Genomic DNA, 57,671 nt, shown 5'->3' with positions numbered 1-57,671 from the left:
TAGAAGAAGTGTATCGCCGTCGCTCAATCAGTGTAAGCCTTATGAAGACCTATCTGTTGACGGTCATCGCGCTGATGGTAACCACCACTCTGTCACAGCACTTTTCACCTTTTGGTTTACTGCCAACTTTAATGTTGAATGGATTAATGCTGGCTGTTTCTGCCTGGATTTTTGCTAATACAGGCCCTAAACGTGTTGCAGAACGTTTACGTAAAACCACACAGATCATCCGTACCATTGCAGAAGGTGAGGGTAATCTGAAACAGCGGCTGAATACTGAAAACATGGCGCAGGATGAAAGTGGCAGCATGGGACGCTGGATTAACAGTTTTATGGACAGTCTGGACGGCATTATGGGCCAAGTAATTCATACCACAGGCGCAGTACAAAACAATAACGAGACGATGCTGACCCGTACCCAGGAGGCCAGTCAAACCAGCCGGGAAGTAAATGAGGTTGTCGGCAAAATGCTGACCCTGGTTGAAGATCAGTTGGGTGAGATCAATCAAGCCTCAGAAACCGCACAAACCATGAAAAACGCAATGGATGAGGTGGTCGAAAGTGCCCGCGAACAGTTTGAGGCTGCACGTACAGGCACGTTAAGCATTCGTAAGGTGGTTGATACCACTGGGGCGCGGGTACAGAAGCTTGATAGCCGGATGAAAGAGATCGGTGATATTGTCTCTATGATTACTGATATCACCAGCCAGACGAACCTGCTGGCGCTAAATGCGGCCATTGAAGCCGCTCGTGCGGGAGAAGCTGGCCGCGGATTTGCCGTGGTTGCGGATGAAGTTCGTTCACTGGCCAGCCGCACTGCTGAAGCCGCATCGGAAATTCAGGCTACTGTATCCAGCCTACAGGATGAAACACGTGCCGCTGTAAACTTTATGGAAGAAGGTGTAAAAGAAGTGGATCAGCGTCTTAAAGATGCTGAATCTGCCAGCACTGAAAACACAGAGCTTCACCAGGCCGTTAGCCAAATGTTTGGCATCATTACGCAGCTGCATGAACGTAGTCATTTTTACGGCTCATCCATCAGACAGGTTGAAGTCGCATCCAGCGAAATGAGCCAGGTTATGGATGAATTACAAGACAGCGCCCATCATGTGAAACACTCCACCCAGACCCTGCAGCAACTGGTTGGACGCTTCACCGTTAGTGCAGATAGGTAAACCGTACAGATCAGGCTACTGGTTTTAGTGGGTTAAAATATGGGTGTCCCGTATTTCTTTCCGAGTAGAATGAAACAACGGTCAGCACTGCTGACCGTGTGTTTGAGTAGAACGAGAAGCTCTCGTTTAGCCGCCCAGCCGCATCCTGCACACCGCCTTACTATAAGGTCAAAGTTTGGAGCAATACTAACTGAAAGCCCCCAATGCAGGTATCTACATCGGGGGCTTTTTAGACTAAAACACTAGGCGTCAAACTGATCAGCCACCCAGATAAGCCTTACGTACGTCTTCGTTCACCAGCAGGTTATCACCGGTATCTTCCAGTACGATCTTGCCATGCTCAATCACGTAACCCCGGTCGGCCAGCTTCAGCGCCTGGTTTGCGTTCTGCTCCACCAGGAAGATGGTGGTGCCTTCGCTGCGCAGCTGATCGATGATATCGAAGATCTGGTTAATGATGATTGGTGCCAGACCCAGTGAGGGTTCATCCAGAATCAGCAACTCAGGATTACTCATCATGGCACGGCCAATAGCCAACATCTGCTGCTCACCACCGGACATGGTGCCGGCACGCTGGCTGTAACGCTCTTTCAAACGCGGGAACAGTTCCAGTACGTGAGCCAGGCGTTCCTCGTAATTGGTATAGTTAAAGAAACCACCCATGGCGAGGTTTTCTTCAACGGTCATACCGGAGAAAACACGACGGCCTTCAGGCACGACAGCAAGACCGGTACGCATAATCTCAGAAGTTGCCTTCTGGGTGATATCTTCGCCTTTCCAGGTCACCGTGCCGGATGATGCACGAGGATCACCACAGGCAGTCATTAGCAAGGTGGTTTTACCTGCACCATTAGCACCGATCAGGGTGACAATCTCACCCTTCTCAACATTCAGGGATACGCCTTGCAGAGCCTCAATGGGGCCGTAGTGCGTATGAACATTATCAAGTCTCAGCATTACTCTTCTCCCAGATAAGCTTTGATTACCTCAGGGTTACCCTGAATTTCAGCAGGTGTACCCGCTGCCAGTGGTTCACCCTGATTCACCACGTAGATCTGGTCAGAGATACCCATGACCAGTCCCATATCGTGCTCAATCAGAAGAATAGAGATACCCTGCTCATCCCGCAGCTGGACAATCAGCTCATCCAGTGCTTTGGTTTCGTTCGGGTTCAAACCTGCTGCGGGTTCATCCAGCATCAGTAATTTTGGCTCGGTTACCATGCAACGGGCGATTTCCAAACGACGCTGCTGACCATAGGCCAGGTTTCCGGCTTCACGATTAGCGAAATCCAGAAGGCCGACACGCTCCAGCCAGTGGGCGGCACGATCCATCAGCTCCTGTTCGCTCTTTTTAAAGCCTGGCGTCATAAAGAAACCTTTCAGAAGGCTATGCTCGGCATGCATATGCTGAGCAACCAAAAGGTTCTCGATCACGGTCATCTCTTTAAACAGACGTACGTTCTGGAAAGTACGTACCATTCCCTCCCGGGCGATCAGGTGGCCAGGCTTGCCCCGCAGCTCTTTGCCCTGAAAGATAACAGAGCCTGCGGTTGGAATATAAAAGCCACTCACACAGTTGAAAACTGTGGTTTTACCGGCACCATTCGGACCGATAACAGAGACAATTTGCTTTTCTTTTACTTCAAGATCGACGCCGTTTACTGCCAGCAGGCCACCAAAGCGCATCGTCAAATCTTTTACTGTTAACAGATTATTAGTCACGTTTCAGCTCCAAATGCGGACGTTTCATCGGCAGCAGACCCTGTGGTCGCCAGATCATCATAAGTACCATCATCAGACCAAACAGCAGCATACGGTATTCATCAAACTCGCGGGCCAGCTCAGGCAGAACGGTCATAGCAATAGCCGCCAAAATCACACCCAGCTGCGAGCCCATACCACCGAGCACAACGATAGCAAGAATGATGGCTGACTCGATAAAGGTGAAGGATTCCGGACTGATAAAGCCCTGTCGTGCCGCAAAGAAAGAACCGGCAAAACCCGCAAAAGATGCACCAATGGTAAACGCGCCCAACTTAATTGACGTTGGGTTCAACCCCAAAGAACGGCAGGCGATATCATCTTCACGCAGGGCCTCCCAGGCGCGGCCAATCGGCATACGAATCAGGCGACGAATCACATAAACGGTGATCAGAACCAGAACCAGTGCCATCAGGTACAGGAACATCACTTTGTATTCACTGCTGTAGCCGATACCAAAGAACTCATGGAAGGTGGTTGCACCTTCTTCTGACGGACGACGACTGAACTCCAGACCAAACAACGTCGGTTTAGGAATACGCGCGATACCGTTCGGGCCGCCCGTAAGCTCTGTCCAGTTATTCAGCAAAATACGGATGATCTCACCAAAACCCAACGTCACAATCGCCAGATAGTCTCCGCGCAAACGCAGCACAGGGAAGCCCAGCAGAAAGCCGAACAGAGCAGCCAGACCACCGGCAATTGGCAGTGCAACCCAGAAAGAAACACCGAAGTACATGTTCAGCAATGCGTAGGTGTATGCACCCACAGCGTAAAAGCCAACATAACCCAGATCCAGCAGACCTGCCAGACCGACCACCACGTTTAACCCCAGACCCAGCATCACATAGATCAGAGTCAGAGTAGCGATATCCACCGCTCCACGGGAACTCAGGAAAGGAAAGATCAGCAGGCCGATGATCACAAACATCGTCCAGACACGTTGCTGCTGAGGCGTACGTAAAAAGCCAGGAAGCTCCATACGCTCATCACTGCGCATTTTGGTAGTAAAACGACCAACCTGCTCCCGAAAAAGCTGCAGCAGAAAGACCAGTACAACACCCACAAACAGGAATGTAATTTTGCCGGTTGAAGACGCTTCAACAACCAGATTGATACCTTCTGAGGTCAGAGACATCCCCAGCAGGAAGCCACCCAGCACCAGAGTAATCAGGGCGGCTACAAATGCAGAAGTCACGCGAGACATTAGATTTTCTCCACCTCAGGTTTACCCAGAATACCCTGCGGCATAAACAGCAGAATCAGAACCAACAGAGAGAAAGCAACAACATCTTTGTATTCTGCGGTCAGATAACCAGCTGTCAGACTCTCGGAAATACCCAGAATCAGGCCGCCCAGCATCGCGCCCGGAATACTACCGATACCGCCTAATACAGCTGCCGTAAAGGCTTTAAGTCCGGCGATAAAGCCGATATAGGGGTTCACAACACCGTAGTAAAGTCCCAGTAACATACCCGCAACCGCCGCAAGTGCTGCACCGATAACAAAGGTTACTGCGATAACATTATTCGAATTAATACCCAGCAGGTTGGTCATGCCGATATCCTGCGCGCAAGCGCGACAGGCACGCCCCATACGGGAGCGGGTAATAAATAGAGTCAGACCAATCATACACAGAACAGTCGTCACCATAATGATCACCTGCATGTAGGAGATCATAATATGGCTGCCAGAGGGGTCGCCAAACAGGAAGCCACCCTGAATCATACTTGGCATCGCAATATCACGGGAGCCCTGAGCCAGACGAATATAGTTCTGAAGAAAAATAGACATACCGATAGCAGAAATCAGTGCGATCAGACGTTTACTACCACGCAACGGTCTGTATGCAACCCGTTCAATGGAAAAGCCGTAAGCACTGGCTACCAGAATACTCACCGCCAGCGCCATGGCGATAAGCAGGAAAGGATTATCAATACCCAGCATACTTAAACCCGCCAGGGCGATAAACGCGACATACGTACCGATCATATAGACTTCGCCATGCGCGAAGTTGATCATGCCGATGATGCCATAAACCATCGTGTAGCCGATGGCGATCAGCGCATAGGTACTACCTATGGTCAGACCATTAGCAATCTGCTGAAGAAAATAAAAAATAGACTCGGACATTGGTTGACACCTTGAGAGCAACGCTAAACCCGAAGCCTGCTTTTGGCGGGCTCCGGGGGAACGTTCACAGTGTACTTTGTAAGTGAACTGTTCGTTTCAATATTATTATGAAGACTTATTTGGCAGGGGATTTAGTGCCATCAGCGTGCCAGTTATAAACAACGAAGTTGAATGAGGTCAGATCACCCTTCTCATCAAACTTAACATCACCGATCGGCGTGGAAAATGAAGCTTTATGCATGTGCTCTGCAACTTCGTAAGGATCGCTGCTGCCGGTTGCATTCATACTGTCAGCCATAACCTGAACCGCTGCGTAAGCAGGCATTACGAATGGGCCGGAAGGATCCTGTCCTTTCTTTTCAAACGCACTGACCAGACCTTGGTTCTTAGGATCCAGTTCAAAGCTTGGTGGCAGGGTAACCAGCAGACCTTCAGAAGCTTCGCCAGCGATAGCAGAGATGTCTTTGTTACCGACACCTTCAGGGCCCATAAATTTCACATCAAGACCCAGCTCAGCAGACTGACGCAAAATCAGACCCAGCTCAGGGTGGTAACCACCGTAGTAGACAAAGTCAACATTGTTGCGTTTCAGCTTAGCAACCAGTGCAGAGAAGTCTTTATCACCAGCGGTGATACCTTCAAACATCACAACATCAACACCCGCTTCTTCAACGGTGTTCTTAACAGCTGTTGCAATACCTTCACCGTACTGCTGTTTATCATGAATAACAGCCATACGCTTAGGTTTTACACTTTCTGCAACAAAGCGGCCAGCAACAGGACCCTGCAGGCTGTCCAGCCCGATGGTGCGGAAGATCAGCTCATAACCCTGCAGTGTAATATCCGGGTTGGTAGAAGCCGCCGTCACCATTACGATACCTTCATCTTCATAGATATCAGACGCAGGCTGCGTTGAGCTTGAACAAAGGTGACCAACAACATAGCTGATGCCGTCATTTACGATTTTGTTAGCTACCGCTACCGCTTGTTTAGGGTCACAAGCATCATCGTATTTAACACCAACCAGTTTCTCACCGTTTACGCCACCGTTTTTGTTGATCTGCTCGATCGCCATTTCAGCGCCGATAAACTGCATATCACCATACTGCGCAACAGGACCGGAAACAGGGCCTGCAAGGGCAATCTTGATCTCAGCCTGAGCTAGAGAAGCGCCCATCAATGCGGCGGAGACACCCATTCCAATAAGAGTTTTTTTCACCATGCTCTTCATTATTATTTCCCATTTTATTATTGATAATTCGATTTCAGCTGAATTAACAGGGATCTCGTCTCAGCTGATTATTCTGATATCTGAGAAAAAATGACTCACATTCCACCATTGATTCAACAGAACACCAGACCTTCGACTAAGGATTATTCACTCAAATTCTGACTTTTGTCTAGTTTGTATCGGTACAAATTTCATTTACAAGCCATTTCCGACAAAAAATAAAACTGGCTAAAAACAAAATACCAAGAAGATAAATCGTGATTTACATGTAAAAATGGCTAAATCAACTAGATGAAGAATAAAACCAGGTATTTAGCTCCGTTTGTAACACTTTATTTACAAAACTTTTTTGTAGTGCATTTTTTTTAAATTCAGGTACTTAACAGTAAAAAATCTGGTCATTTTTTACGCACAAAGCCGAGTTGTGAACTAAGTTTTAACCAGACACTCAAGATCAGAGGTGAGCTATGGTTACTCAATTACCGGTCACTCAATTACCGTCATTTGATGTGCTAATGGATCTGGCCCAAAACAACCCTGAGCAACTGGAAACAATGCGTAACACCCTAAGCGAGGAGATTATTCAGAACGCATCACCAAGAGCCCGTAATAAGCTTAAGGGCATTGTATTTAGAGTAAATATGGAGCGCCGACGTAGCAAAACCCCTCTGCAAAGCTGCATTCGTATTGCGGCTCTTATGCAAGCGTCCTGTGGTCAGATGCGAGAAAAGCTGGGCCTGCTGAAGTCGCAACCCCTGTACCTGGTAAACCGCACAGAAAGACCTAAACCTGAACAAGCGGATAACGTTTTGCCTTTCAGACCAGCAAATAAGTAACTGACAAGCACTCTAAGTAACTGAGCCGATACCCAACCTTTCCGGGTGATAACCGCGAGTTCAATCCAGTCTCATGAATAATCACTACATCCAGTTAATATCACTAAAAAAACCACTAATACAAAGAATAAACAACCATCAGCGAGAACAGGTATTCCCGCATTCTATTAAAAGCGACTTCCATCCTATTTACTGGCATATATCCTGCTTTTAAGGCTATAAGCGCCTTGAGTTAGTGCATATACGCACCGCTACGATGCAATAAAAAAGTGATAAAAATCATTAAGTTATAACATCGGGCACCAAAAGATTATTTTATTTGCGATATCACTCCACTTATTGGCGCACCACCCGTGCGCAAAGCTTGTGCGGCACAGACTCAAAAACGCCCTAATACAGGGCATATAAAAAATACAAGGGGAAGCCTGTGGAGACCATTTCTGTGGACACAATAAACAGTGCAGTTGAAACACTGATGCAGGGAGCCAATACGCTCTTTATTCTTATAGGAGCCATTCTGGTTCTCGCAATGCATGCCGGTTTTGCCTTTCTTGAAGTGGGTACTGTGCGCAAAAAGAACCAGGTGAATGCATTAGTTAAAATTATGACTGACTTTGGTTTTTCAACGTTAGCTTACTTCTTTATTGGCTATTGGATCGCCTATGACATCACCTTCTTCAGCAGCGCTGAAGTTCTAGCGGAGGCCAATGGTTATGCTCTGGTGAAATTCTTCTTCCTGCTGACCTTTGCCGCAGCAATTCCCGCAATTATCTCAGGGGGTGTTGCTGAACGGGCACGTTTCTACCCTATGCTAATGGCTTCGGCTCTGATTGTCGGACTCGTTTACCCTATGTTCGAAGGTATCATCTGGAACGGAAACTACGGTTTTCAGGATTGGCTGACAAACCAATTTGGTGCGCCTTTCCATGATTTCGCCGGTTCTGTAGTCGTTCATGGGGTCGGTGGCTGGATCGCGCTGGCAGCTATTTTGGTTCTGGGTGCCCGTGCCGGCCGCTACCGTAATGGTAAAGTGGTTGCTTTCGCACCGTCGAATATCCCTTTTCTTGCCTTAGGTTCCTGGATTCTGACTGTTGGCTGGTTTGGGTTTAATGTTATGTCGGCACAAACTCTTGACGGTATCAGCGGCCTGGTTGCCGTTAACTCCCTGATGGCGATGGTCGGCGGCATTATAGCCTCAATGTTTCTGGGTAAAAATGACCCAGGCTTCATCCATAACGGGCCTTTGGCAGGACTGGTAGCCGTTTGTGCTGGCTCCGATATTATGCACCCTATGGGGGCATTGATTACCGGAAGTATTGCCGGTGCTCTTTTCGTTGTAATGTTCACCTTGGCGCAAAACAAATGGCCACGCCTGGATGATGTATTAGGTGTCTGGCCTTTACACGGGCTTTGCGGAGTCTGGGGCGGTATCGCCGCTGGAATATTTGGTCTGGAAGCACTGGGGGGACTCGGTGGCGTGACCCTGGCCTCACAACTAATCGGCACACTAGCAGGCGTCGTTATCGCCGTTCTTGGCGGCTTGATCGTTTATGGGCTGGTACACAAAATAGCTAATATCCGCCTGGATGAAGAAGAAGAGTTTAACGGTGCTGATCTCAGTATTCACAAAATTGGTGCAACCAGTGATGACTGAGCCCTGCTAAGCCCACCATTCTGTTACCACTCTCTGAGCACCCGGCTTCCATTGCCGGGTGTTTTATTTAAGCTAGCCCGTTTTGCCATGATTATGCAGGACAACACGCTAACGATTCATTAAAATCCTCTGCCTGCCTCTTATTGATACCTCAGAGATACTCATGCCTTCAGAATCTAACGCATCTGACTCGACTCAGATCCCCCTCGCCCAAACAAGTTTAAAAGCTGAAGGAGCCATCATTATTGGTGCTGGCCCGGCGGGATTGATGGCGGCTCAGGTTCTGCTGGAACAGGGTATTCCGGTTGACCTCTTTGAAGCGATGCCTACTGTTGCCCGCAAGTTTCTTTATGCCGGTAAAAGCGGTATGAACATCAGCCATGCGGAAGCAACAGAACAGTTTCTGACCCGCTACAGCACAGCTTCAGCACAGCCAGCCCACACTCACCTGCTTGAGTCGGTCAGACACTTTGATAACCGCCAGGTAAAACACTGGGTTGAGTCGATGGGAGTCGAAACCTTTATCGGCTCATCCGGCCGGATTTTTCCAACGGGAATGAAAGCTGCACCTCTGCTTCGCAGCTGGCTGCAGAAACTAAAAAACCTCGGGTTAAAACTCCATACCCGCTTCTACTGGCAAGGCTGGCAGGAAGAGCAACTCATATTCACTACTCCCGCAGGTAAAGTTCAGGTCACGGGCAAAGCCTGCTTACTCTCTCTCGGGGGTGGCAGCTGGAAAAAACTTGGCAGCGACGGTCTCTGGCAGGAGCAGCTCTCTGATCAAGGGCTTGAGTTAGCCGAACTTCGCCCCAGTAACTGTGGTTTTCAGGTGCGCTGGCCAGCAAGCTTTGCAGACGAATTTGCCGGAACGCCTCTGAAGGGCGTTACTCTCTCTGCGGTCAACTCTAATGACGACACTATCATAAAAAGTGGTGACCTTATGGTCAGCAGAAAGGGTATTGAAGGCGGATTAGTCTATGGCGTCAGTGCCTGCCTGAGGGATCAGATCATTCAGAACGGTCAGGCAACACTGTTTATCGACCTGCTCCCTGCACGCTCCCGGGATGAGATCGAAAAAGCGCTGCACAACCGGGGAAAGCGCTCCATCAGCCACTGCCTGAAACAGCTGAAACTGAGTCCCGCTAAACAGGCGCTACTCAGGCAGTTAACCGATAAACAAACCTTTCAGGATATCCCTCAATTGGCAGCAGCCATCAAGAACCTGCTGCTGCCACTAACAGAAACTCAGCCGATAGACAGGGCGATCAGTACTGCAGGCGGTGTCAGATTCTCTCAGCTGAACCATCAGCTGATGGCAACAGAAATACCGGGGTTATTTTTTGCAGGAGAGATGCTGGACTGGGATGCCCCAACCGGTGGTTACCTGCTGACAGCATGCCTTGCCACAGGCCACCAGGCAGGTCAGGGAATGGTTGAGTTTATTCGGAGTAGCGTTTAGTTCAGAACACTCCGGCTTCCCTTAATGCCAAAAGCACTATTGTTCCAGAAACAGCGCCGGATCCACACGCGCCCCATTGAGTGTTACAGTCCAGTGCAGGTGCGGGCCGGTTACACGACCTGTTGCGCCCACCTCACCCAGCTTATCACCCGCCGAAACGGTATCACCGACTTTCAATGCCTCTGTCTCAGACAGGTGGCAGTAAAGTGTTGTCAAGCCTTGCCCATGGTCAACAATCACCGTCTTACCATTAAAATAATAATCACCGATCGCCGCCACCTTACCATTAAGCGCTGATAGAACTGGCGTTCCCGTGGACGCAGCGATATCCATGCCACTGTGGGGCTTGCGGGGCTTACCATTAAAGACCCGTCGCAGACCAAAGGAGCTGCTTATCCTCCCTTCTGTTGGCTGCACCAGGACATCAGGCAAAGGGTGAATGACAGGTTTAAAGGTATCCATCGCCCCCCGAATCTCCGGTGTTTCACGCCAAACACGTTGCAGCTGCTCAGTGCTCAGATTGACATGCTTATTTTTCACCGTCAGGCGCTGTTCCTGATATTTTTTATCCGTTACTTTAAAGTCCAACGGTTTGTCGCCATCCTTTGTTCGCCAAAATGCCTGATACTGACCTGCTTTCAGGGAAAGCGGCAGGCCAACCCAGGCATACCAGGTATCATCTTTTTTTGCGGTAAAGACCCTTTTTTTCTGGAAAAAAACATGGGGCGGTGCATCACCTTTCTGAGGCAACTTAATAACCGCAACCCCTCCCGGAACCCGGGAGTCCTCCGGAATAAATCCGGCGTGTGCGCCACTGGAAAAAAGCAGGCTAAACACAATGATCACAGCCGGAATTAGCAACCGATAACGAGAAGCGAAAAGATAAAACCCTGAAGATGATAAAGACACAGAAAAACTCCCTGAAAGCGAAATATAAACCTAGGCAAAGCATGGGCCGGGATAAAGACCGTAGCCACAATAGTTTGCCCTAGACAGAAAAGGTGTCAAGACAACCGATGCCGGTGCTATGCAGGGGCGTCGGCATCAGAAGCCTCCCGACACAACTGCAGCCAACGGCTGACGCCGGCACTTCGGTATTTCTGTTTATGCAGAATAAAGTAGAACAGACGCCGAGTATCCCTGTGTGGTATCGCCAAAGGAACCAGGGCTCCCCGGTTGAAAGCATCTTGAAGTGTAACCCTGGACAAACAACCCAATCCCATACCCGCTTCAACGGCCCGTTTAATGGCTTCGGTATGCTGAAGCTCCAGCAACACATTAAGTTCCGGCAAAATACCACTCATAATCCGGTCAAAGGTCTGCCGTGTACCTGAGCCGGTCTCACGCAGAATCCAGTTAGCCGATTTCAAAGCCTGATCATCAAGCACCTTGCCGGCTGCTGCGAGGGGATGGTTACAGGATGCAAAAACCACCAGCTCATCTTCCCGCCAGGGAATCACCTCCAGCTCAGGGTGTTGAATCTCGCCCTCCACTAATCCTACATCCAGCTCAAAATTGACAACCTTACGTGCGATTGCAGCGGTATTCTCGACATCAAGGGTCACCTTAGCATCCGGCTGAGATGCCATGTACTGCGCCATCAGATTAACTGCTAGATAGTTACCGATACTCAGGGTTGCTCCCACCTTAAGGTTCCCTGGCTGCTGATGCTGCTGCAGAGCAACTTCTAACTCCTGAGCCTGCGCCAGCAGAGATGCAGCCCGAGGCCGCAACAAACGCCCCAGTTCATTCAGCTGCAAACGCTTACCAACCCGGTCAAATAATTGAATATCAAACTGCTGCTCAAGCTCTTTCAGAGCACTACTGGCCGCAGACTGTGACATTGAAAGATTCTGGGCAGCTTTGGTTATATTTTCAAAATGTGCTGCCGCCAGAAAGACCTCCAGCTGCCGTAGGCTATACCGCACCCTGTTCTCCTTTTTTGGAATATTAAATCAATAAACCCCTAAGCCGCGTCCATTATTAATAAAATTGATTACCAAAATCAATATTAACTGTTTATCCGATAGATCAGGCAAGAAGTAAACTCTGTATAAATTACCTGATGCTATCGAAAGCGATTGCCGGAGAATCAAATGTCTGCATTTATTAAAGAGGAAGTCCTCAGTGTTCATCACTGGGATAATAACCTATTCAGCTTTAAGACCAGCCGAGCCTCAAGCCTGCGCTTTAAAAATGGCCACTTTATCATGATAGGCCTTGAGGTTGAGGGTCGTCCTCTGATGCGGGCCTATAGTATCGCCAGTGCAAACTATGAGGATCATCTGGAATTTTTCAGCATCAAGGTGCCGGATGGGCCTTTAACATCGCGCCTGCAAAGCATTCAGCCCGGCGATCAGCTGGTTGTTAGTAGCAAGCCCACAGGCACTCTTATCAACGACCATCTGTTACCTGGTAAGAACCTCTACCTGATCAGCACCGGCACCGGACTGGCACCCTTTTTGAGTATCATCCGGGATCCTGAGATCTACGAACAGTATGATAAAATTATTCTGACTCACGGTGTTCGCTACACCTCTGAACTGGCTTATCAGGATCTGATTACAAAAGAACTGCCGGAGCATGAATATTTTGGAGATCTGATACGGGAAAAGCTGGTTTACTATCCGACGGTGACACGCGAAGCTTATAAAAATGAAGGACGGCTCACTGACCTGATGCGCAGTGGAAAACTGTTCACCGACCTGAATCTACCAGCTTTTGATCTGGATAAGGATCGCTTTATGATCTGCGGTGGGCCATCAATGCTTAAAGAGACGGTTGAGATCCTTCAGGAACAGGGCTTTACCGAAGCCAAAAACAGCTCAGCAGGCCATTATGTTATCGAGCGGGCTTTTGTTGAGAGCTAAAATAACACTCCAATCGGTATAAGCCATCGTATTTAAAAAAACAGCACCGTGAACTTTTTACTTCACGGTGCTGTTTTGCTTTATAGCGCCTTTAAAGCTAATACCCCTGCTCCCAGTCTACTCCGCCAGGGTAACATTAAGGATCTGCTGTTCAAAAACGATACGATCACCGGCAACAATTTTACGCCTTTTACGAGTATCTGTTTCACCATTTACCTGAACACGTCCCTGCTCAATAGCCTGTTTGGCTTCACCACCGCTGCTTACCAGGTTTTCAAATTTTAAGATCTTGTACAGTTCAACCGGTTCCCGGTTGATAATGACATCTATCATCACTACCTCAACTAGAGCGCAAAAGCGCACAATATTTTGCTGATGGCCCCAATCAACGCCATCAGACCTTGGCTATCTCATAAACCAGACCAGCAGCAAGGCGAGCTGTTCGGCCATCCGGGTCTTCCAGAGGATTGCACTCCGCTATATCAACCAGAAGCAAAGGAACTTCTGCCCGTTGAGCCTCATGTAATATCAGCCTTAACAACCCCATACCAACCCGAGCATCGAGACCAAAGACAGAAGGAGCACTCACACCCGGGGCGGCGGCAATGGAAAAAAGATCAAGGCTCACCGACAGATAAAGATAATCCAGACTGGCAAGAAAGCACCGGATTTCCTGTTCAATTTCCGGAAAGAATGCTTCACCACACTTCTGCTGCAAACGCCAGTGCACGCCATAGGCTTCCGCACGGTCAAACTCTTCGGCGGAGGTTACCTGTTCATCCAATCCTAAACAATAGCAGGGAAAATCAAGATTACGTTCTTTGCAGTACTGTGCGATCTGCAAAAAAACAGACTGCGCATTCGGCTGAGGGTCAGCCTCGGACATAGCCAGCCGTGCACCTAGGCTGACAATACCAATGGCAACATCCGACGGACCAGCAAAGGCGTGGCGTGACGCCCCCTGATAACTGCCCCAACTAACCTCAAGCCCACCCCCGAGAATGATCGGTGTTAATCCTATATCAAGCAAACGGGCCACATGACCTGCCAGCTGGCTCTGAGCGATAATCAGTTGCTCCTCTTCACACCATATATCTCCGGCATCATAGATATCACGCTGCTGATGCCAGGCAAGGTTTGCCAGTGCCCGACGAATCACCAGAGGGCCATGAGCCGCCCCTGACCGACCGGCACTGCGCTTTACCCCTTCATCGGTGGCAAAACCGATCAATGCCATCGGTGCAAGTTCTCCGTTTTTCCGGAAACACTCTGACGAGTAATCCTCCAGTGCTTTTATACGACCACTCCAGAACGGATCAATATCAAAGGAAGCCTGATCTTTAAGGCGCTTTCTCTTCCAAAGAGTCATATCCGTTTTTTTATATGTCATCCCAACCTCCCTAAGATACACATTGCTGATCAGGCCTTAGTTCAACAGATATGACACCTTAGCCTGTTAACACTTTAGTCCATGATATAAAGAATAACGGATAAAGAATGACCCACGTCATACAAGAGTTTGCCAACAACATCCGAATCATTTTTCTTGATCCTGATCGATTTATTGCTTTGCCATAAAGCTATAATGGTCCGAAATGGAGCATCATGAGACATTGCACGATGACAGAACAAGACTTTTGGGACATTATCAATAACTCCCTGCGGCACAACGCTCCGGGGTCTGAAGGCCAGTACCTGAGTATTTCTCAATCACTGGCAACATTACTTCCTGAACAACTGATTGAGTTTGAAAACCATCTTGCACACCAGAAAAGCCGCGCATTCTGTTTTCCGGTACTGATGGCCAACTTTGTTCTTCAGAGTTACATCAATGACGATATCTTTGAAGATTTTCGCCTTTGGCTGATCTCGTTTGGACAGGACAAGTTTGAAGCCGTTCTGGATCATGCCGATCACTTGGCGGAGTTCAGTAATGTTGAGGATCCGATTGAAGATATTACCGGGGAAGGACTGGTTTTTGCTGCCCAAGAGGCATATGAAGCAGTAACAGGTCAGGACGACTTTCTGAAACGAGTCAGGCCACTGCCCGACCCTGAGATTAACTACCCCTGGCCAGATAATCTGGGACAGCTGGAAGCGATGCTGCCAAACTTATTTAATAAGTACTGGGATAAAAGCCGCACTTACGAACTGGGCTCGGAATAACCCTCTGCACAATATATGTCCAGGGAAGGAAGTTAACCCGCAGAGTATCTGAGTGAGAGTCTATGTCGGATCAAGGCTCTCAGCCTTATCAGCACTCTCTGCAACAGTTTTCATATCACCCTGTGGTTCGGATCGAAGAGACTCGGCCATTGCAGACATAGAAACCACCTGCAAGATATCGTTAATGGAGTTCCAGTCTTCCTCGGAAATCATCACCGCTCGACCGGACTCACCCTCAATAACAATCGTGGCTTGCTCTTGTACTGTCTGATCGACCCACTGTTCAGGTTGTCGGGCAAATTCTTTACTGGTTAATTTCATCATTCATCAGCTCCGCTCTTCCGCACCAGGCCGAACCGTCACAGGTACAGTACTCATCACAGGTTAACAGGCACAATCACTAGCACTTAGCATAAGCACTAGGGTAAACCCTAACATTGAGTTTAGGTAAAAGATCTTATTTTTTCATTCTTAATTCACAAGATTATGACGCTGATCACAACTATACAAGCTATAGAGGTATTTTATAAGACCCTTAAATTTTATGCCCTGATAACCTCATCTTGCAGACCAGAGATCCTCACGGCAAACGCCCTGGTAAATGCTATACAGGTCTTGATGCATATCACGCCAGAACAGATAACCTACTGCAGCATGGTTTTTTTCTACAAAAGCTCTCGTTTTTATCCATGATTAAAGCCTATAATCTTTTTGCTCCTAATCCGTCTTACGGAAAAGAAACTATAAAACATCAGTAAAAGATGCAGGATCAGTCTATGAGTCGACAATATATGACACTGGGGTTCTACCATGGCTTTAATAAGATGTTTCGCCCTACTTACGACATTTTCGACTGCGAAGGAAACCCTGTGTATGCCGATACCAAAGCGATTAAAAAACTTATTGAAGATAAAGTTATTTCAGACTCTACAGACCGGGACGGTCTGGAAAGACATCTGATTCATGAAGGCGTTCTGCACGTAAATGGACATCTGCTGGATGGCATTGCCTTGGATCGGGCAAAACAGGAGCCTATTTCCGTCGATATCCCACCCATGGAAGATGAGAAGCGCTTTGTACTTGCCTGGAATACGTTAAATAAAATCCCGGTCCGGCGTGGAAAGTCTACCCGAGGGGTTAAACTCCCCATAGGACAGTTTCCTGAAGGCACACCTATAATAGATATCCGTCGTCAATTGATACCTGTCTTTCCGGAATTTGATATAGAGTTTGCCATTGAAGAAGGCGTTAACCTGATGCTGATCAAACGTCGTGAAGCGATGCTTCAGAATCCGGCTGCCTAGCTTTTTTAGGTAAAAATATGAATAGCCTGATACCTGTCAGGCGATACTCCGTAGCAACTCCTGCCCCTTTTGATAACATGACGGGCTATCAGCAGCCACCTTACGATCAGACTGTACACGCCTCAGATCTGCCAGAAGAGATCGACAGGACGATTTCAGTGTTTCAGCACGCTCAAGGCGGGCACAAGTGATAAAGTGCTCCAGTGTATTGATAAAAAATATTTCCGGATGACTTAACTCACTCTGTACGACCAGAGCGTTAAGTGTACCCTGCAAACGTTTCGCTTCATGCAACAGATGCGCACGCAGCGATAGTGTCATTGCTTGTGCATCGGATGCCACCAGTTCGCTGGAAAAACGATCAAACACCTGATTAATGTAGCTCTGAGTCATGGGATCACCTTTATTGCACACAGGTTTCGGCCTGCCATTAAGCACAGGCTGCCTTTTCAGCACGTTAGGCAAGACTAGAATGCACAGGTGACATTTACATGACAATCAGCAACTGAGTGAAAAAAGCGAGCCAAAGCAGGCCTGACTCGCTTCGTTTGACACCGTCTTTTCAGAAAAGCCGGAGCGATTGATTCCAAAACACTTTAATCTTCATAAGCGCGAACGCCAGCATTAAGCAGATCTAACACCTTCCCCATTCCCTGATGCAATGCCGCCTCTATCTCAGGCATAGTGATAATCTCATCGGTCAGGCCTGCGGCCATATTCACCACTAGGGCGATACAGGCATACGGTAACCCAGCTTCTCTCGCTAAAGCGGCTTCAGGCATACCCGTCATGCCGACAATATCGCAACCGTCACGCAACATCCTCTGAATCTCTCCAGCACTCTCCAGACGCGGCCCTTGTGTTGCTCCGTAAACCCCCTGAGGCATCACCTTCAGCTGCAGTTTTTCAGCCTGGGCCAACAATAACTGTCTCAGAGACTCATCATAGGGCCAGCTAAAGTCGATATGTACAACCTCGTCCAGGTCATCCGCAAAGAAGGTATGCTCACGACCCCAGGTATAATCTACTACCTGATCAGGAACCATAAGGCCTGCAGATTGACACTCTGGATGAATACCGCCAACCGCATTAACAGCAACAACAGCACTGGCTCCGGCATCTTTCAGAGCCTGAATATTCGCACGATAATTCACTTTATGGGGAGGGATACGATGCGGGTCACCATGACGCGCCAAAAAAAGCACCTGCTTGCCGCCAACGGAGCCAGTCAGAATCTCAGCCGAAGGCTCACCCCATTGCGTCGACACTGTCTTGCGGGAAACCACATCCAAGCCTTCCATTTGAGTCAGGCCGGTACCACCTATAATTGCCAACATCTGTCTACCCTTGCTTGTCAGGTGTTAATTCTGAAAACCAAATTTTGACTTAAACAATCAGGTTCTCGGTTTGGACAGGCGCTGATATCAAAAAAGCCGCTGAGAACAGCGGCTTTTCTGAACAACGCACACTACCGGAGTGTAAATTGAAAAGATCACATACCTTTCGGTGCGTAGATACCCGGTGCATTACGCAGAAAGCCCTGAAAGTCCATGCCGTAACCAAACAGGTAGCGATCTTCAACCTCAAGACCTGTGAAACTTGCGGTCATCTCAGGGCGGGCCTTGCGGTCATGAATCTTATCAACCAAAACGGCACTGTAAACAGCTTTTGCGCCTTGCTCCTGACAGTAATCCAGAATGGCAGCCAACGTATGCCCCTCGTCCAGAATATCGTCTACAATCAGAACCGTTCTGCCTTCCATATTCACTTCAGGTGGAACGCGCCAGTATAGTTCACCACCGGTTGTTTCACCGCGATAACGCGTTGCATGGATATAATCCACTTCCAAAGGAAACTCAAGCCGGGTTAGCAGATGCCCTGTTGTGATAAGGCCGCCATTCATAACACAGTAAACCACTGGCAGCTTATCACCCAGTTGTTCCGTGATATCCTCAGCCATCTTATCAAGCGCATGATCAACCTGTTCTTTTGTACATAGGCAATCCGCTTCGGTAAAGACTTTTTTAATACGTTCCAGGTTATTTTCTACTGGCATTGTTTAGTTCCAATGGTCTGTTTTGTGTCGTTAAATCATTAAATCCCGACGTTCTACCCTTTTTATAGGATACAGCGCCGGGATAAATTCAGTTTAATTACAGAATCGCTTAAACAAGCGCTTCCAACTGATCCGCTACCCGGTTGTATCGGGGATCAGCATCCAACGCGTCCAGTGTCGGCCGGGAGAGTACACTCAGTGCAGACAACCGCTGCACTGAGCGTGGGGAAAACTCATAATCTGCCAGGGCATCCATAACCTGAAGTGCACCCTCACGGTCATTACAGACCAAAATCATATCGCAGCCAGCACCTAAAGCCGCATAAGCACGGGCAGAGTAGTCACCTGTAGCAGCAGCACCCGCCATACCAAGGTCATCACTAAAGATAACACCTTTAAAACCCAACTGGCGGCGCAGAATATCTTTTAGCCAATAAGGAGAAAAACCAGCGGGCTCAGGCGCTACTTTTTCATAGATCACATGGGCCGGCATGACGCCATCCAGTAGCGGGCATAATGCGGTAAAGGGTTTCAGGCAGTGCTCATCAATCTCTGAAAAAGGACGAACATCAACGGGCAGGTCAATGTGGGAGTCAGCGGCCACATAACCATGGCCGGGGAAATGCTTACCTATCGCTGGCATTCCCGCTTCATGCAGGCCTTCAATCAATGCATCTGCTAGGCGGGTAACAACCTCAGGACGACCAGAAAATGCCCGGTCACCAATCACTTCGCTATTGCCGTAATCCAGATCAAGCACCGGTGCAAAGGTAAAATCCAGCCCATAGGCCAGAAGCTCGGAAGCCATCAGCCACCCAGTGTCCCAGGCAAGTTCCAGAGCAGCCTCAGGGTCGTTCATAAATAACGTACCCAAGCATGCCATTGGCGGAATACGGGTAAACCCGTCACGGAACCTCTGAACACGCCCCCCCTCATGATCCACTGCAATCAGGATTTCAGGACGTAACTCCCGAATACTCCGGATCAGATACTCAAGTTGAGAAGGATCCCGGTAGTTTCGTGTAAACAGGATGATACCACCCACCAATGGATGCACGATGAGTTCACGCTCGTCATTGGTCAGCTCGAAGCCTTCCAAGTCAAGCATAATAGGCCCATGGGTCATAGCGATTATCCTGCGGCAGAGAAATGAATAAACCGCGAAATTTAACAGAGAACCGGAAAGAAAAAAACCTCAGACTCCCCTCAGGGAGCCATATCGGCAGAAAATAAAGTATAAAGCACCGTACTTAGCCAATATAAACGGGGGTATAGACAGCAGTATCTTCAAAAAGCAGCGCAATATCCTTCATACGCATCCGAATACAGCCGTGCGATAGAGGCTCCCCCATAGGCTCGGTGTCCGCCGTGCCATGAAAATAAATATAACGCCGCATTGTGTCCCGGTCCCCGCCCCGGTTAACGCCCGGCTCCAGACCGCTTAGCCAAAGAATACGCCCCAAAATCCAGTCCCTGCCAGGGTTTTGAGCCGCCAACTCCGATGTGTAGCACTCTTTTGTCCAGCGACGCCCACGGTAAACCGCATTGACAGGATGGCCGGAGCCAATCTTTGCCCGAATACAGTGCCACCCCCGGGGAGTCTGCCCGCTACCCTCCTGCTCACCGGCTCCGTTCAAAGCAGTAGAAACAGGAAAGCAGAGTACAAACTCTGCCTTTTGGACCACAAAAACCTGCTGACGGGCGACGTCCACCTGCAACCAGCTTCCGTCAGGTGCAAACTCCTGCCAGCGGGGAGCTAGCTTCGGTTCCGATAACCGAGGGACAGATGAATCAGGCATCGTCCTGGTGCTCTGACGGTATCAGCTCTGGAATCGGAGCAGACATACCGGCAGAAACAAATGGAATCAAACGCTGAACCACATCACGGACTCGGGTCTGCTCATTAAAATCCTGTTCTGCAATGTCTTTCAATGCATCAAGACTGGACATGGTAAATACCGCAGAGCCCAGCATAAAGTGTAGTCGCCAAAAGCGCTCCACATCAGGAAGATCACTGGACGCATTACGTACCATTGACGTAAAACGGTAGAAAATGCTGCCATACTGCTCCTGCAGATAACGGCGCATATGCCCTTGAGCCTGGGTATATGCCAGTCCCAGTAAGCGCATAAAAACAGACAAACCGTTTCTTGTCGGACTCGGCATAGTAATGACGGTTGTCGTCAATGTTTCCAGCACCGTATTCAGAGGAATAGACTTCCCCTCATGACGGCTTTCAAGAAGATCCATCTCCTCATTAAAGCGCTTGGAAAACGGATCCAGGTAACGGGCAAAAACAGCCTGAATCAGCGCCTTCTTAGAGCCAAAATGGTAATTCACCGCGGCAAGATTTACTTTTGCTTTACTGGTAATCGTCCTTAGGGACGTCTCAGCGAACCCTTTTTCCGCGAACAGCATCTCCGCGGTATCCAGTATACGGCTGACGGTATCTAATTGAGCCATGCTCACCTCTGTCGATCACTTTGTATGCGGCATGACTAACTTCTGACCGGTATTCAATGCCATCACAAAACAGCATGACCAGCCTCAGCTAACCAAGGAGCGTTTATCAAACGAATGTTTGAAACATAAATAGAATTGTCAACAAAGTCAAGATACTAGGCAGGCTAAGACTCACAAGGGAAACATAAAATTGAAACACTGTTTTAAAACACATTAAACGTGCCAGACAAACAATCTGGCCAGAGTATAAAACATCTGCCATATCCGGTTCACATCTGATTGAAGAATCGAACCAAACATTCTCTATTTAAAGCCCTTCAAGGGCAGACAAAAGCATATTTTTGTGTAAACTGTATACAAGTACACACTGTATAAAATGACAGATGAGACATCATGATTAAACTGACCAAGCGCCAGCAGGAAGTACTCGACTTCATTACGTCACACATGGAGTCTACCGGGTACCCACCGACCCGGGCAGAAATTGCACGGGCATTAGGTTTCCGCTCGCCCAATGCTGCAGAAGAACACCTGCGGGCTCTGGCCCGTAAAGGTGCAATTGAAATGATTCCCGGCACCTCTCGGGGAATCAAGCTCCCTTCGCACGCCAGTCAGGGCCTACCGGTCATTGGCCAGGTTGCGGCTGGCAGCCCGATTCTGGCTCAGGAACATATCGATAGCTACTCCGGCGTCAGCGCCGACTTTTTCCGCCCCAAAGCTCATTACATGCTTCGCGTTAAAGGCCTGAGTATGAAGGATATCGGCATCATGGATGGTGACCTCCTTGCGGTTCACCAGACCAGCGACATCCGAAACGGCCAGATTGTTATCGCCCGTATCGGTGATGAGGTTACGGTGAAGCGTTTCAAACAGGAAGGCAGCCTGGTGTACCTGATAGCTGAAAATGAAGAATTCGACCCTATTGTGGTCGACCTGGAAACCGAATCTCTGGCCATAGAAGGTATTGGTGTTGGCATCATTCGCGGCGGGTACGGGCAGGGACTTCAATAACCAATATAATTTCTCTGTTCACCGCACATAAAACCTATCCGTTATAAATAAAAAAAAGCAGCCAGGCGGCTGCTTTTTAAATGTAACGCGCAGATGCCACAAGGTCAGTGAATAACGGCATTCTCCCCTGGCCCTTCTTCATCCTCTTCTCCCCATAAGCGATTATCCTGAATCGCCTTGTCGATCATCTCACGGGCAATATCAAAGCTTGCCCCCCTCAGATGCTCAACAATCTCTGGTGCAAAACGGATACGCACCAAGGGCTCGCCCTGGTTATCATCTGCAGACTGCAAAATGACATCTCCATCGGCAAGCTCAACAATTTCAAGATACGGACTATCAGACAAGGTGATTACCTCTTAAAAAATTCGATGACACAAAGCATCCTGCTTGGATCAAAATTCCTGCATGGTCTGGCGCAGATCATTAATAAACGACTGCATATTTTCCAGCCACGAAATAAGTTGCTGCTGCTCCGAAAAAGAATCGCGGGCCAGTGGAATCAAGGGTGCTGCGAGTGACGGATCAACAACATCCACTTGCTTCAGCTCCGGCAACCAGCAATCTCTATAACGCCGGTTTAACTGACTCAACCAACTGAAGCTATCTTTCTCCAGCGCCAGGATCCGGTTCAGATGAGGGATAACACATCCCTTCACATCTGCGGCCTGCCGGAGGTCGGCAGCGGTTTTCCATTCACCCTGAGGCAGCTGTGCTGTTTCAGCAATTTCATAAAGCAGCGCCTGCATCGCGCCCTGAAGATGAAAAACAACGGCGTCGGCATGAGCAGAAATATAGGCCGGGCGTATCAGTTCATCCTGGTGATCGACCTGATCAAAGTGCTGTAACAATAACCGTGCAGAATAGAGTTTCTGCATCGTTCGTGACGCCATTGATACCATAGAAAACGAGCCCAGATGAGAGTAACGGACAGATATAAAAACGCTAAAAGGCCGGTCTGAACCGGCCTTTTAGTCGCTGCTTTCGCGCACAGTTTAGCTGAAAATCACAGGATGTGAACTAGCTTTTAGCAGTTTTTCGGGTTGCTTTTTTCTTCTCACGGCTAACCCATTGACCACCTTCATAAAAAGCCTGCCAACCTGTCGCCTTACCTTCCACTTCTGTCATCAGGTATTGCTCTTTATTTTTCCGACTGTAGCGGATCACCGTAGGGTTTCCATCAGGATCATGGGTTGGCCCCTCCATCAGGAAATTATATTTCGGATCAATTTCAGCTTTATGCGGCAAAATTTCAACCAACTGTGGCGGACGGGTCTCTCGGTTTTTCGGGAACTGACTGGCCGCAAGGAAAAGCCCTGAGGCACCATCACGCAAAATATAATGGTCTTCAACTTTCTGGCAAGCCAACTCAGGCATAGGCACCGGATCCATTTTAGGAGGTGCTGCCTCACCACTTTTCAGTAGTTTCCGGGTATTTTTACAGGTCTCACTGGTACATCCGAAGTACTTACCAAAGCGACCGGTCTTAAGCTGCATCTCAGAACCGCATTTATCACACTCAAGCACCGGGCCATCATAACCCTTAATCTTGAATTCACCGTTCTCGACTTCGTAGCCATCACAATCAGGATTGTTACCACAAACATGCAACTTACGCTGTTCGTCGATCAGGTAGCTTTCCATTGCCGTACCGCATTTTGGACAGCGGCGCTTGGCGCGCAACGCCTGAGTTTCTGCCTCTTCACCCGCATCTGCGCTGATCGCTTCTTCGCCCGGTGTCAGATTGATCGTGGTTTTACAACGTTCCTTTGGAGGCAGCGAATAACCCGAACAACCCAAAAACACACCAGTACTGGCCGTACGAATCTGCATTGGACGACCACAGCTCGGACATTTAATGGAGGTCTCAACGGCCAGATTTGGACGCATACCGCCCTCTTCCGATTCAGCCTGTGCCAGCTGACTACTGAAATCCTTGTAAAAACGGTTCAGCAGATTCTTCCAATCGTTCTTACCTTCTGCCACATCATCCAAGGATTCTTCCATACGGGCAGTAAAACTGAAGTCCATCAGATCACTAAAGCTTTCACTCAGACGATCCGTGACAATATCACCCATTTTCTCAGCGTAAAAACGACGATTCTCAAGGCGCACATAGCCACGATCCTGAATGGTCGAAATAATCGATGCATAGGTTGACGGGCGACCAATACCTCGTTTCTCAAGCTCTTTTACCAAACTGGCCTCAGTAAAGCGAGCCACAGGCTTAGTGAAGTGCTGCTTAGGCAACAATTGCTCAAGCGTCAGCAAATCGCCAACCTGAAGATCAGGCAGCGACTGGTCTTCATCCTTTTTACTGTTGGATGGCATAACACGGGTAAAACCATCAAACTGCATAACACGACCCCGGGCACGCAGCTCAAATGGCCCAGCTTCCACCACAAGAGAGGTGCTCATAAACTCTGCAGGCACCATCTGGCAGGCAACAAACTGGCGCCAGATCAGTTCATACAGACGTTCAGCGTCGCGCTCCATACTTTTTAGGTCAGTAGCCGAACGGGACACATCAGACGGACGAATCGCCTCATGCGCTTCCTGGGCACCCTCTTTACTGGAATAACTGTTCGGCACTTCCGGCAGATACTTTTTACCAAAGTTATCCGCAACATAATCCCGACAGCTCTCCACCGCTTCCTTACTCAGATTGGTGGAGTCCGTACGCATATAAGTGATATAACCCGCTTCATACAGACGCTGCGCCAACATCATGGTCTTTTTCACGCTGTAGCCAAGGCGTGTACTTGCCGCCTGCTGCAACGTGGATGTGATATAGGGTGCCGTTGGCTTGGTTTTAGTCGGCTTATCTTCCCGTTTAGCAACTTTAAACGGGGAAGCGTTCAGCACATCTAGTGCTTTATCTGTCTGTTCTTTACTGGTCGGGCGGAAACCTTTGCCATTCTCTTTCGTTACTTCACACTGAAACGCCATTTTACCATCGCGATTCAGGTCGGCATGTACATCCCAATACTCTTCAGGAACAAAGGCCCTAATCTCACGCTCACGTTCAACGATAAGACGCACAGCGACCGACTGCACCCGACCGGCGGACAAGCCACGGGCAACCTTCGCCCATAGCAAAGGGGATACCATATAGCCCACGACACGATCCAGAAAACGGCGAGCCTGCTGAGCGTTAACACGACTCATATCCAGACGACCGGGTTCCTTAAAAGCATCCTGAATCGCGTTTTTGGTGATTTCATTAAAAACCACACGATGATAACGCTCGTCATCACCACCTATGGTTTCCCGCAAGTGCCAGGCGATAGCCTCTCCTTCGCGGTCCAAATCCGTCGCCAGATAAATCTGATCAGCATCAGCCGCCAATTTTTGCAGCTCAGAAACGACCTTTTCTTTACCGGGCAGGATCTTATAATGCGCCTCCCAGTCGTGCTCAGGGTCAATACCCATACGGGCGATCAGCTGCTCGCGGGCTTTGCGCTTCTTGTGCACCGCTTTTTCTTCCGGGCTCATTTTGCGGGTAATTGCCGCCGCCTTGGCCCGTGCTTTGGCATCCACAGGCTGTTTAGCGCCACCACTGGTCGGCAGATCACGGATATGACCCACACTCGACTTCACTACAAAGTCTTTGCCCAGGTACTTGTTGATCGTTTTAGCCTTTGCAGGAGACTCGACGATAACTAGTGCTTTTCCCATTGAGAGCGTCTCTTTATCTAGGGCTGTTCAGAAACAGTTTGACCAAGGAAATTCGTACTACCGGCTAAATTCAGCAGCCTGAGCTGCGCTTCACACATCAATGACCGGATAAAAGTACAAAAGTTAAAAATACAACAATTGAATGATCGTAACCTAACTAACACGGCCTTTGCCCTTGTTTAAAGGAAGGCGGAACTCAGACAATAAAGCCCACTTATCGTGCGTATTACAACTTTATATAGAGCACCTTTGTCAAGTGCTGCCTGAAAAGGGCGTATAAACTACCCCAGCAGAATACAGAGTTCCAGCCCCTGACTAAAAAAAGACTTTTTCTCATACCAAAGCACTCACCTCAGAATAGGAAAGTCAGTCAATTCTGACCGTAACACATCCCTAATGTATTACAGCAAACCGGATTCAGCCAGTCGCCTGAGAAAAAGCATTGCAATTCTTGCAGTTACGGCCCAATCTTAAAGTGACGGTAAGGGGGGAAGTCAACATAATGTTCACCTGCTTCCTCTCTGTCCTGCCGGAAATATATCGCTCTGCCCCTAAATAAACTGACTCAGAGCCAGCAGATGCTGTTCCGGTCAGATTTGTCGAACAAGGAGTGACAGCATGAAGGTAACTCGTGTTGCTATTAATGGCTTTGGCCGTATCGGCCGCAATATTCTTCGCGCCTATTTCGAAGGACATCATTCGGATAACCTAGAGATCGTTGCCATCAACGATCTGGGTGATGCCGCAATCAATGCCCATCTGCTCCAATATGACTCTGTCCACGGACGCTTCGGCTTCGAAGTTGAGCATGACGATAACACTCTCACTGTTAACAACCATACCATCAAAGTAATTGCTGAACGGAACCCTGCAAAACTGCCCTGGGGCGAACTCAAGATTGATGTCGTGCTCGAATGCACCGGCCTGTTTACCCAACGGAATAAAGCTGCAGCCCACCTTGTAGCTGGTGCGAAAAAAGTTTTAATCTCCGCGCCATCACCAGATGCTGATGCCACGGTTGTCTTTGGCGTTAACGATCATGTTCTTCACCCCGAACACCAGGTCGTATCGAATGCATCCTGTACCACCAACTGTCTGGCCCCTGTTGTCCAGGTACTGCATGAGCTCATGACGATTGAAAGCGGTATAATGACCACGATTCATGCCTATACCAACGATCAGCACCTTACAGACGTATATCACACTGATCCGTATCGTGCGCGCTCAGCCACGGCCTCCATGATTCCCACAAAAACCGGAGCTGCTGCAGCCATTGGCCTTGTTATACCGGAAATGGCCGGGAAATTTGATGGACTGGCAGTTCGGGTACCCACAAACAATGTATCCCTGGTAGACCTGAGCATTCAGGTCAAACACCCCCTTACCGCTGAAACCATAAACAAAGCCATGGAGAAAGCCGCCCACCAATCGAAAATCTTAGGCTACAATGGGCTGCCACTGGTATCGATCGACTTTAATCACTGTCCGCATTCATCTGTATTCGATGGCAGCCATACCCGTGTTCAGGGTAATCTGATTAAGGTGATGGCCTGGTACGACAATGAGTGGGGGTTCTCCAATCGAATGCTGAATACCACTCAAGCCTTAATGGCCGCAAAATCGTCATAAAAATAAGCTATACAAGTTACAAGCGACAAGACCGGCGAAATGGGTCTTTTCAATAAAAAGATAAAGACCTACTCCGCCGTATCAAACAGATCAGGTTCACCTCAAAAGACATGATCATATCTGAATACAAGCACGCAATAGCCTGAACAAAATTGCACCCGGTTTCACCTGAAGGCTAAGCCTTTACCCTGTAAGATTAAGGAATCACATAGAATGCGTAGAACTAAAATCGTTGCCACTCTGGGCCCTGCCACCGATGAAGCAGGTAAGCTGGCCCAGGTATTAGAATATGTCGATGTGGTACGCGTAAACTTTTCCCACGGCGATCCTGAAGAGCATCAGGCCCGTGTGGAAGCCGTTCGCAAAACGGCAAAAGAGATCGGCCGCTTTGTGGCCGTACTGGGCGACCTGCAAGGACCGAAAATCCGTGTCGCACGCTTTAAAGATGGCCCTATAAAATTGGCCGTGGGTGATAAGTTCACTCTGAATATGAATCTTGAAAGAGATGCCGGTGATCAGAACCAGGTTGGTGTCGATTACCCTCAATTGGCCGATGACGTAACAGCCGGTGATACTTTGCTGCTGGATGATGGCCGGATTCAACTCAAAGTTGATGATGTCGTAAAGCCTGAAGTGATCTGCACAGTGACCGTTGGAGGAAAGCTATCCAACAACAAAGGCATCAACAAACAGGGCGGCGGCCTTTCAGCAGCGGCACTGACCGAAAAAGATAAAAAGGATATTAAAACCGCCATCGCTCTGGATATGGATTACCTGGCAGTCTCCTTCCCCCGTACCGGTGATGATATGCGTGAGGCCCGCGCACTTTTGGGTGAGGCCGGACAGGATATCAACCTGATTGCCAAAGTAGAGCGTGCGGAGTCTGTCGCTGACGAGGTGGTTATGGATGATCTGATTCAGTCCTGCGAGGGCGTCATGGTTGCCCGTGGTGATCTCGGCGTTGAAATCGGTGACGCCCAGCTAATCGGCGTACAAAAAAAGCTGATTCAGCGAGCCCGTAGCCTGAATAAAGTCGTCATCACGGCAACTCAAATGATGGAATCGATGATTACCAGCCCCTTACCAACCCGTGCTGAAGTCTTTGATGTTGCCAACGCCGTTTTAGACGGTACCGATGCGGTAATGCTGTCGGCAGAAACCGCTGTTGGTGAATACCCTCTGGAAACGGTTCAGGCCATGGATCGTCTCTGTCGCGGTGCTGAACTGGAACGCATAACACAGCAATCCAACCACCGTATGCATGAAGATTTCAGTCACATCAACGAAGCGGTTGCGCTCTCTGCCATGTACGCCGCCAACCACCTGCAGGGCGTTAAAGCAATCGTCTGTATGACGCGATCCGGCCTCACCCCCTTGCTGATGTCCCGTATCCGCTCAGGCTTACCGATTTTTGCCTTTACAGCCCAGGAAAAGACTCAGAACCGCGTCGCTCTCTATCGGGGTGTTACAACCGTTCCATTTAACCACGCAAGCGCTGAGCCAGAGTCGATTGGCAAAGCAATTGAAGAGCTAAAACAACGTAATGTTGTCACTCAGGGCGACAATGTCATCTTCACTCGTGGTGATCATAACGGCACCCACACCCTGACCATCGTCCAGATTGAAGATTAATTTCCGGTAGATCAGACAAAAAAAACAGACCAAATCCCTCCTCCTGCAAAACATAGAGCGCTGAGAAAAATCAGCGCTTTTTTTATGCCTTAAAAACGGGCGCAGCCTGCTTCAGCTATGGGTTTTCTGCCTTTTTCATGTGCACGTCATAAAAATGATATAGAGCACTAAACAAACCATCACAAAACATTTGTATTCTAACAACAGATACAAAAAGCCATATCTTCGGCAAAAATTAACCCTTGAAAGAAAAAATCGGGCACGTTATTGTATAAATATACTTTGAACCCTAAACAAATATTATGAATAGTGACATTAGCGACTCGATTAGATTTACCCAACCCGAATTAAAGGACGGTCTTGCCGTTACAGACCTTATCCAAAACTCACCTCCTCTCGATCTCAACTCAAGTTACTGCTACATGTTGTGCTGCTCTCTCTGGGCAGAAACATCTGTATGTGCTTGGGATGGCGATAAATTGATTGGCTTTGTTTCAGCCTTCATCCGCCCGGATCAACCTGAGGCTCTTTTCATCTGGCAGGTTGCTGTGCACGAGAATGCACGTGGCAAACAGCTGGCAAAGCGTATGATCCTTGAGATCCTGAAGCGCCCGTCCAGTCAGCCTGCAACAGTTCTGCACACCACAATATCACCGGATAACACTGCATCCTGGCGAATGTTCGCCGGCCTGACCCGCACTCTGGAATGCGAATCCCGTACTTTCGATTTCCTGGATAAAGAGCTGCACTTCCACGGCTTGCATGAATCCGAAGAGCTGCTAGAGATCGGACCTTTCCGGCACCCGTAAGCCCGGAAGAGCTATGGGCATAGCGCCCGTCCTTTTGAAGCCTGACCATCCCCGGTCAGGCGCGCAGCTAACACCCGATATCAAAAAATTTAAAATTGGAGTACACGATGATTTTTAAAGAGTATGAGTCCGAAGTTCAGAGTTATTCACGTTCTTTCCCGGTTGTTTTCACCCAGGCGAAAGGCAGCAAACTGTTCGATGAGAATGGTAACGAGTACCTTGATTTTCTGGCAGGTGCCGGCTCACTGAACTATGGCCACAACAATCCAATCCTGAAAGAAAGCCTGATTGAGTATATCCAGAACGACGGCGTTGCCCACGGTCTGGATATGCACACAGAGGCTAAGGCAGGCTTCCTGGAGGCCTTCCGTGACATTATTCTGAAGCCGCGTGACCTAGATCATAAAGTAATGTTTACCGGCCCAACCGGTGCAAACTGTGTTGAAGCAGCCCTGAAGCTAGCCCGCAAAGTAACCGGCCGCCACAACATTGTTTCTTTCACTAACGGCTTCCACGGTTGCACACTGGGCGCACTGGCAGCAACAGGCAATAGTCATCATCGCGGTGGTGCAGGACAGCCCCTTAGCGGCGTTACTCGCCTGCCGTATGATGGCTATCTGGGTGACAACTTTAATACCCTTGAGCTGTTCAAAAAGATGCTGACCGACAATTCAAGCGGCCTGGATATGCCTGCTGCCGTCATTCTTGAAATTGTACAAGGTGAAGGCGGCCTTAATACGGCATCCGGTAAGTGGCTGAAAGAGCTGTCTACGATCTGCAAAGAGCATGGCATTCTGTTTATTGCCGATGACATTCAGGCAGGCTGTGGCCGCACAGGCACCTTCTTCAGCTTTGATCAGTTTGATATCAAACCGGACATTATTACGCTGTCCAAATCCCTGAGCGCCTTTGGTCTGCCATTTGCTGTTACTCTGTTTGACCGTAAGCTTGATATCTGGAAGCCAGGCGAGCACAACGGTACTTTCCGGGGCAATAACCATGCCTTTGTCACGGCGAAAAAAGCTCTGGAAACGTATTGGGCTGATGACAAGTTCGCAAACCATATTCATGCCCGCAGTGAACAGCTAAAGCTGGCTCTGAATAAAATTTGCGACAGCTATCCTGAACTGTATCGCAAAGGTCGCGGCCTGATGCAGGGCATCTGCTGTCCATCAGGCGATATCGCGGACGATATCACCTCACTGTGCTTTAAAGAAAATCTGATCATTGAAACCAGTGGACCTGAGGGCGAAGTTGTTAAGTGCTTCCCGCCACTGACTGTTTCAGAGGAAGAGATGGCTCACGGCCTGAATATTCTTGAACAAGCTTTCGATCAGTACTTCAGCACCCACATGGAGCTGAAAAAAGCCAGCTAAGGCTAATTTCAGCAACTGAAAAAAGAAGCCGCCTAAGGCGGCTCTTTTTGTTAAAGGCCGCCGAAATACCCGTCAGCCTACTTTAAGCTAACGCTTTAGAGCTTGTGGCAAAGTAACGTTTAATAAATGATTGTTCGTTTTCTGTTTATTTCATTTTGAGGTATTAACATGATTGTTCGTCAACTGCAGGAAGTAGAAAAAACCGATCGCTGCGTAACATCCGATAACTGGAAAAGCGTTCGTATGTCCCTGAAAAATGATGGCATGGGCTTCTCTTTCCATATCACGACTATTTTTGCAGGTACTGAAACACCGATTCACTATCAGAATCACCTGGAAACCGTTTACTGTATCAGCGGCTACGGAGAAGTAGAAACCGTTGCCGATGGCAAGATCTACCCGATCAGCCCCGGCACCATCTATATTCTGGACAAGCACGACAAGCACCTGCTACGCGCCCACGAAGGCGAGGATATTGTATTCGCCTGTGCATTCAACCCGCCACTGAATGGCAAAGAAGTTCATGACGAGAATGGCGTGTACCCTCTGGAAGCAGAAGAGGTTGCAGAATAACCTCCGGTCATTCTGTATATCTGTAAAAAAGCCGCTTCAACTCAGGTTAGCGGCTTTTTAGTAACCCTTTGCTTCAGCGTTATAACAATCAGACCTGACCAGAGACAGGATCACGTCTTGAAAGCCACACCTTCTGCGCCCCCTCAATCACCAGCAGCCCTACAGCCGCCCAGATAGCGATATAGGTCAGCCATTCATGCTCTGCAATACTTTCTCCCAGCAGCAACGAGACAAACACCAATAACACTGGCTCAAGATAGCTCAATAGACCAAACAGGCTAAAGGTCAGCAACTTAGCCGATAACAGATAGAAGATCAGCGCCAGCGCACTGATAAGTCCAAGACCAATAACCAGCCACCAGAGTGATTCATTGTCAGAAAAGGCGACGGCATCACCTTCAATCAACGCAAACCAAACCGCCACAGGCAAAAGCAGAAACATATCGCACCAGATGCCCCCAAGATGATCATTCCCCTGCCAGCGGCGCAGCAGAAAGTAAAGAGGATAACCCAGCGCCACTACAAAGGTTTCCCAGGAAACACCTCCTGTTTGCCAGACCTGATTCGCAACCCCTACCAATGCTGCCGCTACCGCTAAAACCTGCAGGAAGGACAACTGCTCCTTATAAACAAACCGCCCCAGAACAACCATCACCAGCGGCATCATAAAGTACCCCAACGAAACAGGCAGCCCACGCCCATTAACCGGCGCCCACATAAAAATCCATAACTGAACCCCCACCAGAAAAGCAGATAAGGGCAGGCCAACCCATAGCAAAGGTCGCCGCTTTACCTCGTTGAGCAGAGATGCCACCAGACGCCACTCACCACTTAACCATAGATAAAGGCTAACAACAGGCAATGTGAGCAACATCCGCCAGCCGAAAATCTGCTCAGCATCCAGAGGGCTTAACCAAGCCGGGTAATAGTAAAGCAGGGCAAACATAAACGCAGAGGACAGTATTAACGTCACACCATTTACCACAATCAACCTCCTGAATCTTTTCCGCAAAATATCAAAGAAAAGAATTTAGTTCCCTGACAAGTAAAAGTGGCGATATTAACAGCTTTCTGGCAAAGAGGCATGAAACCTATAAATACCGTTTATTTTTCAACAAGTTAATTATATTCTCCGCGAGAAATAGCCTAGAGCACGAAGAAAAAATCGCGCCCCGGAAAAACACCAGTCAGCAACCGCCAGTCCATGGGCTTTATTTGACATTTATTTCAGGTAATCTAAGCAGTTTGGGCTAGCTAATGTGCCCAAACTCGTTATCATTGCGTGCTAGGGCATAAATTCTTGCAAAGCATCTATTTATAGACTCACAAACAGGTAATTTAAGAAGACTCATGCAATCGTACGAAGAAGTTCTTGTGGCTATCCGCCAAATTATTCGCGGTATCGATCTACATTCCAGAAAGCTTAATAAAAGCACTGGCCTGACCGGTCCGCAGCTGGTTATTCTGCAGGAACTTGAGAAAGGTGGAGAACACTACACTATCCGTCAGCTGTCTCAAATGGTGAACCTGAGCCAAGCCACGGTAACCACCATTCTGGATCGCCTTGAGGCTAAGGGACTGGTGGTTCGCCAGCGCAGCACTATCGATAAGCGCAAAGTTCACGTATTACTGACCGATAAAGGTAACGAGCTGTTGAGTGATTCTCCAACAGCCCTGCAGGAAGAGTTTATTACCAAGTTTCAGAGCCTTGAAAGCTGGGAGCAAAACTTACTGCTGTCCTCTGTACAGCGCATTGCCCAGATGATGAATGCTGAAAAACTGGACGCGGCCCCGTATCTGGAAGTCAGCAGCTTCACTCAGGAAAAGAAATAACAGAACAAACACCTCAGATAACCGCTCCGATAAAGACGACGCCAACTACAACACTGACCTTCAGTGCTATCCCGCCTGTAGATTAGCAGTGCATCTGTGGCACGCGTCGTTTTTTGTTGCCTCTCTTTAGATCGATAATACAGGTTGCCGCTATGGAACATCTTAATGCACCTCAGGGCCAGTTCAATCTCAAGCGCTTTCCTGTGAAGCCTAAAGACACCTTGCGCGCCTGGGATGCAGCCGATGAGTATATTCTGAAGCATCTGAATGATGAACAGGTCGCCACCGACGGCAACATCCTGATCATGAATGACAGCTTTGGTGCACTCAGCACAGCCCTAGCCCACGCAAAGCCGACCATGTTGAGTGACTCCTACCTGGCGGAGCAAGGTTTAAAGCAGAACCTAGAGCAAAACAACATCACCCTAGGTCAGGTCTGTTTTATCAATAGCCTGCAAACACCGGAAAAACCACTGGATCTGGTACTAATAAAAATTCCGAAAAGCCATGCAATGCTGGAAGAACAGCTGCACCGTATCCGCCCTTTTGTCAGCTCCGGCACCGTTATCATCGCCGGCGCAATGAGCAAGATGATTCATACCAACACGCTAAGACTGTTTGAGCGCATCATAGGCCCGACCAAAACATCTCTGGCGGTCAAAAAGGCCCGCCTGATCTTTTCCAATGTAGCCGAGCTGACTCTGCCGGAGAACCCTTACCCGCTGACACTGGATCTGAAAAATGAGCAATTTACCCGTAGCCACTACACCCTGAGCAACCACGCCAATGTTTTCTCACGCGAGAGCATGGATATCGGCTCCCGCTTCTTTCTGCAGACCCTACAGCAGGAAAATATCGCATCTGATGAAGCCTTATCCATTGTCGATCTGGGTTGCGGCAACGGCGTTGTCGGTCTTATCGCTGCAGAGCATTTCCCTAACGCACACCTGCATTTTGTTGATGAGTCCTATATGGCAGTGGATTCTGCTCGCATCAACTTTCAGCGCGCCTTCCCTGAGCGGGAAGCCCGTTTTACCGCTACCGATTGCCTGGCCGGACTTGAAGCCAATAGCGCAGATCTAATTCTGAACAACCCACCTTTTCACCAGCAAAATGTAGTGGGTGATTTTATTGCGCAACAGATGTTCAGAGAGTCCAAAAAAGTACTAAAGAAAGGCGGTGCCCTTTGGGTCGTTGGCAACCGGCATCTTGGCTATCACACAGCACTCAAGCGCCTGATGGGCAACTGCACTATGGTCGCCGGAAATAAAAAGTTTGTGGTACTGAAAGCGGTGAAGCGCTAATAAAAAGCATGCAAGGGAAAGTACCCTCATACGAGGGCATGACATTATCTGCTGCTCTGATCCTGCTGCTTTCGATTACTCACACGGCAGCAATTTCACACTTCGAGATGAGAAACTCAGTCCTTTTGTGCCACGATAACCCGCCATAACGGCTTCAATCAGCGGCTCCTGGGCACTTTCATCGGTAGCCCAGTGCACAATAAAGTTAGCACCCGCTCCGCCGGAAAGATCTTGCTGATCAATAACAAAAGACGCCGTTGCCATCGGAGCCAAAGCAAACCAACCACTGATCAGGCTCTCCAGTTTTTCACCTCGGGTATCAAAGTAATCAACACTTTTTATAATCAATCGCTTATCTGAATTCATATTACGCACGCTCAAAGTAACGGCCAGCGGCACCTGAGAGCTCTCCGCCAGGTAGATATGCGAATAAGCCGGTACATATACAGAGCAGTCACGAGTAGCTTTTACTTCCTGCGGCTGCACGCTGTAAAAATGACTTCCTTTACCAGGGCTCTTACGCACCTGTTCGCTATAAGCTGGCTGCGCTAATGCCAGAAGCAACCCTACCACGGCAACACTTCTGCCAAATAATCCAGACCTGAGCATAAAACCTGCCATCACGTTATCCTCTTTCCTTGTATATCGTTAGCGGATTATACCCGCTCGCAGGACACAACATCCATCAGACAGAGCAATCAGCCTTTTCTGCAGACATAAAAAAACCGGCCCCGAGGTAGGGGCCGGTACTTCTAAGTAAAATGTTGCGCTCATTGGCTCAGTCTTGGACGCAACGCAGAAGTTCAAAATGTGCAGGTGCCACTAGCTTTTAACTAAAATATTAGCAAAAATTGCTATATAGGCAGGCGTACAGGCTCAGTTGTACGCCGGGCAATTCGAGCGACTGGATCACAGTCTCTCGAATACGGTTGCCACGCCCTGACCCATGCCGATACACATGGTTGCCAGGCCGAGGGTTCCACCTTTCTGTTCCATAACATTCAACAGAGTGGTGGAGATACGGGTACCGGAGCAACCCAGAGGGTGACCCAATGCGATTGCACCGCCGTTCAGATTCACTTTCTCGTCAACCTTATCCAGCAATTGCAGATCTTTCAGTACAGGAATCGCCTGTGCTGCGAAGGCTTCATTCAGCTCAACGTAATCGATATCATCGATCGTCAGGCCCGCTGCTTTCAGTGCTTTCTGAGATGCAGGCACAGGGCCATAACCCATGATGGATGGATCACAACCTGCCACACCCATAGAGCGGATTTTGGCGATTGGCGTCATACCCAGCTCTTGTGCACGCTGAGCAGACATTACCAGCATGCCGGAAGCACCCACAGACAGCGCAGAGGACTGACCTGCTGTAACGGTACCGTTGCGCGGATCAAACACCGGACGCAGCGCACCCAAGCTTTCCATAGAGGTTTCAGGGCGGATCACTTCATCATAAGTAATCAGTTTACGGAAACCATCCGCATCGTGACCTTCAACACCGATGATCTCTTTGTCGAAACGACCCGCCTGAGCGGCTTCGTACGCAAGGCGATGGGAGCGGACACCCAACGCATCCTGATCTTCACGGCTGACACCGTGCATTTTGCCCAGCATTTCAGCGGTCAAGCCCATCATCATGGCGGCTTTAGCGGCATGTTTGGACGCTGACGGATTCACATCAACACCGTGCATCATGTCGACGTGGCCCATATGCTCAACGCCACCGACCATGTACACATCACCCAGGCCAGCCTGAATGTTAGCCACTGCAATATGCAGAGCTGACATGGAAGAACCACACAGACGGTTAACCGTTTGTGCCGGTACAGTTTTAGGAATACGGGTCAGGATGGAAGCGTTACGGGCTACGTCATAACCTTGCTCCAGCGTCTGGTTAACACAACCCCAGACGATATCATCGATCTCAACCGGGTCCAGTGCGGTGTTACGGTCCAGCAGACCGGTCATCAGAGCAGCGGATAATTCTTCAGCTCGAACATTGCGGAAAGCACCATTTTTCGCTTTCGCCATGGCACTACGGGCGCCATCTACAATTACTGCATCACGAGGATTCAGGCTCATGATCTTCTCCTAATTTTTTGTTCTGGTTCCGGCTGAAGCAGGTGTAATCGTCTGCATACCAGCCGGACATCGCGGTTCAGTTACACTGATCAGATAAAGCTTAAAAGTAAGTCTTACCTTCAGCCGCCATCGCACGCATCTTTTCAGTCGGCTGGTACAGAGGACCCAGCTCTTCAGCGTACTTGTCAGCCATCGCACAGAAGGCTTCAAGACCGATGCTGTCGATATAGCGCAGCGCACCACCACGGAATGGAGGGAAACCAATACCGAAGATTAAGCCCATATCTGCTTCAGACGCTGTTTCTACGATGCCATCTTCCAGACAACGAACTGTCTCAATGCACAGAGGAATCATCATGCGCTCAATGATAGCTTCATCAGTCAGTTCACGGTTGTCCTGAACCAGAGGTTTCAGCAGTTCGTAAGCGGTCTCATCCACCACTTTCTTCGCACGACCTTTACGATCTTCTTCGTAAGCGTAGAAACCCAGCTTATTCTTCTGACCCAGACGCTCAGCACTGTACATCACGTTCAGAGCGGTTGTTCCTTCACGGGCCATACGATCCGGGAAACCAGCTGCCATTACATTATTAGCATGTTCAGCAGTATCCATACCCACAACATCCAGCAGGTATGCAGGTCCCATCGGCCAGCCAAACGTCTCCATCACCTTATCAACGCGTTGGAAGTCAGCACCGTGTTCGATCAGGCTCATAAAGCCACCGAAATAAGGGAACAAAATACGGTTCACCAGGAAGCCCGGGCAGTCATTAACCACAACAGGGGTTTTACCCATTTTCTTAGCGTAAGCAACGGTCGCAGCGATCGCTTTCTCACTGGTTTTCTCACCGCGAATCACCTCAACCAACGGCATCTTATGTACCGGGTTAAAGAAGTGCATACCGCAGAAATTTTCCGGACGCTTCAGATTCTCTGCCAGAGAGGTAATCGAGATCGTAGAAGTGTTAGAAGTCAGGATGGTATCTTCAGACACTTGGCCTTCCAACTCAGCCAGAACTGCACCTTTAACTTTAGGATTCTCAACAACAGCTTCTACCACCAGATCTACGTCACCGAAGTCACCATAGCTCAGCGTTGGACGAATCGCATTCAGGGCATCCGCCATCTGCGCTGGCGTCATACGCTTACGCTCAACACGCTTAGCTAACAGCTTTTTAGCTTCATCAAGACCCAACTGCAGCGCTGGCTCGTTGATATCCTTCATCATAATCGGCGTACCCTTGTACGCAGACTGATAAGCGATACCACCGCCCATAATACCGGCACCCAATACCGCAGCCTTATCGACAGGTTGCGCGTCTTTTTCGTAAGCCGCTGATTTCTTCTTCAGCAGCTGGTCATTCAGGAACAGCCCCACCAGGCTATTAGCTACTGGCGTGCGCGCCATGCGGGCAAAACTTTTCGCTTCTGCTTTTTGTGCTTTCTCACGACCTTCAGAAGCACCTTTCTGCATGCTCTTGATCGCTTCGATCGGTGCAGGGTAGTGAGGCCCAGCCTGACCGGCAACAAAGCCTTTCGCGGTTTCGAAAGACATCATGGATTCGATCATATTCAGCTTCAGCGGCTCCAGCTTCTCCTGACGCTTAGCCTGCCAGTTCAGTTTCCCGGCATTCGCTTCTTTGATCAGGTCAATCGCCGCCGCATCCAGCTTATCAGGTGCAACAACCGCATCCAGTGCGCCTTCTTTCAGGGCTGCTTCCGCTTTCTTCTCTTTAGTCGCACAAATCCACTCGATGGCGTTATCGTTACCGATAATACGCGGCAGACGAACCGTGCCACCCCAACCCGGGATGATACCCAGTTTAACTTCCGGCAGACCTACGCGAGCAGCAGTAGAGCCGACACGGTAATCCGTGGTCAGACAGATCTCAAAACCACCACCCAGCGCAATGCCGTTGATTGCAGTAACGCTTGGGTACGGCAGATCTTCAACGCGGTTAAAGATCTGATGTACCGCCATGTTCATCTCAACCAGCTCTTCTTCAGACTGACCGAAAGCATCGTGGAATTCAGTGATATCAGCACCCACGATAAAGACGTCTTTAGCACTGCGAATCACCAGACCTTTAATACCCTCAGCCTTAACCAGAGCCTGAGTCGCATCATCCAGTTCCTGAATCGTCACCTTGTTGAATTTGTTGACGGACTCACCCTGCAGATCAAAGGTCAGCTCAGCAATACCGCCTTCAATCTCTTTTACCGTGATGGCTTTACCTGCGTAAATCATCCACTGCTCTCCCCATTGGGTCTTGGTTCTTTTCCTCAGCTGACGACTTAATCCTTATTGTTGTGATTGCGCGTCAGCTGAAGCCAGTTGTTCTGCTGTATGAGGTTCGGATTACTGAAACAGAGTTTTTTTTCAAATCATGTTTCATACAAATATTTCATACAACCGTTTGAATATAGAATTACAATGCGTCAAAAATGGAAAACTGTCAAACCCTTTATAGGCTAAAAAAACACTTTTAGCGCGACCTTGGAGTCATCAATGCAGGACACGGAGCACAAAATTATCCCCGTTTGCGTTTAAAACCAATAAAAAGGCGTGAGACATGACTAACAAAAAGTGGAAAGAAGAGGGAGGAACGGGAAACAGAAACGACAAGCATAAAAAAACCCGCTTTCCGTAGAAAGCGGGTTTTTCAAATTTGGCTCCCCGAGCAGGACTCGAACCTGCGACCAATAGATTAACAGTCTACTGCTCTACCAACTGAGCTATCAGGGATCTCTCTGTTCAAGAGATGGGAGGAATTATATCCCTATCCTCATGAATTACAAGCATTTATTTAAATTAAATTTCAATTTTCTTTTAGCATCACTGTCATTCGGAGATTTCTGGTCATCTTTTACATATTGCTGTACATACAAACAATACTGTATATTTAGACAATACAAAGCGTTTTCCTATCACCATCATCAAAACCGAGGTCGACTATGTCTCTGCATTCGATTCAACCAGTGGGCATTGCAGACTCAAGCCGCCAGATCCCTCTGGCCAACAGTTACGTGTCTGCAGGCTTTCCGTCACCTGCCGATGATTACGTTGAACGCCATCTCGATCTGAATGACAAACTGATCCGCCACCCTTCAGCCACTTTTCTGATGAAAGTTGAGGGGGATTCCATGATCAATGCCGGAATGCAGGATGGCGATCTACTGATTGTTGATCGCGCCATTCAACCCGCACCAGGAAAAATAGTGATTGCGGCCGTCAATGGGGAGCTAACGGTAAAACGCCTGACACTGCATCAAAGTTGCTACTGGCTGCAGCCGGAAAACCCAAAATACCGCCCGATCCCACTAGATGAATCTAACGACTGCTTTATATGGGGCGTGGTTTGCCACATCATTCACAACTGCATCTGACGACTTCATTATGGCAATTGAAAAAACAGAGCAAACAGCCAGTACAACAAAACCTCTGATCGCACTAGTGGATTGTAATAATTTTTACGCAAGCTGCGAACGGGTTTTCGAGCCCGCACTTTATGGCAAACCAATTGGAGTTCTGTCGAATAATGATGGCTGTATTATCGCCCGCTCCAATGAGCTGAAAGCTCTGAATATCGAAATGGGTGCACCCGCCTTTCAGGTTTACCCCCACGTTAAACGTCTGGGCATCACCCTTCGCTCATCAAACTATGCGCTATACGGGGATATGTCAGCCCGTGTGATGCAGGTACTGACTGAGCTAAGCCCCAGCGTTGAGCGCTACTCCATCGACGAGGCTTTTGTTGACCTCACCGGTATGAATGAGCAGAGCACCGCTTTTTGTCGGCAACTGGCCACAACCGTTCCCCGCTATACCGGCATTCCGGTTTCCGTAGGTGCAGCCCCCAGTAAAACATTGGCGAAGATTGCTAACCATCTGGCCAAAAAGCAGCCCGGTAGAAATAGCGTTTGTATATTTCAGGAGGCTGATGATGTCGAGCTGCTTCAATGGCTGAAAAAAATCCCCGTGGAAGAGATCTGGGGAGTCGGCAAACGTCTGGGACAAAAGCTGCGCCTTAGAGGTATAGAGACCGCAATGGATCTTCGTGAAGCGAACCCTCAACAACTGAAGAAGAACTTCAGCGTTCTGGTAGCCAGAACCCAGATGGAGCTTCAGGGTACGCCCTGTATCCACCTCGATGAGGCACCAGAACCCAAACAAAGTATTATGTGCTCACGCTCATTCAGCACATCCACTAATAGTCTGAATGACCTGAAAGCAGCTATTCGGTTTCATTGCCAAAACGCCTGCGAAAAATTGCGCGGGCAGAATAGCCTGACTCAGGCGGTACTGGTAACAGCACGCTCCCGCTCAGAACGTTTTAAGGGGCGTGCCTACGACGCCTCGGCCATCGCACTACCCCAAGCCACCGATGATACTCAACAGATTCTGCACACCGCCCAAAAGCAGCTGGAAGCAATCTATCAGCCAGGCGTTCGCTACCATAAAGCGGGCATTATGCTATTAGATCTGATTCCATGGCGACCGATGCAGCTGGGTCTGCTGGAAAGTGAGCAGTCCGCCCTTAAGGAGGGAGGTGAGAAAACACAAAAGCTGATGCAAACACTGGATCAGTTAAATCATAAGATGGGGCGTCATACTGTGGCCTTCGGTTTACCGGTCGAAGATGCACGCTGGCAGATGAAGATGGCTCACCGATCACCTCGCTATACCACCTGTTGGAGTGAAATCCCTAAAGCAAAAGCCTGCTGAAAAGACCAAACGGCTGAGTTAAGCAATTTGAATCAAGGGTAACTCACCATCAAAGTCAGGCAACAACCAGATCTGCTCAAAAGGGTAATCTGTTTCATCAAAACTCATCGCCACATTCAGCAACTCTGAGCGCGTCCAGAGTGGACTCACATTGCGAATGACCAGCCAAACCCGATCAGAATCATAGTGCTTTTGTGCTTTACTGTGCAGAAGGCTTAGTAACGCTTTTTCTAAACGATCACAGGGATCAACCGAAGCCAGCTCAGCCAGGTAATGCCAGAGAAGATCGGCATTATCCCTGTCCCGCACATGTTTAGCCTCTTCTGATGTGGCGTAAAGGTGGGCAATCTCTAGGTCCAGCGGCTTATCTTGGAAATAGCAGGAGATATCCGGCTTCGCAGGCTCGTTATGCCAGATATGACGCATAGGCTCATTAAAGTCCTGCTCATAGCGACGCATAAAAAGACGTGCCGCATCCCGCTCCAGCAAGCGCTTTTCGAGATCTGAATGGCTGACCGGAGAACCGGTTTCGGTATGACGGGGATCTGATGTCATGGGGACTCATGCAGGTTGACAACTAAGAAGGATACTTTTGATTTTATAGCGCAACAGAAGACAGTAAAACCTGCAGGCATAAAAAAACGGTGTCTCAATTGAGACACCGTTCTTTAAGAATTAATTGGTCGGGACGAGAGGATTCGAACCTCCGACCCCTACAACCCCATTGTAGTGCGCTACCAGGCTGCGCTACGTCCCGAACCTGAGGACTATTATACAAAGGAGGCAACGTTTTGCCAAATAAATTTTACTATACAATCAAGTAGTTAGCTTTTTAAAACCGACAAACACAAAAAACCCAAATCAATAAAATTGATTTGGGTCGTGGGGCTGGTTATCTGGCGTTAACAGCAGCTACTGGCTCTGATATTCAGGATCATCAAAGCTTTCGACACGGGATTTCAGTTTCTGTCCTGGACGAAACGTTACAACACGACGGGCTGAGATAGGAATCTCTTCCCCCGTCTTAGGATTTCGACCCGGACGTTCACGCTTATCTCTAAGGTCAAAGTTACCAAAGCCAGAAAGCTTAACCTGCTCATTATCTTTCAGGCATTCACGAATTTCTTCAAAGAACAGTTCAACCATGTCCTTCGCTTCACGCTTGGTAAGACCCAGTTCAAGATATAGCTTTTCTGCCATTTCCGCTTTAGTTAACGCAGACATCTCTATCAGCTCCTCAGGCTTGCACCAAACTGCTCCTGTGCTGCGGATACAATCTGATCAACAAGGCTATTAATTTCCTCGTCATTTAGAGTGCGCGAAGCATGCTGCCACGTCAAGCCCAAAGCAACACTTTTTCGTTGTTCTTCAACACCTTTGCCCTGATAAACATCGAATAAACGCAACTCTTTCAGCCATTCGCCAGCCTTCTCACGCATGGCAGCCATCAGATGTGCAACAGGCGTATTTTCATCAAGGATGAACGCCAGATCACGACGCACCTCAGGGTATTTAGACAGCGAGTCAAACTTAGCCACATTACCGGACTGCAGTGCCGCCTGTTTGATTTCAAACACGTAAACACTGCCTTTCAGACCCAGCTCTTTCTGCACGGACGGGTGCAGAGCACCGATAAAGCCGATTGCTTCACCATTACGCAGAATCTGAGCAGTTTGCCCCGGGTGCAACGCAGGATGCTGAGCAGGCTCAAAGCTGACTTCAGCCAAGATACCACTATCATCCAGCAGCGCTTCCAGATCACCTTTCAGGTCAAAAAAGTCCATCGGTTTGGCATCACCGGTCCAGCCTTCAGGCTCACGACCACCGGTAGCGATAACGGCTACCATGGGATCCTGAACCATCTCTTCACCCCGCTGGATGAAGCACTGACCGCTCTCAAACAGACGGATACGTCCCTGTTGACGATTCTGGTTGTACTGCACCGCTTTCGCAAGACCAGCAATCAGCGTGGTACGCATCACGGACAGATCGGCAGAGATCGGGTTTGCCAGCGCAATCGGTGTGTTTTCCGGATCAAAGAGTTTGGACAAGCCAGGCTCAATAAAACTGAAGGCGATCGCCTCCTGATAACCTCGGGCCGCAAGCGACTGACGAATCATACGGATCGGTTTAATTGCTTCTGGCTGAGCTTCAATACCCAACGCCATGGTCGGGCTCTTAACCGGCAGATTGTCATAGCCATATACCCGAGCCACTTCTTCGATCAGGTCAGCTTCGATGCTGATGTCGAAGCGATAGCTCGGTACAGCTGCACGCCAATCGTTACCTTCTTTGGTCAGCTGAAGCCCCAGACGGGTCAGAATATCTTCAACTTTCTCAGCAGGCATATCCATAGCCAGCATCTGATTCAGACGACCAGCTCGCAATACCACATCGTTACGAACCGGCAGCTTACTCTCTTCAACCGCTTCAACCACAGGACCTGCTTCACCACCAACGATCTCAAGCAGCAGCTGAGTTGCACGCTCCATCGCACGAGCCTGCAAGGTAAAATCGACACCACGCTCATAACGATGAGAGGAGTCAGTATGCAGACCATAAGAGCGGGCACGACCAGCAATAGAAATAGGCTCGAAGAATGCGCACTCTAGGAAAATATCTGAAGTGCTATCGGTGACTTTAGTCTGCTCTCCACCCATGATACCGGCCATTGCAACGGCTTTATCATGGTCGGCAATGACTAATGTGTCTGCGTTAAGCTTAACCTCTGAGCCATCCAGCAGCTGCAGGGCTTCATCCTGCTCAGCCAGACGAACTTTGATGCCACCGGACAGTTTCGCCAGATCAAAAGCATGCATCGGCTGGCCCAACTCCATCAGCACGAAGTTGGTAACATCAACCACAGGATCAATAGCACGCACACCGCTGCGGCGCAGTTTCTCGACCATCCACAGTGGCGTCGTAGCCGTCGGGTTAATGCCCTTGATTACACGTCCCAGATAGCGCGGACAGGCATCGCTGTTGATTAACTCAACCGGGAAGGTTTCTGAAGCGGTTGCAGGTACAGCAGCAACTTCCGGAACATTAACCGGAGTCTGAGTCAGCACACCCACTTCACGGGCCAGACCTGCAAGGCTCAGACAGTCACTGCGATTGGGCGTCAGATCCACTTCGATGATGGTGTCATCCAGGTTCAGGTATTCGCGCAGATCAGCACCCACAGGGGCATCTGCCGCCAGTTCCATGATGCCACCATGGTCATCGGAAATACCCAGCTCATCTTCCGCACACAGCATGCCAAAGGATTCAACCTGGCGTAGCTTGGCTTTTTTGATTTTAAAGTCGCCCGGCAGAACCGCGCCCACTTTAGCAAAACCTGTTTTCAGGCCAGCGCGGGCATTCGCCGCACCACACACAACCTGAAAGGTTTCGGTGCCATCAGATACTGAACAAACTTGAAGTTTGTCAGCATTAGGGTGTTGTTCGGCGCTGATAATCTCGCCAACAACAACACCAGAGAAATCTTTGGCGGCTTTTTCAACGCCATCAACTTCCAGACCGGACAGGGAAAGCAGACTTTCCAGCTCATCCGTTGTGATGGAAGGGTTCACCCATTCACGGAGCCACTGTTCACTGAATTTCATTGTTCTTTCCTGAATCTTGTTTCTTGCAACTACTGCCACAGCTGAGATCAGCTGTCAGACAGCGAACCGTTCTTTTTAAAGCCCGCCCTGTTAGGGCAGCGGCGTATTAACGCAGCTGACTCAGGAAACGCAGGTCGTTATCAAAGAACAGACGCAGATCATTTACGCCATAACGCAGCATGGCCAGACGCTCAACACCCATACCGAAGGCAAAACCTGTGTACTCTTCCGGATCAATACCTGAGTACTCAAACACTTTCGGGTGCACCATACCGCAACCCAGAACCTCCAGCCATTTACCGTCGCCCCGGTCGATATCCACTTCGATGGATGGCTCAGTGAATGGGAAATAAGAAGGACGGAAACGCACTTTCACATCATCTTCAAAGAAGGCTTTCAGGAACTGCTCCAGAATACCTTTCAGATCAGCAAAACTAATATCTTTATCGACCAGAAGGCCCTCAACCTGATGGAACATCGGGGAGTGCGTCTGATCCGAATCACAACGATAAACGCGGCCAGGACAGATAATACGAATCGGTGGCTTATCCGTTTCCATAGTGCGCACCTGAACCGGAGAGGTGTGAGTACGCAGAACAGTGTTCGCATTAAAATAGAAGGTATCGTGCATCGCACGCGCAGGGTGATGCGCCGGAATGTTCAGAGCTTCAAAGTTATGATAATCGTCTTCAATCTCAGGGCCTTCGGCCACACTGAAACCGATAGAACCAAAGAAGTCTTCAATACGCTGGATGGTTTTAGTCACAGGGTGCAGACCACCAACTGACTGACCACGACCGGGCAAGGTAACATCCAGGGTTTCTGCCGCCAATTTAGCTTGCAGCTGTGCTGTTTCAATATCTGCTTTACGGGCGTTCAGGTCCTGCAGCAAAGCATCTTTTGCTTTGTTGATCTCATCACCGGCTTTAGGGCGCTCTTCCGGTGAAAGCTTACCCAGACCTTTCAGCAGCTGGGTCACTTCACCTTTTTTACCTAAATATTGAACTCGGATCTGATCCAGTGCCTGTGCATCACTCGCTTCAGCGATGGCAGAACGGGCCTGATCTACTAGGGTTGCAAGATTTTCCATCGTCTGTGGGCTCCAAATAAAAATAGGGGAAGACGTTAGCGCCTTCCCCTATTTAAGACTTATGCATAAGCACAGTCATCATCATTAACCCTCCTGCGCCTTAGCACATTCGGGAAACGATCTTAAGCTAGCGCTGCTTTCGCTTTCTCAACGATGGCAGCGAATACCGCTTTCTCGTGAACAGCCAGATCAGCCAGCACTTTACGGTCGATCTCAACATTGGCTTTTTTCAGGCCAGCGATGAAACGGCTGTAAGACAAACCGTTGATACGCGCACCAGCATTGATACGTGCGATCCACAGAGCGCGGAACTGACGTTTACGCTGACGACGGTCACGGTAAGCATACTGACCCGCTTTGATAACCGCTTGCTTAGCTACGCGGAATACACGGCTACGAGCACCGTAGTAACCTTTAGCTTGCTTAAGAACTTTCTTATGACGACGACGCGCCACTACACCACGTTTTACGCGAGGCATAACACTCTCCTGACTTTAGAATTCAAAAATTACAGATTTGGCAGCATGCGTTTTACTAACGCCTGATCCGCAGCATGCAGCTGCTTCATTGGGCGAAGCTGACGCTTACGCTTAGTCGATTTTTTGGTCAGGATGTGGCTACGGAAAGACTGCTTGTGCTTGATTCCGTTACCAGTCTTGCGAAAACGCTTTGCAGCGCCGCTGTTTGATTTGATTTTAGGCATTGTAAACAATACTCCGCATTCAAGTTTTTTTATCTGATAAACAACACTAAGCCGCCAAGCCTGATAGCAAAGCTATCAAGCGAAGCGGTTTAAATATCGAACCAGGATTACTTTTTCTTCTTCGGCGACAGCAGCATCACCATCTGACGGCCTTCCAGTCTCGGACGAGACTCAACGACAATCATATCCCCCAGGTCTTCTTCGATGCGTTTCATCAATTTCATACCCAGTTCTTGGTGAGCCATCTCACGACCGCGGAAACGCAGTGTGATCTTCGCTCTGTCACCATCTTCCAGGAAACGTATCAGGTTGCGCAGTTTTACCTGATAATCCCCATCTTCCGTTCCAGGACGGAACTTAACTTCCTTGACTTTAGTCTGAGTCTGGTTTTTCTTCTGAGCTGCTTTTTGCTTTTTCAGCTCATACTGATAACGACCGTAGTCCATAATTTTACATACGATCGGCTCAGATTTAGCGATTTGAACCAAGTCCAGACCGGCCTCTGCTGCTTTTGCCAACGCTTCAGCAAGTGTTACAACACCCACCTGTTCGCCATCAGCATCAATTAAGCGCAGTTCCTTAGCACGAATGTTTTCATTAATTGGCGCAACTTCAACGTTGCGACCTCTTGGGTTATTCCGCTTAATAGCTAAATCTCCAATAATTCTTTTTAGCAGCCAGAGCCCAGCAGGGCTTCTACTTGCTCTAAACTCATGCTACCCAGATCTTCGCCAGAACGGGTACGCAGAGCTACTGTCTCTGACTCTACTTCTTTATCGCCGATAACGGCAAGATAAGGCACTTTATGAATTGTGTGCTCACGGATTTTAAAGCCGATCTTCTCGTTTCTCAAGTCCGAAGATGCACGGAAGCCTTTATTTCTCAGAGTTTTTTCAATTTTCTGGCAATATTCAGCTTGTTTATCCGTAATATTCATAACGACCAGCTGTTTTGGTGACAACCAAGTTGGCAATGCACCAGCATAATGCTCAATCAGAATACCGATAAAACGCTCGAAAGAACCCAGCGCTGCCCGGTGCAACATGACCGGTGTTTTACGCTCACCTTCATGATCCACATATTCAGCACCCAGACGCCCAGGCATCGAGAAGTCAACCTGAATAGTACCACATTGCCAGACACGATCCAGACAGTCACGCAGAGAGAATTCAATTTTCGGGCCGTAGAAGGCACCTTCACCCGGCAACAACTCCCAGTCAAGCCCCTTAGCATTCAAGGCATCAGACAGCGCAGTCTCAGCTTTATCCCACACTTCATCAGAGCCAACACGCTGCTCAGGACGGGTGGACAGCTTGTACTCAATATCTTTAAAGCCAAAATCTGCATACACTTCATGCAACAGATCAATAAACTCAGACACTTCCGACTGAATCTGATCTTCAGTACAGAAGATATGGCCATCATCCTGAGTAAAACCGCGGACACGCATCAGGCCATGCAGAGAACCTGAGTATTCATTACGGTGACAGGAACCAAACTCAGCCATACGCAGCGGCAGTTCACGGTAAGATTTCAGACCCTGATTAAACACCTGGATATGACATGGACAGTTCATCGGTTTAACTGCGTAATCACGGTGTTCAGAATGAGTTGTGAACATCTGCTCGTGGAACTTATCCCAGTGGCCGGATTTCTCCCACAGAGTACGCTCGACTACCTGAGGCGTTTTCACCTCTTTATAGTCATTCAGGTCCAGCTTACGGCGCATGTAATCTTCGATGGTCTGATACAGAGACCAGCCTTCCGGATGCCAGAACACCATACCCGGAGCTTCTTCCTGCATATGAAACAGATTTAACTGCTTGCCCAGCTTACGGTGGTCACGCTTCTCAGCTTCTTCCAGACGAGTCAGGTAAGATTTCAGGGCTTTTTTATCGGCCCAGGCAGTACCGTAGATGCGCTGCAACATCTCATTATCAGAGTCACCCCGCCAATAGGCACCAGCCACCTTCATCAGTTTAAAGGCTTTAATATGGCCGGTGGATGGTACGTGCGGGCCACGACACAGGTCGACAAAACCATCTTGCTGATAGAAAGACAACGGCTGATCACCCGGGATATCCCTGATGATTTCAACTTTGTACTTCTCGCCCTTCTCTTCAAACAGGCGAATCGCTTCATCGCGGGAAAGCACAGAGCGTTCAACCTTGAAATCTTTCTTCGCCAGCTCTTTCATCCGAGCTTCGATCTTCTCAAGATCTTCTGGTGTAAATGGGCGTTCAAAAGCAAAGTCGTAGTAGAAACCATTTTCGATCACAGGGCCGATGGTCACCTGCGCACTCGGAAACAGATCCTGAACAGCCATCGCCATAAGGTGGGCACAGGAATGACGAATCGTATCCAAGCCTTCTTCATCACGGGCGGTGATGATAGCCAGATCGCTGTCATTTTCGATCAGAAAGGAGGTATCAACCGGTTCACCATTAACTTTACCGGCAAGAGCAGCCTTAGCCAGGCCAGCCCCAATATCGGCGGCAACATCATAGACAGTAACCGCCTGATTAAAGGAGCGTTGGCTGCCATCAGGAAGAGTAATAACGGGCATAAAAAATCCTACATTAAACGAAGCCGACCCCTACGAAAGGCCTGCTTTAATGGACTGGAAATACAAGACAGATCTATACATCAGCCTTATATAGACACGCACAACAATCAAAGTATGTAATTTCAATGTGCAGAGCACGTAATAATAACACCCGGATACGCCTGATGCTATCGCGTCCGGCAAAACATTAGCCTAAACTAAAGCCACTTGAAGGCTTAAATGCAGTTTCGCAAACGGTGCCAAAACACCAGCTAAAAAACAGGTATTATGCGAACTACGCACATCCGCTTATATAAAAAACTGATACCATGGGCTTTACAGCAAGAGGGCTCTATCGATGGCAAAACCCTTCTGATAAGGCGAAGAACATGCAAACAAAGAGTCACGAAACCAATCTCTCAATCCTGGATACACTGAATGAGATAGGTATTGCGCTCTCGGCCGAAAAAGATATGGATAGCTTGCTCGAACGCATCCTTATCAATGCAAAGATGCTGACGAGTGCTGATGGCGGAACGCTGTACCTGTATAACAGTCAGCTTAAAGCACTGGAGTTCTGCATCGTCCGGACAGACTCGCTGGGAATAAAGCTTGGCGGGAAGACGGGTGCGCCTATCAGTGATAACTTCCGACCACTTCCTCTTTATCTTGACGATGGCACTGCCAATGAACAGATGATCGCAGCTTATGCCGCCTTACATAAAGAGATCATTAATATAGAAGATGCCTATACGGTGACGCATTTTGATTTCAGCGGCACCCGGAAATTCGATGAAAGCACCGGCTATCGATCAAAGTCTTTCCTAACCATCCCGATGACCAACCATGAAAACGACATCATGGCAGTCCTTCAGCTGCTCAATAAGGTTGATGAAAAAAGCGGTGACGTTATCCCTTTCTCGCTACAGGATCAGAAACTGGCAGAATCCCTCGCTTCTCAGGCCGCCGTGGCGCTGACCAATAAGGGCCTGATCGATGAAATGCAGAACCTTTTCGATGCCTTTATCAAACTGATTGCAACCGCAATTGATGAAAAATCTCCACACACCGGCAACCATTGCCGCCGGGTTCCTGAAGCTACCATGATGATTGCCGAGGCCGCTCATAGAAGTGGTGATACATATTTCAGCAACTTTACCATGGATGCTTCCGACCGCTACGAACTCAAAGTTGCGTCATGGCTGCACGATTGCGGAAAAATCACCACACCAGTGCACGTTGTTGAGAAGGCAACAAAACTGGAAACAATTCATGATCGTATAGAGCTTGTAGCAGCAAAATTTGAGATTCTGCGACGCGACCATGAAATTGCCATGCTGAAACAACGCATCACCGCATTGGAAAAAGGAGACACCGATCACACTTCCATCATCAACAATTATGAGACGCTAGCCAAATCTCTTGCGGAAGACCTGAGTTATGTTAAAAAATGTAACAAAGGCGGTGAATTCATGACCGATGACCAGATCAGATATATTGATAACTTGTCCCAGATTAGCTGGACAGACATGGAAGGAAACCCACAACAACTGATCACGGACAATGAGCGCTACAACCTGACCATCCGCAGGGGAACCATAACGGCAGAAGAGCGGGAAACCATAAACAACCATATGTCCCTGACCATTCGAATGCTGGAACAGCTGCCATTTCCGAAGCACCTGAAAAATGTTCCGGAGTATGCCGGCGGACATCATGAGCGTATGGATGGCAAAGGCTACCCCAAGGGACTGACCCGCAACGAGATGTCTATTCCGGCAAGAATCATGGCGGTTGCTGATGTTTTTGAAGCCCTAACATCTTCCGACCGACCATACAAAAAAGCGATGCCACTGTCCCAGACACTAAATATCATGGGCCGCATGGTAGAGGACAACCACCTTGATCCGGATATTTTCCGGTTATTTGTAGAGTCAGAAGTCTATCTGAAATATGCAGAGAAATTTCTGAAAGCCGACCAGATAGATGAGATCGATGCGACCAAACTACCTGGAATAACGGCTAGCACATCACTCTGACAATAATTAGCAAGCTAAGGATAAGTACGAGATGTGGATTTCAATTTTAGGCTGCAGCGGTGGCATAGGCCCCGGCAACCGAACAACATCAATTCTGATTGATGACGATATCCTTTTAGATGCGGGTAGCGGTGTTGGTGATCTGGAACTTCAACAAATGTCCAAAATCCGTCACATCTTTATCTCACACTCTCATCTGGACCACATTGCGTTTCTACCGTTTCTGGTGGATAGCATTTTCAGCCAGATCAAGACCCCTATCCAAGTCTACGGTTTACCTGAAACAATAAAAGCACTCAAGAACCATATTTTTAACTGGACCATCTGGCCTGACTTTTCAGAACTCCCCAGCAAAGAAAAACCGGTGATGCAATTCAATGAAATGCTTCCGCACACCAGCATCCAGGTTGGCGAACGGAAAATCACATCCATTCCCGTTGAACACGTTGTTCCGGGCGTTGGTTTTTGCGTACAGAGCAAAGAGGGTAAAAACTTTGCGTTCAGCGGAGACACAGCAACCAATGACAGCCTTTGGCAAGCCCTGAATAAGCTATCATCTCTTGATGCGCTCATGATTGAGTCCGGCTACCCGGATAGCATGGAAGATCTTAGCAAGCTGGCCCTGCACTACACCCCAGCCAAGCTAGCCGATGACTTGAAGAAGCTTAAGCACACACCTCATTTATTGATTTCACACCTGAAACCCGGTCTTGAGACCGAGATTGCGGAAGGTCTTCATAAACACCTGAAAGAGTATAACGTCACTTGTATTAAAAGCGGCGACAGCATTGAGCTCTGACCAGACCACATACCGATAGAAAAAGTACATAAAAACGGTTTCAGACCCTGCTGAAACCGTTTTTTGCCCTTCTCTTCTCCTGCAAGCAAGAGCTTATTGATCGATACCCATCGATTCATCACTCTCCGCACACTCTGAAAGACACGCCGTATTAGGCTCATCATTGTCTTTATAATAATCGTGCAAATGGCGCAACAGCACCATTACAACTGCAGCCACAGGCAAGGCGATCAGAACACCAACAAAACCGGCTAATTGACCACCTGCCATAATGGCAAAAATCACAGTCACAGGATGTAAACCAATTTTATCGCCCACTAACAGAGGTGTCAGCGCAAAACTCTCCAGCAGTTGACCAACACCGAAAACAAGCGCAATCCATACCAGTGGCAACCAGTCACCAAACTGAAACCAGCCTGCTAACAAGCCTGCTCCTATACCAATAATAGCCCCAAGGTAGGGAACAATACTGGCAAGCCCGGCAATAAGACCAACCAGAAGCGCCAATTTAAGCCCCACTAGCCACAAGCCTGTCGCATAGATAATACTCAGACACAACATCACCAGAAGCTGCCCTTTGATAAAGGAGCCCAGAACCTCATCACACTCCAGTGCCAAAGCCTCTGTTTTAGCCTGATAACGGCGAGGGAAAAGGCTGAGCACTTTAAGCTTCAGGTGATCCCAGTCCAGCAGAAGATAAAAAGTTACCACAGGTATCAAACCGATATTAATCACAGCACCAATCAGCGCCATACCTGACTGCCCTACTTCTTTAATAATAGCCCCAGCCAGCGACCCCGCCTGACTTAAATGCCCGGTAATCGCTTTTTGAATAGCATCCAGCTCAAAAGCATTCGCCTCAACACCGGTATATTGTTCCAATAGGGGCAAGGCTGTTGATTTCAGCCAATTTGTCGCAACAGGAATAAACTCCTGAATCAGTGACAGCTGTTTACCCAGTAGCGGAATCAGAAACAGCAAAAACAACACAAACATAAGCGAAAGCGATAAAAACACTACGACAACTGAAATGCGACGGGTCAACCCCCGCTCTTCCAACCAGTCAGCGAAGGGGTCACCCATATAGGCCAGCAACATACCTGTCAAAAACGGCATCAGAATAGGCTGGAGCAGATATAAAAGAACAAACGCTGCAATCAAAGCAATAACAATGATGCGCTGCTGTACACTTCCCATCACATTCCCCTTAAGATAATTCAAAATAGAAAAAAGGCCGATGTATTACATCAGCCTTATCATGTCACAGCCCGAAGCAGACCTGCCCCATATTTCAACAGATGCAGGACTATCAAGGTCGCCAGAAGAAACTCTGCTCCACTCCCTCAAATCCCGAATGATCAGGCTCCAGATAAGAGTCTAATGCCAGAACAGACAAAAACTGACTGACAGCACCCTTCAGGGCTACCCGGTAAGCGACACTTGTTTCATCAACACGAGCGACTTCTACCCTTCCCACCACCTGCAAGCTATTCAGATAGTGATTCAATTTTGCATAATCAGCGACAGACTTAAGCCCGACAACCTTAAACGCATAATCGCCAGAGTTGGCACCACTGACAATAACCGCATATTTCTCAGCCAGAACTTCAGCCAGCGCGTCTGCAGATTTAGCAAACAGCTCTCTTACCTGGTCGGCCTGCAACCTAATAACCTGACGCTGACTGCCAACCTGCAACTGCCAATGAGCATTCCAGCCGGAAGATGAGCGATAAAAACGACCGCTATAAACCGCATCGGGTGAATAACGAACTGAAGCAGCACTGATACGATCACTGAACTGCCCCCAAATATCACTCACACTGACCAGGCGCTCATCCTCCAGATCCAACAACGGCAAGACAAGAGGAACACCTCTTCGCTTAGCCTCAGCCTCAAATACCTCTGCCAATAGAGGGTTATTTTCACTATTAACAATAAAGCGGCCATTAGGGCCCTGAATCGCCAGCCATGTGAGCACACTGGGACGATTACCGCCCCACACAGATAGCTGCGCATTACTCAGAGCTTTAATCAGAGACGGGCCATCAAACTGCATATTCAAGCGATAAGGCTTCTGTTCTGACTGAGCGTTTACCTTATAAGAAAACTGTGCAAGATAGCTTTCAGCCTGCTGTAACAAAGCCTGCACAGAGTTATGCTCCAGCGTCTCTCTATGACCAGACACCCGAATCAACACCTCTTCCAGCCCGTCCTTTACAGCAGCAGATCGCTGTTCAGCAGACTGATCAGGCACAAGGCGTTCACTTTTAAACAGCTCTTCGACCTGGACAGCCATTGCCGGAAGCGATACAAAAACTCCCAACGACACAGCCACCAAGCTGCGAATCAAACCCTTAAACATGTCAACCTCATTAACTTGGCATTACCGATTGAGCACATTCTACCTGATGCGCTTAATCAGCACAGCCCGCAGCAATAAAAGAATCCGCCTGTATACGATCCTGCAAATGAACAACAGAAACAACCGTCTGTACAAGGGGTGAAATATGATCGCCTAAAAGCGGCAACTCGCCACCAAAGCGAGTGACCCCTGCGATGAGGTAGGGTACAATCCCGCGCTGATTATCCTATTGCGATTCCACAGGATCCTTCATGAGCACCGACACGCAAAAATCGATTAGTTACAAAGACGCGGGCGTTGATATCGACGCCGGCAACGCACTGGTTGAGCGCATTAAAGGCACAGCCAAAAAAACCCGCCGCCCGGAAGTTCTGGGAGGCCTTGGTGGCTTTGGCGCACTGTGCGAACTGCCCACCCGTTACCGCGAGCCGGTTCTGGTATCCGGCACTGATGGCGTAGGTACCAAACTGCGCCTGGCGATGGATCTGAAAAAACACGACACCATCGGTATCGACCTGGTGGCTATGTGTGTAAACGATCTGATTGTGTGTGGTGCGGAACCTCTGTTTTTCCTGGACTACTACGCCACCGGCAAATTGAATGTTGATATCGCAGCAGACGTAGTACACGGCATCGGCGAAGGCTGCCTGCAATCCAACGCAGCTCTGGTAGGCGGTGAAACGGCTGAAATGCCGGGTATGTATGAAGGCGAGGATTACGATCTTGCTGGTTTCTGCGTCGGTGTTGCTGAAAAGAGCGAAGTGATTGACGGCTCGAATGTAAAAACAGGCCAGGCACTGATCGGCCTGGCATCCAGCGGCCCGCACTCCAATGGCTACTCGCTGATCCGTAAGATCATCGAAGTCACCAATGCAGATCTGAACGAAGAAGTTGATGGGCAGCCACTGGCAGATGCCCTGATGGCTCCGACCCGTATCTACGTTAAGCCCGTCCTGAAACTCATCAGTGAACTACCGGTTCATGCGATTTCGCACATCACAGGTGGCGGCCTGCAGGAAAACCTGCCCCGCGTACTGCCTGAAAATGCAAAAGCAGTTGTTGACCTGAACAGCTGGCAACGCCCTGAGGTCTTCAACTGGTTACAGCGCGGCGGCAATGTTGACGAATATGAAATGTATCGCACCCTGAACTGCGGTGTAGGTATGATCATCGTGGTTGATCAGGACAAGGCTCAGCAAGCGATAGAGCTGTTAAACGCTGAAGGTGAACAAGCATGGCAGATAGGCCATATTGCTGAAGCGTCTGCCGACGAAGAACAGGTAGAACTGCAGGGCCTGAACAAGTAATGTCCGGTTCAATCGTTATTCTGATCTCAGGTAGTGGCAGTAATATGCAGGCGATTATTGATGCCGTTGATGCCGGAGATATCTCCGGCCATATCAGTGCAGTCATCAGCAATCGTCCTGATGCTTTCGGGCTTGAGCGTGCTCAGGCAGCGGGTATTCATACCGAAGTGCTGGATCATACCGAGTTCAAGAGTCGTGAAATTTTCGATCTTAATCTGATTCGTAAAATTGACGATTTTGAACCTGATCTGGTAATTCTGGCAGGCTTCATGCGCATCCTGACACCTGACTTTGTCCGTCGGTATAGCGGCAAGATGATCAATATTCATCCGTCTCTACTGCCTAAATATCAGGGGCTACACACACACAAGCGAGCCATTGAAGCCGGTGATAAAGAGCATGGCGCCAGCGTGCACTTTGTAACAGAAGAGCTGGATGGAGGCCCCGTCTTTATTCAGGCATCGGTACCGGTTAAAGAGAGCGACACACCGGAAGCACTGGCTACGCGGGTGCTGACCCAGGAACATAAAATCTTCCCGATCGCAATTAAGTGGTTTATGGAAGGTCGCGTTCAACTGGAAAACGGCATCCCTCATATGGACGGTGTATCCCTGGAAGGCAGGGTTCCCCGTCTGCACGCAGAGCTCTCCGAAGAGTAAGCCCTGCCTTAATTGAGTACCTGACCCACAAAGGAGGCGTGCAATGCTGAAATGGATACTACTTTTAACCCTAGGGCTATTGGCAGTTCCCAGCTTCGCGCTTCCTCCCCTAACGCCTTATCAGGCTACATATAAAACTACCTATAAACTCGGTTTTAACATTGATGTTGAAGCTGAACGCGCCCTGTCTCAGAACAGTAATGGCGAATGGGTACTCGATTTTCGTGCTCAGAACTGGTTTGCACGCATTCAACAAACCAGCACGTTCCTTCTCGACCCGGATACCGAATTCAAACCTCTGCTTTATCGCCGCTATCAGCGTGTTTTTGGTAAGACTAAGGAACAGCAGGTCATTTTTCACTGGGATCAGCACCGGGTGACCAACGATATCGATAACAAACCCTGGAAAATGGATATACCACCAGGCACCCAGGATCTGCTCAGTTACCAGCTTAAACTACGTTACAACCTGCTGGAGAACCCGAAACAAAAGCAATTTCAGTATCCGGTAGCTGATGGCGGAAAAATCAAATACTTCACCTTTCGGGTTGTTGGCGAAGAAATCCTGCAAACACCGATGGGAAAGCTCAACACAATTAAGCTGGAAAGCCTGCGACACTCGAAAATGGATGTTGAGCACCTGGTCTGGCTGGCTAAGGACTGGGATAACCTACTACTCAGAATTGAACCTGTACGCCGGAAAGACAAAGAAGAACCCGTCATTTTGGTAAAAGCTATGCTTGCTGGAGAAAAGGTAAAAGGTTTTTAACTGGCTGTTAATTTTAATGCCCAGGCT

Annotated in this window: 55 protein-coding genes and 2 tRNA genes (1 of these 57 only partly in view); 22 read left to right on the top strand and 35 right to left on the bottom strand. The window is 48.8% G+C overall.

Annotation, left to right across the window (positions count from 1 at the left end; genetic code table 11):
• Positions 1-1,175, top strand: partial view of a methyl-accepting chemotaxis protein gene (locus tag ACN0R8_RS12515; RefSeq protein WP_417597894.1) — the 3' portion only. The gene continues 985 nt to the left of window position 1, outside the view; only the last 1,175 of its 2,160 coding nucleotides appear in the window; its start codon lies beyond the left edge, outside the window; its stop codon occupies positions 1,173-1,175.
• Between the two features lie 258 nt (positions 1,176-1,433).
• Here ACN0R8_RS12515 and ACN0R8_RS12510 read toward each other — a convergent pair whose 3' ends face one another.
• From ACN0R8_RS12510 to ACN0R8_RS12490, 5 genes are all read right to left on the bottom strand, one after another.
• A complete protein-coding gene (locus tag ACN0R8_RS12510) occupies positions 1,434-2,132 on the bottom strand; it encodes an ABC transporter ATP-binding protein (protein ID WP_417597892.1) in 699 nt (232 codons plus the stop codon).
• Positions 2,132-2,899: a high-affinity branched-chain amino acid ABC transporter ATP-binding protein LivG gene (livG, locus tag ACN0R8_RS12505; protein ID WP_417597890.1), complete on the bottom strand. Its 768-nt coding sequence runs from the start codon at positions 2,897-2,899 to the stop codon at positions 2,132-2,134. Before livG ends, ACN0R8_RS12510 begins: the two co-directional genes overlap by 1 nt.
• On the bottom strand, positions 2,892-4,145 hold the full coding sequence (locus tag ACN0R8_RS12500) for a high-affinity branched-chain amino acid ABC transporter permease LivM (RefSeq protein WP_077242474.1): 1,254 nt from the start codon (positions 4,143-4,145) through the stop codon (positions 2,892-2,894). The genes livG and ACN0R8_RS12500 overlap by 8 nt, the downstream gene beginning before the upstream one ends.
• Complete coding sequence (livH, locus tag ACN0R8_RS12495) at positions 4,145-5,071, bottom strand: high-affinity branched-chain amino acid ABC transporter permease LivH (RefSeq protein ID WP_077242475.1); 927 nt, start codon at positions 5,069-5,071, stop codon at positions 4,145-4,147. The genes ACN0R8_RS12500 and livH overlap by 1 nt, the downstream gene beginning before the upstream one ends.
• A 115-nt stretch (positions 5,072-5,186) precedes the next feature.
• Positions 5,187-6,302 carry a branched-chain amino acid ABC transporter substrate-binding protein gene (locus tag ACN0R8_RS12490; RefSeq protein ID WP_417597886.1) on the bottom strand — a complete coding sequence of 372 codons (1,116 nt, stop codon included), beginning with the start codon at positions 6,300-6,302 and terminating at the stop codon, positions 5,187-5,189.
• A gap of 467 nt (positions 6,303-6,769) precedes the next feature.
• Here ACN0R8_RS12490 and ACN0R8_RS12485 point away from each other — a divergent pair, with 467 nt between their 5' ends.
• The 3 genes from ACN0R8_RS12485 (at position 6,770) to ACN0R8_RS12475 (ending at position 10,251) form a co-directional block, all read left to right on the top strand.
• Positions 6,770-7,138 (top strand): DUF3135 domain-containing protein, encoded by a 369-nt coding sequence (locus ACN0R8_RS12485; RefSeq protein WP_417597884.1) that lies wholly within the window; start codon positions 6,770-6,772, stop codon positions 7,136-7,138.
• A 442-nt stretch (positions 7,139-7,580) separates the two neighbouring features.
• Positions 7,581-8,792, top strand: coding sequence for an ammonium transporter (locus tag ACN0R8_RS12480; RefSeq protein ID WP_417597882.1), 1,212 nt, complete (start codon positions 7,581-7,583; stop codon positions 8,790-8,792).
• A 163-nt stretch (positions 8,793-8,955) separates the two neighbouring features.
• Complete coding sequence (locus ACN0R8_RS12475) at positions 8,956-10,251, top strand: TIGR03862 family flavoprotein (RefSeq protein WP_417597880.1); 1,296 nt, start codon at positions 8,956-8,958, stop codon at positions 10,249-10,251.
• Between the two features lie 36 nt (positions 10,252-10,287).
• On the opposite strand, the gene ACN0R8_RS12470 is transcribed toward ACN0R8_RS12475, so the two are convergent.
• Both ACN0R8_RS12470 and ACN0R8_RS12465 read right to left on the bottom strand, forming a co-directional pair.
• On the bottom strand, positions 10,288-11,160 hold the full coding sequence (locus ACN0R8_RS12470; RefSeq protein WP_417597878.1) for a peptidoglycan DD-metalloendopeptidase family protein: 873 nt from the start codon (positions 11,158-11,160) through the stop codon (positions 10,288-10,290).
• Positions 11,161-11,276: 116 nt separating this feature from the next.
• Positions 11,277-12,179, bottom strand: coding sequence for a LysR family transcriptional regulator (locus ACN0R8_RS12465; RefSeq protein WP_417597876.1), 903 nt, complete (start codon positions 12,177-12,179; stop codon positions 11,277-11,279).
• A gap of 168 nt (positions 12,180-12,347) precedes the next feature.
• Here ACN0R8_RS12465 and ACN0R8_RS12460 point away from each other — a divergent pair, with 168 nt between their 5' ends.
• Positions 12,348-13,121 (top strand): ferredoxin--NADP reductase, encoded by a 774-nt coding sequence (locus ACN0R8_RS12460; RefSeq protein WP_417597874.1) that lies wholly within the window; start codon positions 12,348-12,350, stop codon positions 13,119-13,121.
• A gap of 117 nt (positions 13,122-13,238) precedes the next feature.
• Here ACN0R8_RS12460 and ACN0R8_RS12455 read toward each other — a convergent pair whose 3' ends face one another.
• Complete coding sequence (locus ACN0R8_RS12455; RefSeq protein ID WP_417597873.1) at positions 13,239-13,454, bottom strand: RNA-binding S4 domain-containing protein; 216 nt, start codon at positions 13,452-13,454, stop codon at positions 13,239-13,241.
• Positions 13,455-13,515: 61 nt separating this feature from the next.
• Positions 13,516-14,511, bottom strand: coding sequence for a formimidoylglutamase (locus tag ACN0R8_RS12450; protein ID WP_417597871.1), 996 nt, complete (start codon positions 14,509-14,511; stop codon positions 13,516-13,518).
• Positions 14,512-14,741: 230 nt separating this feature from the next.
• On the opposite strand from ACN0R8_RS12450, the gene ACN0R8_RS12445 reads away from it, so the two are divergent.
• Positions 14,742-15,287, top strand: a complete 546-nt coding sequence (locus ACN0R8_RS12445; RefSeq protein ID WP_417597869.1) for a DUF4240 domain-containing protein — start codon at positions 14,742-14,744, stop codon at positions 15,285-15,287.
• Positions 15,288-15,347: 60 nt separating this feature from the next.
• On the opposite strand, the gene ACN0R8_RS12440 is transcribed toward ACN0R8_RS12445, so the two are convergent.
• Positions 15,348-15,611 carry a type II toxin-antitoxin system Phd/YefM family antitoxin gene (locus tag ACN0R8_RS12440; RefSeq protein ID WP_417597867.1) on the bottom strand — a complete coding sequence of 88 codons (264 nt, stop codon included), beginning with the start codon at positions 15,609-15,611 and terminating at the stop codon, positions 15,348-15,350.
• A gap of 452 nt (positions 15,612-16,063) precedes the next feature.
• Between ACN0R8_RS12440 and ACN0R8_RS12435 the strand changes: the two genes are divergently transcribed.
• A complete protein-coding gene (locus tag ACN0R8_RS12435) occupies positions 16,064-16,591 on the top strand; it encodes a hypothetical protein (protein ID WP_417597864.1) in 528 nt (175 codons plus the stop codon).
• A gap of 36 nt (positions 16,592-16,627) precedes the next feature.
• On the opposite strand, the gene ACN0R8_RS12430 is transcribed toward ACN0R8_RS12435, so the two are convergent.
• The 6 genes from ACN0R8_RS12430 to ACN0R8_RS12405 form a co-directional block, all read right to left on the bottom strand.
• Complete coding sequence (locus ACN0R8_RS12430) at positions 16,628-16,984, bottom strand: hypothetical protein (protein WP_417597862.1); 357 nt, start codon at positions 16,982-16,984, stop codon at positions 16,628-16,630.
• A gap of 203 nt (positions 16,985-17,187) precedes the next feature.
• Positions 17,188-17,928: an S-methyl-5'-thioinosine phosphorylase gene (locus tag ACN0R8_RS12425; RefSeq protein ID WP_417597860.1), complete on the bottom strand. Its 741-nt coding sequence runs from the start codon at positions 17,926-17,928 to the stop codon at positions 17,188-17,190.
• A gap of 155 nt (positions 17,929-18,083) precedes the next feature.
• Positions 18,084-18,647, bottom strand: coding sequence for a hypoxanthine-guanine phosphoribosyltransferase (locus ACN0R8_RS12420; protein WP_417597858.1), 564 nt, complete (start codon positions 18,645-18,647; stop codon positions 18,084-18,086).
• 109 nt (positions 18,648-18,756) lie between these two features.
• Positions 18,757-19,773 carry a beta-N-acetylhexosaminidase gene (gene nagZ, locus ACN0R8_RS12415; RefSeq protein WP_417597856.1) on the bottom strand — a complete coding sequence of 339 codons (1,017 nt, stop codon included), beginning with the start codon at positions 19,771-19,773 and terminating at the stop codon, positions 18,757-18,759.
• Between the two features lie 124 nt (positions 19,774-19,897).
• On the bottom strand, positions 19,898-20,446 hold the full coding sequence (locus ACN0R8_RS12410; protein ID WP_417597854.1) for a L,D-transpeptidase family protein: 549 nt from the start codon (positions 20,444-20,446) through the stop codon (positions 19,898-19,900).
• On the bottom strand, positions 20,439-21,110 hold the full coding sequence (locus tag ACN0R8_RS12405; protein ID WP_417597852.1) for a TetR/AcrR family transcriptional regulator: 672 nt from the start codon (positions 21,108-21,110) through the stop codon (positions 20,439-20,441). Before ACN0R8_RS12405 ends, ACN0R8_RS12410 begins: the two co-directional genes overlap by 8 nt.
• Before the next feature lie 396 nt (positions 21,111-21,506).
• On the opposite strand from ACN0R8_RS12405, the gene lexA reads away from it, so the two are divergent.
• On the top strand, positions 21,507-22,121 hold the full coding sequence (gene lexA, locus ACN0R8_RS12400; protein ID WP_417598088.1) for a transcriptional repressor LexA: 615 nt from the start codon (positions 21,507-21,509) through the stop codon (positions 22,119-22,121).
• A gap of 104 nt (positions 22,122-22,225) precedes the next feature.
• Here lexA and ACN0R8_RS12395 read toward each other — a convergent pair whose 3' ends face one another.
• From ACN0R8_RS12395 to topA, 3 genes are all read right to left on the bottom strand, one after another.
• Positions 22,226-22,468: a hypothetical protein gene (locus tag ACN0R8_RS12395; RefSeq protein ID WP_103989656.1), complete on the bottom strand. Its 243-nt coding sequence runs from the start codon at positions 22,466-22,468 to the stop codon at positions 22,226-22,228.
• A gap of 48 nt (positions 22,469-22,516) precedes the next feature.
• The gene (locus tag ACN0R8_RS12390) at positions 22,517-23,014 is read right to left on the bottom strand and encodes a DUF6586 family protein (protein ID WP_417597850.1); all 498 of its coding nucleotides are present in this window, start codon (positions 23,012-23,014) and stop codon (positions 22,517-22,519) included.
• A gap of 127 nt (positions 23,015-23,141) precedes the next feature.
• The gene (topA, locus tag ACN0R8_RS12385) at positions 23,142-25,799 is read right to left on the bottom strand and encodes a type I DNA topoisomerase (RefSeq protein WP_417597848.1); all 2,658 of its coding nucleotides are present in this window, start codon (positions 25,797-25,799) and stop codon (positions 23,142-23,144) included.
• Between the two features lie 618 nt (positions 25,800-26,417).
• Between topA and gap the strand changes: the two genes are divergently transcribed.
• The 5 genes from gap (at position 26,418) to ACN0R8_RS12360 (ending at position 31,818) form a co-directional block, all read left to right on the top strand.
• The gene (gap, locus tag ACN0R8_RS12380) at positions 26,418-27,428 is read left to right on the top strand and encodes a type I glyceraldehyde-3-phosphate dehydrogenase (protein WP_417597846.1); all 1,011 of its coding nucleotides are present in this window, start codon (positions 26,418-26,420) and stop codon (positions 27,426-27,428) included.
• A gap of 213 nt (positions 27,429-27,641) precedes the next feature.
• Positions 27,642-29,060: a pyruvate kinase gene (gene pyk, locus ACN0R8_RS12375; protein WP_417597844.1), complete on the top strand. Its 1,419-nt coding sequence runs from the start codon at positions 27,642-27,644 to the stop codon at positions 29,058-29,060.
• A 302-nt stretch (positions 29,061-29,362) separates the two neighbouring features.
• Complete coding sequence (gene ectA, locus ACN0R8_RS12370; RefSeq protein WP_417597842.1) at positions 29,363-29,869, top strand: diaminobutyrate acetyltransferase; 507 nt, start codon at positions 29,363-29,365, stop codon at positions 29,867-29,869.
• A gap of 107 nt (positions 29,870-29,976) precedes the next feature.
• Positions 29,977-31,245, top strand: a complete 1,269-nt coding sequence (gene ectB / locus ACN0R8_RS12365) for a diaminobutyrate--2-oxoglutarate transaminase (RefSeq protein WP_417597840.1) — start codon at positions 29,977-29,979, stop codon at positions 31,243-31,245.
• A 168-nt stretch (positions 31,246-31,413) separates the two neighbouring features.
• Complete coding sequence (locus tag ACN0R8_RS12360) at positions 31,414-31,818, top strand: ectoine synthase (protein WP_417597839.1); 405 nt, start codon at positions 31,414-31,416, stop codon at positions 31,816-31,818.
• Between the two features lie 88 nt (positions 31,819-31,906).
• Here ACN0R8_RS12360 and rarD read toward each other — a convergent pair whose 3' ends face one another.
• Positions 31,907-32,791 carry an EamA family transporter RarD gene (gene rarD / locus ACN0R8_RS12355; RefSeq protein WP_417597836.1) on the bottom strand — a complete coding sequence of 295 codons (885 nt, stop codon included), beginning with the start codon at positions 32,789-32,791 and terminating at the stop codon, positions 31,907-31,909.
• A 377-nt stretch (positions 32,792-33,168) separates the two neighbouring features.
• On the opposite strand from rarD, the gene ACN0R8_RS12350 reads away from it, so the two are divergent.
• Both ACN0R8_RS12350 and ACN0R8_RS12345 read left to right on the top strand, forming a co-directional pair.
• Positions 33,169-33,651 carry a MarR family winged helix-turn-helix transcriptional regulator gene (locus ACN0R8_RS12350; protein WP_077242500.1) on the top strand — a complete coding sequence of 161 codons (483 nt, stop codon included), beginning with the start codon at positions 33,169-33,171 and terminating at the stop codon, positions 33,649-33,651.
• 152 nt (positions 33,652-33,803) lie between these two features.
• Positions 33,804-34,955: a methyltransferase gene (locus tag ACN0R8_RS12345; RefSeq protein ID WP_417597834.1), complete on the top strand. Its 1,152-nt coding sequence runs from the start codon at positions 33,804-33,806 to the stop codon at positions 34,953-34,955.
• Positions 34,956-35,030: 75 nt separating this feature from the next.
• Here the strand turns inward: ACN0R8_RS12345 and ACN0R8_RS12340 are convergent, their stop codons facing one another.
• From ACN0R8_RS12340 to ACN0R8_RS12325, 4 genes are all read right to left on the bottom strand, one after another.
• Positions 35,031-35,576 carry a DUF3124 domain-containing protein gene (locus ACN0R8_RS12340; protein WP_417597832.1) on the bottom strand — a complete coding sequence of 182 codons (546 nt, stop codon included), beginning with the start codon at positions 35,574-35,576 and terminating at the stop codon, positions 35,031-35,033.
• A 288-nt stretch (positions 35,577-35,864) separates the two neighbouring features.
• Positions 35,865-37,040, bottom strand: coding sequence for an acetyl-CoA C-acyltransferase FadA (gene fadA / locus ACN0R8_RS12335; protein ID WP_417597830.1), 1,176 nt, complete (start codon positions 37,038-37,040; stop codon positions 35,865-35,867).
• Positions 37,041-37,140: 100 nt separating this feature from the next.
• Entirely contained in the window at positions 37,141-39,288 is a 2,148-nt protein-coding gene (gene fadB, locus ACN0R8_RS12330; RefSeq protein ID WP_417597828.1) for a fatty acid oxidation complex subunit alpha FadB, read from the bottom strand.
• 422 nt (positions 39,289-39,710) lie between these two features.
• Positions 39,711-39,786 (bottom strand) — tRNA-Asn (locus ACN0R8_RS12325).
• Positions 39,787-39,995: 209 nt separating this feature from the next.
• On the opposite strand from ACN0R8_RS12325, the gene ACN0R8_RS12320 reads away from it, so the two are divergent.
• Positions 39,996-40,427, top strand: a complete 432-nt coding sequence (locus tag ACN0R8_RS12320) for a LexA family protein (protein ID WP_417597826.1) — start codon at positions 39,996-39,998, stop codon at positions 40,425-40,427.
• A gap of 10 nt (positions 40,428-40,437) precedes the next feature.
• Positions 40,438-41,766: a Y-family DNA polymerase gene (locus tag ACN0R8_RS12315; protein WP_417597824.1), complete on the top strand. Its 1,329-nt coding sequence runs from the start codon at positions 40,438-40,440 to the stop codon at positions 41,764-41,766.
• 18 nt (positions 41,767-41,784) lie between these two features.
• Here the strand turns inward: ACN0R8_RS12315 and ACN0R8_RS12310 are convergent, their stop codons facing one another.
• From ACN0R8_RS12310 to thrS, 9 genes are all read right to left on the bottom strand, one after another.
• Entirely contained in the window at positions 41,785-42,321 is a 537-nt protein-coding gene (locus ACN0R8_RS12310) for a hypothetical protein (protein ID WP_417597822.1), read from the bottom strand.
• Between the two features lie 125 nt (positions 42,322-42,446).
• Positions 42,447-42,523 (bottom strand) — tRNA-Pro (locus ACN0R8_RS12305).
• A gap of 155 nt (positions 42,524-42,678) precedes the next feature.
• Positions 42,679-42,990, bottom strand: coding sequence for an integration host factor subunit alpha (ihfA, locus tag ACN0R8_RS12300; protein ID WP_077242509.1), 312 nt, complete (start codon positions 42,988-42,990; stop codon positions 42,679-42,681).
• 5 nt (positions 42,991-42,995) lie between these two features.
• The gene (gene pheT, locus ACN0R8_RS12295; protein ID WP_417597820.1) at positions 42,996-45,371 is read right to left on the bottom strand and encodes a phenylalanine--tRNA ligase subunit beta; all 2,376 of its coding nucleotides are present in this window, start codon (positions 45,369-45,371) and stop codon (positions 42,996-42,998) included.
• A 106-nt stretch (positions 45,372-45,477) separates the two neighbouring features.
• Positions 45,478-46,461 carry a phenylalanine--tRNA ligase subunit alpha gene (pheS, locus tag ACN0R8_RS12290; protein ID WP_077242511.1) on the bottom strand — a complete coding sequence of 328 codons (984 nt, stop codon included), beginning with the start codon at positions 46,459-46,461 and terminating at the stop codon, positions 45,478-45,480.
• A gap of 122 nt (positions 46,462-46,583) precedes the next feature.
• Complete coding sequence (rplT, locus tag ACN0R8_RS12285; RefSeq protein WP_077242512.1) at positions 46,584-46,940, bottom strand: 50S ribosomal protein L20; 357 nt, start codon at positions 46,938-46,940, stop codon at positions 46,584-46,586.
• Positions 46,941-46,969: 29 nt separating this feature from the next.
• Positions 46,970-47,164 (bottom strand): 50S ribosomal protein L35, encoded by a 195-nt coding sequence (rpmI, locus tag ACN0R8_RS12280; protein ID WP_077242513.1) that lies wholly within the window; start codon positions 47,162-47,164, stop codon positions 46,970-46,972.
• Between the two features lie 107 nt (positions 47,165-47,271).
• Positions 47,272-47,811, bottom strand: coding sequence for a translation initiation factor IF-3 (gene infC / locus ACN0R8_RS12275; RefSeq protein WP_417598086.1), 540 nt, complete (start codon positions 47,809-47,811; stop codon positions 47,272-47,274).
• 23 nt (positions 47,812-47,834) lie between these two features.
• The gene (gene thrS / locus ACN0R8_RS12270; protein WP_417597817.1) at positions 47,835-49,730 is read right to left on the bottom strand and encodes a threonine--tRNA ligase; all 1,896 of its coding nucleotides are present in this window, start codon (positions 49,728-49,730) and stop codon (positions 47,835-47,837) included.
• A 368-nt stretch (positions 49,731-50,098) separates the two neighbouring features.
• Here thrS and ACN0R8_RS12265 point away from each other — a divergent pair, with 368 nt between their 5' ends.
• Positions 50,099-51,748 (top strand): HD domain-containing phosphohydrolase, encoded by a 1,650-nt coding sequence (locus ACN0R8_RS12265; protein ID WP_417597815.1) that lies wholly within the window; start codon positions 50,099-50,101, stop codon positions 51,746-51,748.
• Positions 51,749-51,779: 31 nt separating this feature from the next.
• A complete protein-coding gene (locus ACN0R8_RS12260) occupies positions 51,780-52,547 on the top strand; it encodes a 3',5'-cyclic-nucleotide phosphodiesterase (RefSeq protein ID WP_417597813.1) in 768 nt (255 codons plus the stop codon).
• Between the two features lie 93 nt (positions 52,548-52,640).
• Here the strand turns inward: ACN0R8_RS12260 and ACN0R8_RS12255 are convergent, their stop codons facing one another.
• Positions 52,641-53,744, bottom strand: a complete 1,104-nt coding sequence (locus ACN0R8_RS12255) for an AI-2E family transporter (protein ID WP_417597811.1) — start codon at positions 53,742-53,744, stop codon at positions 52,641-52,643.
• Positions 53,745-53,856: 112 nt separating this feature from the next.
• Positions 53,857-54,909 carry a DUF2066 domain-containing protein gene (locus ACN0R8_RS12250; protein WP_417597809.1) on the bottom strand — a complete coding sequence of 351 codons (1,053 nt, stop codon included), beginning with the start codon at positions 54,907-54,909 and terminating at the stop codon, positions 53,857-53,859.
• A 251-nt stretch (positions 54,910-55,160) separates the two neighbouring features.
• Here ACN0R8_RS12250 and purM point away from each other — a divergent pair, with 251 nt between their 5' ends.
• From purM to ACN0R8_RS12235, 3 genes are read left to right on the top strand one after another with little or no spacing between them, the layout of a single operon-like run.
• Positions 55,161-56,216 (top strand): phosphoribosylformylglycinamidine cyclo-ligase, encoded by a 1,056-nt coding sequence (purM, locus tag ACN0R8_RS12245; protein WP_417597807.1) that lies wholly within the window; start codon positions 55,161-55,163, stop codon positions 56,214-56,216.
• A complete protein-coding gene (purN, locus tag ACN0R8_RS12240; RefSeq protein ID WP_417597806.1) occupies positions 56,216-56,875 on the top strand; it encodes a phosphoribosylglycinamide formyltransferase in 660 nt (219 codons plus the stop codon). Before purM ends, purN begins: the two co-directional genes overlap by 1 nt.
• 43 nt (positions 56,876-56,918) lie before the next feature.
• Complete coding sequence (locus tag ACN0R8_RS12235) at positions 56,919-57,644, top strand: DUF3108 domain-containing protein (protein ID WP_417597804.1); 726 nt, start codon at positions 56,919-56,921, stop codon at positions 57,642-57,644.
• Positions 57,645-57,671: the final 27 nt, after the last annotated feature.

This window comes from Oceanospirillum sp., assembly GCF_048265165.1.
In the GTDB taxonomy this organism is placed as follows: Bacteria; Pseudomonadota; Gammaproteobacteria; order Pseudomonadales; family Halomonadaceae; genus Oceanospirillum.
This window is presented reverse-complemented; position numbering and strand designations above follow the sequence as displayed.

Bases quoted from the DNA above. Each gene is read 5' to 3' on its own strand.
- ACN0R8_RS12475 (WP_417597880.1), top strand. From the start codon at position 8,956: ATGCCTTCAGAATCTAACGCATCTGACTCGACTCAGATCCCCCTCGCC.
- ACN0R8_RS12255 (WP_417597811.1), bottom strand. From the start codon at position 53,744: ATGGGAAGTGTACAGCAGCGCATCATTGTTATTGCTTTGATTGCAGCG.
- ACN0R8_RS12455 (WP_417597873.1), bottom strand. From the start codon at position 13,454: ATGATAGATGTCATTATCAACCGGGAACCGGTTGAACTGTACAAGATC.
- purM (WP_417597807.1), top strand. From the start codon at position 55,161: ATGAGCACCGACACGCAAAAATCGATTAGTTACAAAGACGCGGGCGTT.
- ACN0R8_RS12460 (WP_417597874.1), top strand. From the start codon at position 12,348: ATGTCTGCATTTATTAAAGAGGAAGTCCTCAGTGTTCATCACTGGGAT.
- ACN0R8_RS12390 (WP_417597850.1), bottom strand. From the start codon at position 23,014: ATGGCGTCACGAACGATGCAGAAACTCTATTCTGCACGGTTATTGTTA.
- ACN0R8_RS12430 (WP_417597862.1), bottom strand. From the start codon at position 16,984: ATGACTCAGAGCTACATTAATCAGGTGTTTGATCGTTTTTCCAGCGAA.
- ACN0R8_RS12435 (WP_417597864.1), top strand. From the start codon at position 16,064: ATGAGTCGACAATATATGACACTGGGGTTCTACCATGGCTTTAATAAG.
- ACN0R8_RS12260 (WP_417597813.1), top strand. From the start codon at position 51,780: ATGTGGATTTCAATTTTAGGCTGCAGCGGTGGCATAGGCCCCGGCAAC.
- nagZ (WP_417597856.1), bottom strand. From the start codon at position 19,773: ATGACCCATGGGCCTATTATGCTTGACTTGGAAGGCTTCGAGCTGACC.
- gap (WP_417597846.1), top strand. From the start codon at position 26,418: ATGAAGGTAACTCGTGTTGCTATTAATGGCTTTGGCCGTATCGGCCGC.
- topA (WP_417597848.1), bottom strand. From the start codon at position 25,799: ATGGGAAAAGCACTAGTTATCGTCGAGTCTCCTGCAAAGGCTAAAACG.
- ACN0R8_RS12350 (WP_077242500.1), top strand. From the start codon at position 33,169: ATGCAATCGTACGAAGAAGTTCTTGTGGCTATCCGCCAAATTATTCGC.
- ACN0R8_RS12360 (WP_417597839.1), top strand. From the start codon at position 31,414: ATGATTGTTCGTCAACTGCAGGAAGTAGAAAAAACCGATCGCTGCGTA.
- fadA (WP_417597830.1), bottom strand. From the start codon at position 37,040: ATGAGCCTGAATCCTCGTGATGCAGTAATTGTAGATGGCGCCCGTAGT.
- ACN0R8_RS12310 (WP_417597822.1), bottom strand. From the start codon at position 42,321: ATGACATCAGATCCCCGTCATACCGAAACCGGTTCTCCGGTCAGCCAT.
- ACN0R8_RS12500 (WP_077242474.1), bottom strand. From the start codon at position 4,145: ATGTCTCGCGTGACTTCTGCATTTGTAGCCGCCCTGATTACTCTGGTG.
- ACN0R8_RS12315 (WP_417597824.1), top strand. From the start codon at position 40,438: ATGGCAATTGAAAAAACAGAGCAAACAGCCAGTACAACAAAACCTCTG.
- pheT (WP_417597820.1), bottom strand. From the start codon at position 45,371: ATGAAATTCAGTGAACAGTGGCTCCGTGAATGGGTGAACCCTTCCATC.
- ihfA (WP_077242509.1), bottom strand. From the start codon at position 42,990: ATGTCTGCGTTAACTAAAGCGGAAATGGCAGAAAAGCTATATCTTGAA.
- rpmI (WP_077242513.1), bottom strand. From the start codon at position 47,164: ATGCCTAAAATCAAATCAAACAGCGGCGCTGCAAAGCGTTTTCGCAAG.
- ACN0R8_RS12420 (WP_417597858.1), bottom strand. From the start codon at position 18,647: ATGCCAGTAGAAAATAACCTGGAACGTATTAAAAAAGTCTTTACCGAA.
- ACN0R8_RS12235 (WP_417597804.1), top strand. From the start codon at position 56,919: ATGCTGAAATGGATACTACTTTTAACCCTAGGGCTATTGGCAGTTCCC.
- pheS (WP_077242511.1), bottom strand. From the start codon at position 46,461: ATGGAAAATCTTGCAACCCTAGTAGATCAGGCCCGTTCTGCCATCGCT.
- ACN0R8_RS12485 (WP_417597884.1), top strand. From the start codon at position 6,770: ATGGTTACTCAATTACCGGTCACTCAATTACCGTCATTTGATGTGCTA.
- purN (WP_417597806.1), top strand. From the start codon at position 56,216: ATGTCCGGTTCAATCGTTATTCTGATCTCAGGTAGTGGCAGTAATATG.
- ACN0R8_RS12405 (WP_417597852.1), bottom strand. From the start codon at position 21,110: ATGGCTCAATTAGATACCGTCAGCCGTATACTGGATACCGCGGAGATG.
- ACN0R8_RS12410 (WP_417597854.1), bottom strand. From the start codon at position 20,446: ATGCCTGATTCATCTGTCCCTCGGTTATCGGAACCGAAGCTAGCTCCC.
- ectB (WP_417597840.1), top strand. From the start codon at position 29,977: ATGATTTTTAAAGAGTATGAGTCCGAAGTTCAGAGTTATTCACGTTCT.
- ACN0R8_RS12340 (WP_417597832.1), bottom strand. From the start codon at position 35,576: ATGGCAGGTTTTATGCTCAGGTCTGGATTATTTGGCAGAAGTGTTGCC.
- ACN0R8_RS12490 (WP_417597886.1), bottom strand. From the start codon at position 6,302: ATGAAGAGCATGGTGAAAAAAACTCTTATTGGAATGGGTGTCTCCGCC.
- ACN0R8_RS12510 (WP_417597892.1), bottom strand. From the start codon at position 2,132: ATGCTGAGACTTGATAATGTTCATACGCACTACGGCCCCATTGAGGCT.
- rplT (WP_077242512.1), bottom strand. From the start codon at position 46,940: ATGCCTCGCGTAAAACGTGGTGTAGTGGCGCGTCGTCGTCATAAGAAA.
- ACN0R8_RS12445 (WP_417597869.1), top strand. From the start codon at position 14,742: ATGACAGAACAAGACTTTTGGGACATTATCAATAACTCCCTGCGGCAC.
- pyk (WP_417597844.1), top strand. From the start codon at position 27,642: ATGCGTAGAACTAAAATCGTTGCCACTCTGGGCCCTGCCACCGATGAA.
- fadB (WP_417597828.1), bottom strand. From the start codon at position 39,288: ATGATTTACGCAGGTAAAGCCATCACGGTAAAAGAGATTGAAGGCGGT.
- ACN0R8_RS12320 (WP_417597826.1), top strand. From the start codon at position 39,996: ATGTCTCTGCATTCGATTCAACCAGTGGGCATTGCAGACTCAAGCCGC.
- ACN0R8_RS12345 (WP_417597834.1), top strand. From the start codon at position 33,804: ATGGAACATCTTAATGCACCTCAGGGCCAGTTCAATCTCAAGCGCTTT.
- ACN0R8_RS12450 (WP_417597871.1), bottom strand. From the start codon at position 14,511: ATGACATATAAAAAAACGGATATGACTCTTTGGAAGAGAAAGCGCCTT.
- livH (WP_077242475.1), bottom strand. From the start codon at position 5,071: ATGTCCGAGTCTATTTTTTATTTTCTTCAGCAGATTGCTAATGGTCTG.
- ACN0R8_RS12250 (WP_417597809.1), bottom strand. From the start codon at position 54,909: ATGTTTAAGGGTTTGATTCGCAGCTTGGTGGCTGTGTCGTTGGGAGTT.
- ectA (WP_417597842.1), top strand. From the start codon at position 29,363: ATGAATAGTGACATTAGCGACTCGATTAGATTTACCCAACCCGAATTA.
- ACN0R8_RS12265 (WP_417597815.1), top strand. From the start codon at position 50,099: ATGCAAACAAAGAGTCACGAAACCAATCTCTCAATCCTGGATACACTG.
- thrS (WP_417597817.1), bottom strand. From the start codon at position 49,730: ATGCCCGTTATTACTCTTCCTGATGGCAGCCAACGCTCCTTTAATCAG.
- ACN0R8_RS12425 (WP_417597860.1), bottom strand. From the start codon at position 17,928: ATGTTGGCAATTATAGGTGGTACCGGCCTGACTCAAATGGAAGGCTTG.
- ACN0R8_RS12440 (WP_417597867.1), bottom strand. From the start codon at position 15,611: ATGATGAAATTAACCAGTAAAGAATTTGCCCGACAACCTGAACAGTGG.